Origin of the sequence: Sphingomonas olei (assembly GCF_045369765.1) — a bacterium.
Lineage (GTDB): Bacteria > Pseudomonadota > Alphaproteobacteria > Sphingomonadales > Sphingomonadaceae > Sphingomonas > Sphingomonas panaciterrae.
In genome coordinates, this window is sequence record NZ_JBIQEU010000001.1 from 55,447 (window position 1) to 109,882 (window position 54,436).

Here is a 54,436-nt window from a genome sequence, read left to right on the forward strand (position 1 = left end):
AGGGCGATGGGCGCGGCAATCGATCTCTTCATTGCTTCGTCACGTCCTCTTTCGTGCCTGCCTCGGCCGGCACGGCATCGACGCCCAATAGGCCCGCCATCTGAACTGCGCGTTGACGGATCGACGGCGGCACCTGCTCCGCCTGGGCGATCTGTCCGAACAGCCGACCCGCCAGGTCGCGCTTGTTCTGCTTCAGATAGGCCATTGCCACCAGTTCGCCGGCGCTACCGAAATACGGGTTTTCCGGCACCGCGATCGCGCGCAGCCGCTCGACCACCTGCTCGGGCTTCAGCGAATCATATTCCGCGCTCGTCTGTCGGATCAGCGCCAGGTCGCGGAACGGTTCTGCCAGCGACGTGTCGGATGCGATCGCGCCGAACTTGGCAGCCGCACCTTTCAGGTCGTCCTTCTGCAGCAGCAGGTCGGCCTCAGTGAACAGCGCCACCGCGCGATAGCCTGGCGCGCTGGAATCGGCGAGCTTGGCCAGTTCCGGCGACGCCTTGGCGGCATTGTTGGCCGCCAGTTCGTCCCAGACCAGCTGAAGCTGCTCGCCCTCGCGGCCGGCGGCTTCATTCTGCTGGTGGCGCCAGAACAGGTAGCCGGCAAAGATCGCCAGGCCCACCACCAGAAGAATGGCAATCGCCAACCCCCAGCGTTTCGCCAAAGCGGCCGCCTGCTCCTTGCGGAGTTCCTCGTCGACTTCACGCAGGAAGGCTTCGTTGTTTTGCGGCGTCAGCGCCACGGCTTACTCCAACTTGTCGGAAAGGCGGCGGACGATACGCTCACCGCTGGAAAAACAAAAGCGGCTCAGGATTTCGGAACGTAGATCTGGTCGGCGCCCGGAAATGTCCGTTGCCGCACCTCGTCGGCATAGCTTGCGGCACGTTCGCCGATATAGCCTGCCATGTCGCCATAACGCTTCACGAACTTGGGCACACGCTCGAACATGCCCAGCATGTCCTCGGTCACCAATACCTGGCCGTCGCACTCCGCAGAGGCGCCGATGCCGATGGTGGGAATCGCGACCGAGCGGGTGATCTGCACCGCGATCGGCTCCATCACGCCCTCGATGACGATCGAGAAGGCCCCCGCTGCCGCGACGGCCTGTGCATCGCCGACGATCTTCTTCGCCTCGGCCTCGGACCGGCCGCGCGCGCCATAGCCGCCCAGCGCGTTCACCGCCTGCGGCGTCAGCCCGACATGCGCCATCACCGGGATGCCGCGCTCCGACAGAAATGCCACGGTGGGGGCCATCGCCGCCCCACCCTCCAGCTTCACCGCCGCCGCGCCGGTCTGCTTCAGCAGCCAGGCCGCGCTCTCGAATGCCTTTTCCGGGCTCGCCTCATAGCTGCCGAACGGCATGTCGACGATGACCATCGCATGATAGCTGCCGCGCACCACCGCGGCCCCATGCGCCGCCATCATGTCCAGCGTGACCGGCACCGTGGATGGCAGGCCGTAGATCACCTGACCCAGGCTGTCGCCGACCAGCAGCATGTCGCAATGCGGATCCAGGATCTGCGCCGTGCGCACGGTGTACGCGGTCAGCATCACCAGCGGCTCCTTGCCCTTGCGCTGGCGCACGGCGGGAACGGTCACCCGCTTCATCGGTGTCGCCACCGGCGTTGCCCGGCTGGTCGAGCTGTCGATCGTGAAGGTCGTGGACATGATGGGCGCTTAGCGGGTTCGTGCCGGGCAATCCAGCGGCAGACCTCAGTTCCCCGCCACTCCCTCCTGTCGGCCCGCGGCTTCCAGCGCCTGCTGAAAACCATCCGGCGAAAAACCCACAGCGACGACGTCATCGACGACGAGGATCGGGCGCTTGATGGTCGATGGGTGCTCCTGCATGATCCGCAGCGCCGTTGCCGCGTCCAGCGACGCGCGCTCCTCCTCGGGCAATTTGCGAAACGTCGTGCCCTGCCGATTGAGCACCCGCTCCCATCCATGCTGCGCGATCGCGCGGTTCAGCACGTCACCGTCGACGCCGTCGGTCTTCCAGTTGTGAAAGCGATAGCCGACCTCATGACCATCCAGCCACACCCGCGCCTTCTTCACCGTGTCACAATTCGGAATCCCGTAAACCGTCGTCGCCATCATCACCCTCGTCACCTTCAGCAGCGCTGATAGCGGCTTGTGAACGCAAAAGCAGTCGGCGTTATCGCGTGCCAGGTGCAGGCGCGCCAGGTTCGGCGAGGCATGGCTCTGAATGGGCCGATAACGGACCGTCAGCTTGCGACTGTCATGACGGTCACACCAGACCTGCTTCGCCTCCTCGGGGGCTTGAACGCGGATTCGAGACCGTGGGACTTATCCGCTAGCCATCTCATCTCGCGACCCAGCAACCGGGGCGGCAAGGAAGGCAGGAAGATCCAGAAGATCACCAAGGCTTATGGAATTGGCGATCAGCGTGGGGTGTGGCGAATACCCGGCATGCCAGACTTTGGGCTCGACCGGGTTCCGCGCGACACTCATGCTGAAGAGCCGCCGAGGATGCGGCGATCGGTTGTCGGGTCCGGCATGGAGCAGGTCACTTTGATACAAGATGACCGTACCCTTCCGGGGCACCGTCTGCACCAAATGGAACATTTCACTGAGCACATCGCGATGCTTATAAAGCCTCCATAATGTCCCTGGGCCCAGGTTCCGAATACTGAATTGCGAGTTCTTCCCCAAGATGAAGCGCATCAAATTCGGCTGATGCTCATCCCACGCGCTGGAAAATACGCGATCACGGAATTCGCCCCACGCCAAGGATGTCTTTCCTTGTTTTAGCATTCTCCACAGCTTCGCCAAGTTATAGCAAAGGATGTAGGCATTACTTTTTACCCGAAACAGCTCCATTAGCTCATGAGCCATGGCGCCACGCCGCTCTTCGGCGCGGCCGTCCAGGTGCGTCCCCGGAATGAACACCGTCCCGCCTTGAGCCTCTGATACATCTGCCACGGCGGCAAAGAGACTGATTACACCGGGTGGATCACGGTGAACATATTGATGCGACGAGCCAATATAGCTGGTCAATGTGGTGACCTCCAGCAGCGGATGCGTCCGGGCACAATAGGTTGAGATGACCGGTTCAATGCGCTGCGCCAACATGGCGGCAAAGCTCAATACCGGCATCGTCGAAGGCAAAGAGCAAAAGTCGCGACGCACGTAACGATTGTCAGTCTCGCTGGCGAATGAGCCCCGGACGCGATCAGGATCCTCGATTGTTTGACGAATCAGTTCCAGGCCAACATCTGATTCCTCGTCCGACATCAGGTCCGTGAAGATGACGAAGCCCTCCCGGTTCATCACCGTCAGGGCTTGTTGAACGCAGGCGTCCGTCAGCTTGCCGTCCGCGTTCAAGGTAGCGGGCACTTCAAACAAGGACATTTCATTGCGGGTCTCTAACTTCATGTCCGCTGCCTCATTTTGATCCGGCATTCGCCTTACGACCCACCTTTTCGCTACACTCATGCCTGATGTGTCGAAGACTGTGGGCCAACTCATGGCGACGCGCTAAATCACGTTATCGGGGTCGGGCGGCGCCATGGGGGTGCATCACCGGCTGACGGCGAATGCTGCCGCCGCGACGGCGGCTGCGGTGGCGACCTGCGCGACGATCCGATTGCGGTGCCGGCGCGCATCCATGCTCGCGGACAAGTCGGTACGCGCAAGCTCCGACTTCGGTCCCCATTTGAAGCTGAGGAGCCAGCCAAGGGGTGAGCTTCGCACGATCAACAGGTCGATCATCTGCGAACCCGGCCGCGCGCCCATCTCCTGCTTGTAGCCGCTATCGCCAACGCCCAGGTCTACCGTCTGGACACCCTGACCGGCAGCCCACTGAAGCTGGCGATATGTGACAATCTTGCCCGGCCGACCCGCTGCGAAGCGCTCGTCATAGCTGCTGGCGATACTGTACTGACGCTCGCCCGCCCGAAGATCGAAGGAAAAGGCTGCCGGCTCCCCGCCGACGGTCAGGATGGTCGCGGAGAGAGCCTCCGCAATTTGGGGATCGCCGACTGCACGGCGCCACAGCGCGCATTGACCAGGCGCGAGAAACTGAGCGCCCCTGCCGTCGCTTCTTCGGCCGACCCAGCTACTCGCCTCAATCGCCGCCAGCGCCTCAAAGACGCCTTCGTTCCAGGCGGAGCCGGTGACGAAGCGAACGTGAAGCTCTCCCTTTTTCGCCAGTTGCCGCTCGTAGTTTTCCAGGCGCCGGCGCGTCGATTTTCTCGGCCAGCCGCCGCTATCGATCTGATCGCGCAGGCTAAGTACGAACGTCTTCCCGAGCGTCCGAACCAGAACCGTCCAGCCGGAGCGGACCGCGGCCTGTTCAAGCATCGCGACCGCCAGATCTTCTCTTAGCACCGGACCCACCCGCCACACCGGCGAGAGTGCCCGGCGCGCTCGCGGCGCTGACAGCAACGCCTGTAGCTCGGCCGGCTGAGCATCCGCGGCCACAGCGATGGAGCGGAACGGCCAGTAACTGCCCGGGACGGCGCGGATGCCTATCAAGGAAGGCCCAAGGCCGGCAAAGGGTATGGCAGCGACTGTGCTGCCGTCCGGCCGCATCGCCAGCACCGTCCGGGCATCAGTCGCATTGGCCGCCTTGAACCAAGCGGCGCCCATGAAGCAGGCGCCGGACCAGAGTCGCGGCGCCGGTGCGTCCAGCTTCGGCGAAATTCCGTGGGCGACTTCGACCCGAATGTCGGCTTCCGGTACGATGCGGCGTTCTACCACGTGATGCTCCCTAACATCGCCGAATAGAATGAGAATTAATAAGATTGCGCTAAGAATGTCATCGCATCTTTGGTCGCGTTCATCCCTACTCTCCGCCGCCGCAGGTGTCCCAGGCGCAGTTCTGCAAGCAAAAAGGCTAAGGGCTAGGTTCTGGTCATAGCTGTCATCAGGTCAAATGACCGATGTAGCAAGACAATCGCCGGCCGGAGCGGGCGCTATTCGGTCGGCGAAGCGCCGGTACTTACGTCAGCGGCGTATCAGCCGCACATAGGATCATCTTCGCGCTCCGCTTGCAGGACCAGCGCGACAACATGGTTTCCACGGCAAATATCCGCTAAGGTCCCGGGGTGTCGAAACGCTGCCCGTCGCAGGACGGGAATGCGGCCGGCGCCCCGCACAGTTGCCTTCTGTTAGGAACTTGTCGGTAGGACGTGTTCGGGGCGAAGGTGATGAGGGGGAAGTTGGGGCAGGTGGCGAACGTCAGGGCATTTCTGTGCGCGTTGCTGCTGTTGGTCGCCAGCCTCCTTCCGCAGGGTGCCGCAGCGACAAAGATCGACCTGTTGCGCACCGCCTGCGTCACCAGCCTGCCCGACGGCACCACGCCGCAGGACATCGCCGCTGCGCCCTATGCCTGTGGCGACCGGGCGGACACGCGCCAGCACGAATGGATATGGCTGCGCCTTGATCACAAGCTGCTGAACGGGCTCGCCCCCGGCTGGCACTTGCTGGTCGATCAGACCCGCTTCGACAAGATTTCGGTGCTGGTGGTCGACCGCCACAGCACGCGGCGATCCACCTGGTCGGCCGGCGACCTGGGGGAAAAATTGGGCGGCGGGCGGCTTGCTCAGCTTCCCCGTGGCAAGCGCCGGGTCGGACACCCGCGCGCTGTATCTCGGCTTTCGCAAGCTCGACACGCTGTCCTTGATGCGCAAGGTCGTGGCCGTCTCGCCCGACACCGCGTTTCGCGACGATGCGCGCTGGCTGATCCTGATGGGGCTGTTCACCGGCGCCCTGCTGTCGGCGCTGCTCTACAATGCCGTGATCCATGCCGGGCAACGCTATGCCTTTCAGCGCTGGTACCTGCTCTGGCTCACTGCGGCGCTCGCTTATGGTCTGACATGGACCAACATGGCCGCCTTCGTCTTCCCGTGGCTGGTCGGCCCGACGGCGGTACGGCTCGATTTCACCCTCGTCGGCCTGATGGTCGCGGCGGGCAACATGTTCTTCTTTGCGGTGATCGAACGGGGCATGCTGCCGCGGCCGCTGGTGGTCGCAGGCCGGTCGCTGGCGCTCGCCGGCGCGGTGCTCGGCCCGCTCGCCGCGGCCGACATGTTGCTGCCGCCCATCATCACCGATCGCCTCTTGAACTATGCCATTGCAGCGACCGGCGTGACCGTGGCGCTGTCGTGCTGGATCGCGGTCCGCCGCGGCAGCCGCGTCGTGTGGTTCTACATGGTCGGCTGGGGCCCGGTGATCTGCGTCTTCCTGGCGCGGCTCGCCCGCAACCTGGGCTTCGCGCCGCAAAATGATTTCGTCGACATGGCGACCTTCGCCGCGCTGGCGTTCGAGGGGCTGATCCTCTCGCTGGCGATCGCCGACCGCTTCCGGATGCTTCGGCAGGAGCTCGAACTGTCCCGCCAACGGCGAGAGATCGTCCAGGCGGAGGCGAATGCGCTGCGCACCGCCGCGCGCACCGACTTCCTCACCGGCCTCGCCAACCGCGCCGCCTTCAAGGACGAGGCGGAGGAACTGATCTTCGCCGGCACGCCGTTCACCTTGTTCCTGATCGACGTCGATTACCTGAAGCATACCAACGACCGCGTCGGCCACGCCGGCGGCGACATCCTGCTGCGGGAGATCGCGCGCCTGCTCTCGACCGGTGCCGCGCAGGTCCCGGGCGCGCAGGTCGCCCGCATCGGGGGCGACGAATTCGTCATCCTGTGCCCGGGCGGCGAGGCATGTGAAACCGTGCTCGCCCGCGCCATCGCCGGGATGCAGGGCGCCCCGTGGCACTTCATGGGAGAGGAGCGCACCATCTCGCTCAGCGTCGGCTCGGCACGCTATCCCGAGGATGCGACGACGCTCGACCTCCTCTACCAGAACGCCGACCTCGCGCTCTACAATGCCAAGCGGCTCGGGCGGATGCGCTATTATCGGTACGATCCGCTGCAGCGCGCGCTACGCGACCTCCAGGTCGAATTCAGCAATGACGCCCACCGCGCGCTGGAGCGCGGCGAATTCGCGCTCCACATGCAGCCGATAGTCACCCTCTCCTCGGGCGCGGTCTGCGGCTATGAGGCGCTGCTGCGCTGGGACCATCCCGAATATGGCATGATCACGCCCGAGCGGTTCGGCGATGTCCTCGTCGCGGAGCGGATCGGGCTGCTGATCCAGGAGCGTGTGCTCGATCTCGCACTGGCATGGATCCGTCGTCACGGCCCCTCGATCGGCACGCTCAGCGTCAATTTCACCGCGGCGCAGCTCGTCGGCCGGCGCGCCGCGGATCGCGTGCTCGAACGGCTGCGCTATCACGATGTCTCGCCCTCGCTGCTGTGCATCGAGGTGACGGAGGGCGTGATGCTGGATCGCGGCGCTGATTCGATCCTCGCCAACCTGCGCACCCTGCACGAGGCGGGCATTGCCATCGCGCTCGACGATTTCGGCACCGGCTACGCCTCGCTCGTCCACCTGCGCCAGATGCCGGTCGACCGGATCAAGATCGACCGCTCGTTCATCGCCAGCATCGACGAACGCGACGGCGGGACGCTGGCGATCGTGCGTGCGATCATCGGCATGGGCCGCGGTTTGGGCAAGGTCGTGGTCGCGGAAGGGATCGAGACGGAGGCACAGGCCCACCGCCTCCGCCTCCTCGGCTGCCACGTCGGCCAGGGCTTCTACTACGCACGTCCCGCGCCCGATCCCGTGCCGCAGCAACGCGCGCTTGCCGCCATGGCATGCCCGACGGTCAAGATCGCCGCGGTGGAGGCCTGAACCCCGCGACTCCTATCGCCGGGGCTACTATCTACCCCCGGCGCAGCGACGCCGTCCGTACGGGGATCACTCCCACTCGATCGTACCGGGCGGCTTGGACGTATAATCATACGTCACCCGGTTGATACCCTTCACCTCATTGACGATCCGCGTCGACACCCGCGGCAGGAACCCGCCCGGGAACTCGAACGCCTGCGCCGTCATGCCATCGGTGGAGGTCACCGCACGCAGCGCCAGCACGCTTTCATACGTCCGCCCGTCGCCCATCACGCCGACCGAACGAACCGGCAGCAGCACCGCGAACGCCTGCCAGATCGCGTCGTACAGCCCCGCGTTGCGGATCTCCTCGAGGTAGATCGCATCAGCCTTTCGTAGGATGTCGCACCGCTCCTTGGTCACCTCGCCCGGGATACGGATCGCCAGGCCCGGCCCCGGGAACGGATGCCGGCCCACGAAGACGTCGGGCAGCCCCAGCTCACGGCCAAGCTCGCGCACCTCGTCCTTGAACAGCTCGCGCAGCGGCTCGACCAGCTTCATGTTCATCCGCTCGGGCAGGCCACCGACATTGTGGTGGCTCTTGATCGTCACCGACGGCCCGCCGGTGAAGCTGACGCTCTCGATCACGTCGGGATACAGCGTGCCCTGCGCCAGGAACTCGGCGCCCCCGATCTTCTTCGCCTCGCTCTCGAACACTTCGATGAAGGTCTTGCCGATGAACTTGCGCTTGGCCTCGGGGTCAGTGACGCCGGCCAGCCCGTTCATGAACAGCGCTTCCGCGTTCACGTGCACCAGCGGGATGTTGTAATGGCCGCGGAACAGGCTGACGACCTGATCGGCCTCGCCGGCGCGCAACAGACCATGGTCGACGAAGACGCAGGTCAGCTGGTCGCCGATCGCTTCGTGGATCAGCACCGCCGCGACCGCCGAATCGACCCCGCCCGACAGGCCGCAGATCACCTTCTTCTGGCCGACCTGTTCGCGGATCTCCGCGATCTTGGTCTCGCGGAACTCGGCCATCGTCCAGTCACCGGCCATGCCGCAGACGTGACGCGCGAAATTCTTGATCAGCCGCGCGCCGTCCGGCGTGTGCACCACCTCCGGGTGGAACTGCATGCCGTAGAACTGGCGGCTCTCGTCGGCGATAATCGCGAAGGGCGCGCCCGGCGAGGTCGCGACCGGCACGAAGCCGGGCGCCAGTTCGCTGACATGGTCACCATGGCTCATCCACACCTGGTGCCGCTCGCCCTCGCGCCACAGGCCGTCGAACAGGCCGCAGCCGCTCTCCACCTCGACGAATGCCTCGCCGAACTCGCCGGCATAGCCCTTCTCGACTCGCCCGCCGAGCTGCAGGTTCATGACCTGCTGGCCATAACAGATGCCCAGCACCGGCACGCCGCTGTCGAACACCGCCTGCGGGGCGCGGGGGCTTCCCTCGTCCACCACCGACGCCGGGCCGCCCGACAGGATGACGCCGCGCGGCTTCATCCGGGCAAAGGCTTCTGCGGCCGACTGGAAGGGAGCGATCTCGCTGTACACACCCGCTTCACGGACGCGACGCGCGATAAGCTGCGTCACCTGGCTGCCGAAGTCGATGATGAGTATGCTGTCGAGCTGTTCCATGGCGGGCCTGTAGCGATCCCGCGGCCCGCGCGAAAGAGGGACAAACCCGAAGGCCTCGCCCACCCTGCCCTCACATCGTCCGCCACGCCCCAAACGAAAAAGGGGGCGCCCCGGCAAACCGGAACGCCCCCTTTCTTTGGATCGGATGATCGGCGCGATTAGGCGGCCTGATCGAAATCCTCGTCGGTCATGACCGGACCCGAATCCTGGCCCTTCGCCGAAACGTCGCGGTCGACGAATTCGATGATCGCCATCGGCGAGGCGTCCGATGCACGGATGCCGGCCTTGATGATGCGGGTGTAACCACCGTTACGGTCGGCGTAGCGCGGTGCCAGCACGTCGAACAGCTTCACCAGCTGCGCGTCGTCGAGCAAGCGAGCATGCGCGAGACGACGGTTCGACAGGCCGCCCTTCTTGCCCAGCGTGATCAGCTTCTCGATGTACGGGCGAAGCTCCTTCGCCTTGGCGAGCGTGGTGGTGATCTGCTCGTGCTTGATCAGCGCTGCCGACATGTTGCGGAACAGGGCAATGCGGTGGGCCGAGGTCCGCTGAAGCTTACGGCCGCCTACGCGGTGACGCATGATATGTCCTTCTCTCGTTCGTCAGGGGGCCGTTTGGTCCCCATCAAAGTGATCCTTTGATGGTTGCCCTCCGGTACCCCGGGACAGGTGGGACGTGGGGCCACCCGATGTACGTCGCCCCGGCGTCATGCCGGGGCCCGGTAACTTTTCTGCCGGACCGGCGTGGCGGAGCCACGCCGTCGGTCGGGATCGGCATTGCCGACCCGCCGGCCGGGCCTGTCCTGTCTCCGGCGCAGCCACGCTGCGCCGGTGCAGGATCAGCCCATGATTTCCTGCTCAAGCTTCTTGGCCATCTCTTCGATGTTCTCAGGCGGCCAGCCCGGGATTTCCATGCCCAGACGCAGGCCCATCGACGACAGCACTTCCTTGATCTCGTTCAAGGACTTGCGGCCGAAGTTCGGCGTGCGCAGCATTTCCGCCTCGGTCTTGCCGACCAGATCACCAATATAGATGATGTTGTCGTTCTTGAGGCAGTTGGCCGAGCGAACCGACAGTTCGAGCTCGTCGACCTTCTTGAGCAGGTAACGGTTGATCTGCTGCGTGTCGCTGACCGGCTCTGCACCGGCTGCGGGTGCCGCCACGCCGACCGGGGCCGAACGGGTAACCGCCGAATCGTCGAAGTGAACGAACAGCGCCAGCTGGTCCTGAAGGATGCGGCCGGCATAGCCCAGCGCATCTTCCGGGGTGACCGTGCCGTCGGTTTCCAGCGTCAGCGTCAGCTTGTCATAGTCCAGGTCCTGGCCAACGCGGGTCGGATCGACCTTGTAGCTGACCTGGCGGACCGGCGAATACAGCGCGTCGACCGGGATCAGGCCGATCGGCGCATCGGCCGGGCGGTTGACGGTCGCCGGGACATAGCCCTTACCGGTGTCGGCGGTCAGCTCCATGTTGAAGGTCGCGCCTTCATCCAGGTGGCAGATCACCAGTTCCGGGTTCATGACTTCGATGTCGCCGGAAACGGCGATGTCGCCCGCCTTCACTTCGGCCGGGCCGGTTGCCGACAGCTGCAGACGCTTGGGGCCTTCGCCCTGCATCTTGAGGGCAATCTGCTTCACGTTGAGGACGATGTCGGTGACGTCCTCGCGCACGCCGGCCAGGCTCGAGAACTCGTGGAGCACGTTCTCGATCTTGATCGACGTGACCGCTGCGCCCTGCAGGCTCGACAGCAAAACGCGCCGCAGCGCGTTGCCGAGCGTCAGGCCGAAGCCACGCTCCAGCGGCTCGGCCACGAAGGTCGCCTTGCGCTTGCCATCGCCGCCCTTCTTCTCGAGCGCGTTGGGCTTCTTAAGTTCCTGCCAGTTCTTTGCGTTGACGGACAAGGCTCGTGTCCCCTGATGTTGGGCCAGTCGTGGGGCGCGACCGGCCTGGAAATAAAAGGGCACCCCGACTCGTCAGCCGGGGGCCAGAACCATCAGACGCGGCGACGCTTCGACGGACGCACACCGTTGTGCGGGATCGAGGTCACGTCGCGGATCGACGTGATCTGAAAACCGACCGCCTGCAGCGCGCGAAGCGCCGACTCGCGGCCCGAACCCGGACCCTTCACCTCAACCTCGAGCGTGCGGACGCCATGCTCGGCGGCCTTCTTGCCCGCGTCCTCGGCAGCAACCTGGGCGGCATAGGGGGTCGACTTACGCGAACCCTTGAAGCCCATCATGCCGGCCGAAGACCAGCTGATCGCATTGCCCTGCGCGTCGGTGATGGTGATCATGGTGTTGTTGAAGCTGGCGTTGACGTGCGCCACGCCGGCGGTGATGTTCTTGCGCTCGCGACGGCGAATACGCTGCGGTGCCTGTGCCATTTGGTAATCCTGACCTTTGTTTCAAGCGGAGGCCGGGAAGCGACATGCCTGCAACCAGCCCCTCGACAGAAGAAGAAGCGTGACGCTTACTTCTTCTTGCCTGCGATCGGCTTCGCCTTGCCCTTGCGGGTGCGCGCATTGGTGTGCGTGCGCTGGCCGCGAACCGGCAGGCCCTTGCGGTGACGCAGGCCGCGGTAGCAGGCCAGGTCCATCAGGCGCTTGATGTTCATCGCGGTCTCGCGACGCAGGTCACCTTCCACGGTGTAGCCGGCGTCGATCGCCTCGCGGATCTGGAGCACTTCCTGGTCGCTCAGGTCCTGCACGCGGCGCTCCGGTGCGATCTCGAGCTTCTCGGTAATTTCCTTCGCCTTGGAAGGACCGATGCCGTGGATGTACTGCAGCGCGATCAGAACGCGCTTGTTGGTCGGGATGTTAACACCCGCGATACGTGCCATGAAATTCTATCTCCTCGTGCTCCACAGGGCGCGGCATGGATCACGCACCCCATCTCTTCGCAGGACCTTCCGCCACGCAGAAATGCGGCAAGCGCACTGCGCACTGCCGGACTTCAGGTGTTGGAAGGGCGGTGAATTAGGCGCGCAGAAACGCCATGTCAAGCAATGGGTTCCGCATCTGGCCGGGCCTCCACCAGGCGAGGCCAAAACATATCCACGAACAGGCCGCCCGCGATGCGCGCGCGGCCATTGTTCGCCGGATGTCGCTCAGCCGCGATCCAGGATTTCCTCGATCGACCGGGTCACGTCGGCGATGTCCGCCATCCCGTCGACTCGCCGCACCAGGCCCCGCGCTTCATAGATCGGCAGGATCGGCGCCGTCTTGGCGCGATATTCCGCCATCCGCGTACGGACGGTTTCCTCGTTGTCGTCGGGCCGGCGCTTGAACTCATGGGCGCCGCAAACATCGCAGGTTTCCGCCACTTTCGGCTGCTTGAACCGGTCGTGATAGCCCGCACCGCAGTTCGCGCAGGTGTAGCGACCGACGATTCGCTCGACCAGCGCGTCCTCGTTCACCTCAAGCTCGATCACATGGGCGAGCGTCCGGCCACGCTCCTCAAGCAGCAGGTCCAGCGCCTCGGCCTGCGCTGCAGTCCGCGGATAACCGTCGAAAATCGCCCCCTGCCCGTCGGACAAACGGTCCAGGTTCTCCCCGATCAGCGCCGACACGATCGCGTCGGACACCAGCTCGCCCGCGTCCATCACCGCCTTCGCCTGAAGGCCGACCGGCGTCCCTGCCTTCACCGCCGCGCGCAGCATGTCACCCGTGGACAGCTGAACCATGCCGCGCTCGGCCACCAGGCGCTCGGACTGCGTGCCCTTGCCCGCCCCCGGAGGCCCAAGAAGAATGATGTTCACGAAAACGTCCTCCCCTTTCGATCGACCCGCGCGTCTCAGCGCAGGCGACCGCCCTTCAGCTTCGCCTTCTTGATGAGGTCACCATATTGGTGCGCCAGCAAGTGCGACTGGATCTGTGTCACCGTATCCATCGTCACGTTGACGACGATCAGCAAGCTCGTGCCCCCCAGATAGAAGGGGATCGACAGCGCCGACACGAGATACTCCGGCACCAGGCAGATGAAAGCCAAGTAGGCCGCGCCGATCACGGTGATCCGGGTCAGCACATAGTCGAAATACTGTTCCGTGTTCTTGCCCGGGCGGATGCCGGGGACGAACCCACCGTAGCGCTTCAAATTCTCTGCCGTCTCCTCCGGGTTGAACACAACCGCAGTGTAGAAGAACGAGAAGAAGATGATGCCGGCGCCATACAGGAGCATGTAGAGCGGGCTGCCGTGCTGCAGATACTGGTTGAGGCCGATGATCACGTCACCCCACCAGCTCTCACCCGACACGCTCTGACCCGCGAACTGCGTGATCGTCAGCGGCAGCAGAAGCAACGACGAGGCAAAGATCGGAGGGATCACGCCAGCCGTGTTGATCTTCAGTGGCAGGTGGCTGCGATCGGCCTGAACACCGCGCGCGGTCTGCCGCTTCGGGTATTGGATCAGGATGCGGCGCTGCGCACGCTCCATGAAGCAGATGAACAGCACCAGGCCAGCGACCGCCAGGATGATGGCGATCACGATCGCCGGGCTCATCGAACCGGTGCGGCCGCCTTCGAGCAGGTTGACGATCGTCGTCGGCAGGTGCGCGACGATGCCCGCCATGATGATCAGCGAAATGCCGTTGCCGATGCCGCGGCTGGTGATCTGCTCACCGATCCACATCAGGAACATCGTACCGCCGATCAGCGAGATGACAGCAGCGACCCGGAACAACATGCCGGGCTCAACCACCGCCCCGCCCGCTTCCAGGCCGGTCGCGATGACATAGCCCTGGATCGCGGTCAGCAGCACCGTGCCGTAGCGCGTATACTGGTTCAGCTTCTTGCGACCGCTCTCACCTTCCTTCTTGATCGCTGCAAGCTGCGGCGAGAGCGAGGTGGCGAGCTGCACCACGATTGACGCCGTGATGTACGGCATCACGCCAAGCGCGATCAGCGACGCACGCTCAAGCGCGCCGCCCGAGAAGGTGTTGAAGAAGTCCAGCACACCACCCTTGGTCTGCTGAGCCAACGCAGCAAGGCCGGTCGGGTCAATACCCGGAAGCGGCACGTAGCTGAGCAGGCGGAAGACGATCAGCGCACCGATCGTGAACCACAGCCTCTTCTTGAGGTCGGTCGCCTGCGAGAACTTCGCGAGACTGATGCTTTGCGCCATTTGGTCGGCTGCGGATGCCATCGTACGTCGGTGCCTTCGGAAACGAAAAACGGCGGAGCGGGTTATTATGCCCTGCCCCGCCGCTCATATAGGCCTGCTCGAAGGCTTGTCTAACCTAGCGAGCAGATTCTGCTCCGGTAAAAACCGGAAATCAGATCGCAAGCGGATCCAGGCAGCACCCCGACGCCGGGCCGGGGGCCGTCTGTGGTCAGTTGCCGGACTTCGCCGCCTTGTTGGCCAGACGCGCCTCGCGAGCCTTGCCCTTCTTGGCTGCCGCCTTCTCCGAAGCCGCGACGACCTCGATCACGTTGACCGAACCGCCAGCCTTTTCGATCGCTTCACGCGCCGAGGCAGAGACGCCGGCAACGGTGAAGTTCAGCTTCGCGCTGATCTCGCCCTTGGCGAGCAGGCGAACGCCGTCCTTGCCGCCACGCGCCAGGCCTGCAGCCTTCAGCGCGGCGTGATCGACGTCGGCGCCGGTCAGCTTGCCTGCGTCGACTGCCTTCTGGATCGCGCCCAGGTTCACCTCGGCATAATCCTTGGCGAAGATGTTGTTAAAGCCGCGCTTCGGCAGACGCATGTGGAGCGGCATCTGACCGCCCTCGAAGCCCGCGATGGACACGCCCTCACGGCTCTTCTGGCCCTTCTGGCCGCGACCGCCGGTCTTGCCCTTGCCCGAGCCGATGCCGCGCCCGACGCGGATCTTGCGATGACGGGCGCCTGCGTTGTCCCGGAGTTCGTTCAGTTTCATGTGTGCACTCGCTTTCGCTTTTGACGCGCTGATAAAAGGAAGGGGGCCGCTTAGCCCCCTTCCCGGTATTTGTCACTAGTCAGGCAAAGGACGCTTAGTCCTGAACCTCGACCATGTGCTGCACCTTGCGGATCATGCCGCGGACCTCGGGGCTGTCCTCGAGCTCCGAAACACGGTGCATCTTGTTGAGGCCAAGGCCGATCAGCGTTGCGCGCTGGTCCTTGGTGCGACGGATCGGCGATCCGGTCTGCTTCACCTTGATGGTTGCCATGTCGGCTTACTCCGTGATGGCCGCAGCATCCGCCTCGGCGGTCTGCGAACCACCGCGGCCGAGCAGATCGGCGATCTTCTTGCCACGGCGCTGTGCAACCGCCTTCGGCGAGGTCTGGTTGTTCAGCGCCTCGAACGTGGCGCGGATCATGTTGTACGGGTTCGACGTACCGACCGACTTGGTCACCACGTCGGCAACACCGAGCGATTCGAAGATGGCGCGCATCGGGCCACCCGCGATGATGCCGGTGCCCTGCGGCGCCGAGCGGACAGTGACGCGACCGGCACCGAAGTGACCGTTCACGTCATGGTGCAGCGTGCGGCCTTCCTTCAGCGGCACGCGAACCATCGCCTTCTTGGCAGCGGCGGTCGCCTTGGAGATCGCCTCCGGCACTTCGCGCGCCTTGCCATGACCGAAGCCGACACGGCCCTTGCCATCACCGACCACGACGAGCGCTGCGAACCCGAAGCGCTTACCGCCCTTCACCGTCTTCGACACGCGGTTGATGTGGACGAGCTTCTCGATCAGCTCCTCACCACCCTCATCACGGTTGCGGTCATCACGACGTCCGCGACCACCGTCACGACCACCGCGGTTGCCACCGGGACCGCCACGGCCACGACCGCCACCAGGGCCGCCACGACCACGACCACCACCGGCATAACCACCGCCCTGCGGCGCGTCATTGGTGGCGGGAGCTGCGTCCTGCTGCACCGCTTCCGGCGCGTTGTTTTCGTCAGCCATGTCTTAGAACTCCAGTCCGGCTTCGCGCGCGGCTTCCGCCAGCGCCTTCACCCGGCCGTGAAAGAGGAAGCCGCCACGATCGAACACGACCTGCGTGACGCCAGCAGCCTTCGCCGCCTCGGCAATGCGCTTGCCAACGGCAGTCGCGGCATCGACGTTCGACGTCGGACCTTCGTGGCCCTGGAGCGTCGACGCGGCAGCGACCGTGCGGCCCTGAGCGTCGTCGATCACCTGAGCGTAGATGTGCTTGCCCGAACGATGCACGGACAGGCGCGGACGGCCACCGCTGCGCGCACGAAGCGCCGTACGGTTGCGGCGACGCCGCTTCTCGAAAAGCGAAAGGCCCTTGGTCACTTCTTCTTTCCTTCCTTACGGAAGATGAACTCGCCGTCGTACTTGATGCCCTTGCCCTTGTACGGCTCGGGCTTGCGCCAGCGGCGGATCTCGGCGGCCAGCTGGCCAACCTTCTGCTTGTCAGCACCCGAGATTTCGACCGTGGTCTGATCCGGGGTCTTCACCTCGATGCCTTCCGGCACGTCGATGTCGACGTCATGGCTGTAGCCAAGCTGCAGCTTGAGCTTGCGACCCTGCGCAGCGGCACGATAGCCGACGCCGGTGATCAGCAGCTTCTTGGTGAAACCGTCGGTCACACCAGTGACCAGGTTCTGCACCATGGTGCGCTGCATGCCCCAGAAGGCGCGCGCCTGCTTGGAGTCGTTCGCCGGCTGCACCGAAATGGCGCCGTCCTCGAGCGTGTACTTGATCTCATCGCGCAGCGTGAGGCCGAGGGTGCCCTTGGGCCCCTTCACCGTCATCTGCTTGCCTTCGATCGTGGCAGTGACACCGGCCGGAACCGTGACTGCCTTCTTGCCGATGCGGCTCATCAGAACACCTCCGCCAGCACTTCGCCGCCGACGTTCTGCTCACGCGCTTCCGCATCGGAAAGCACGCCGCGCGGCGTCGAGACGATCGTGATGCCCAGGCCGTTCATCACGCGCGGCAGGCTCTGCGAGCCGCTGTAGATACGACGACCAGGCTTCGAGACGCGGGCGACATGCTTGATCGCCGGCTGGCCCTCGAAATACTTGAGCTCGATACGGACGCCCTTCACGGGGCCCATATCTTCCTCGCTATAGCCACGGATGTAGCCTTCGCGCTGAAGCACGTCGAGCACGCGGGTCCGCAGCTTCGACGCCGGCGACACGACGCTGTCCTTGCGTGCGCGCTGGCCGTTGCGGATGCGGGTGAGCAGGTCACCCAGGGGATCGGTCACTGCCATCTTGGTGTCCTTACCAGCTCGACTTCGTCAGACCAGGAATCAGGCCCTTGTTGGCCAGTTCCCGAAGCATGACGCGGGCAAGACGGAACTTGCGGTAATACGCACGCGGCCGGCCGGTGATCTCGCAACGATTGCGGATACGGGTCGGGTTCGAATTGCGCGGCAGCTCGGCCATCTTCAGACGCGCGATGAGACGCTCGGTCTCGTCAAGCGACTTGTCGTTCGCCGTTGCCTTCAGCTTTGCCCACTTGGGGGCATATTGCTTCACGAGCTTCTTGCGACGCTCGTTCTTGTTCACGGAACTCAGTTTCGCCATGGACTTAAGCTCTCTCGTTCAGTTCGTTGCCAAGGGGCTCACGCCGCCTTCTTCTCTTCTGCCGCCTCATCCCGCGGGAACGGGAAGCCGAACAGGCGAAGCAGCTCACGCGCCTCGTCGTCGGTCTTGGCAGTGGTGGTGACGATCACGTCCATGCCGCGCACCTTGTCGATGCGGTCATAGTTGATCTCAGGGAACACGATCTGCTCCTTCAGGCCGCAGGCATAGTTGCCGCGCCCATCGAAGCTCTTCGGGTTCAGGCCGCGGAAGTCGCGGACGCGCGGGAGCGCGATGGTGATGAAGCGGTCGAGGAATTCGTACATGCGCTCACGACGCAGCGTGACCTTGACGCCGATCGGCATGCCTTCACGCAGCTTGAACTGCGCGATCGACTTCTTCGCACGAGTGATCACCGGCTTCTGACCCGCGATCAGCTCCATCTCGGACGCAGCCTGCTCGACACGCTTCTTGTCCTGGGTCGCCTCACCGACGCCCATGTTGAGCACGATCTTCTCGATACGCGGAATCTCGAGCGCGTTCTTGTAGCCGAACTTCTCGATCATCGCCTTTGCGATGGTCTCGTCATACAGCTTACGCAGGCGGGGCGTGTAGCCATCAGCCATCGATCTTCTCCCCGGTCTTGACCGCAACACGGACCTTCTTGCCGTCCTGCATTTCGAAACGGACGCGCGTCGGCTTGCCGTCGGCGGTCACGTGCGCGACCTTCGAGATGTGAAGCGGCGCTTCGAAGCGGTTCAGGCCGCCCTGCGGGTTCATCTGCGACGGCTTGGTGTGGCGGGTCGCGACGTTCACGCCGGCGACGACGACCTTGCCGTCCTTCGGCATGGAAGCGGTGACGGTGCCGGTCTTGCCCTTGTCCTTACCCGACAGAACGATGACCTGGTCGCCCTTCTTGATCTTGGCGGCAGCCATTACAGCACCTCCGGAGCCAGCGAGATGATCTTCATGTGCTTCTTGCCGCGCAGTTCACGCACGACCGGGCCAAAGATACGGGTGCCGATCGGCTCCTCGTTCTTGTTGACCAGCACTGCGGCATTGCCGTCGAAACGGATGGTCGAACCGTCCGCACGGTGAATGTCCTTGGCGGTGCGAACGATGACCGCGCGATGCACGTCACCCTTCTTCACCTTGCCACGCGGCTGAGCCTCCTTGATCGACACGACAATGATGTCGCCGACGCTGGCCGTGCGGCGCTTGGAACCACCAAGCACCTTGATGCACTGTACCCGCTTCGCGCCGCTGTTGTCAGCGACGTCGAGATTGGACTGCATCTGGATCATCGATCCGCTTCCTTCTCTCTATGGGGTGGATACCGACCCAACCCCGCCTTAAAAAAACGACCCCGGGCGCGACAATCGCGTCCAGGGGGAGCGGCCCGGTAGCCGCTCCACAGACAAAAGGCAATGCCCCGTGGGGCCTCACCCTTGCCTGCTCTCGATCGCCCCTGCCCCTCGACTGGTCTCCGGGAACCCCGGACCCTGGCCGATACCGTCAGGAGCGCCCTGGTCTTCGACCCGGGCCTGCGGCTTAGGCCGAGGCCGGCTCGTCGATCTCGACCCGCTCGGGCGTCGCATGGGTGTTGACCCGATCGACGACCTTCCAGGTCTTCAGCTTGGAGATCGGCGCGGTCTCTTCGATCCGCACGGTCTCGCCCTGCTTGTACTCATTCGCCTCGTCATGGGCGTGGTACTTCTTCGAACGGCGGATGATCTTGCCGTAGAGCGGGTGCTTCACCTTACGCTCTACGTTCACCACCACCGTCTTGTCGCCCTTGTCGGAGACGATCAGCCCGGTCAGCACGCGCTTCGGCATGGCTGTGGTCCTCTTACTTGCCGGCGGCAGCGGTGCGCTGCGCCTGCAGGGTCTTGATGCGGGCGATGTCCTTGCGGACCTCGCGCACGCGGCTCGGCTTCTCGAGCTGGTTGGTCGCCGCCTGGAAGCGCAGGTTGAACTGCTCGCGCTTCAGGTTGCCCAGCGCCTCGACGAGCTGGTCGTCGCTCTGGCCGTTGAAGTCAGTCTTGTTCGCCATCTTACTCGCCTCCGAGGTGCGACGTGTCGCCGAGACGCGCCACGACCTTGGTCTTGATGGGGAGCTTCATTGCCGCACGCTCGAAAGCTTCGGCAGCAAGCGGACCGGGAACGCCATCCAGCTCGAACAGGATGCGACCCGGCTTCACGCGGGCGGCCCAATATTCCGGCGAGCCCTTACCCGAGCCCATGCGGACTTCGGCCGGCTTGCCCGACACGGGCACGTCCGGGAACACGCGGATCCAGAGACGGCCCTGGCGCTTGATGTGACGCGTGATCGCGCGGCGAGCCGCCTCGATCTGGCGTGCGGTGATACGCTCCGGCTCCATTGCCTTCAGGCCATACGACCCGAAGTTGAGCGCGGTACCGCCCTTGGCGTCGCCGCTGATGCGGCCCTTGAACGCCTTGCGGAACTTGGTGCGCTTGGGTTGCAGCACTTCTTCTACTCCTTAGCGGCGGTCGTCGCGCGCAGGGCGCACGCCGGAGGTCTGAGCCTCCATCATCAACCGGTCGGTAGCCATCGGATCGTGACCAAGGATTTCACCCTTGAAGATCCAGACCTTGACGCCGCACACGCCATAAGCGGTGTGCGCCTGGGCCTCGGCATAGTCCATGTTCGCGCGCAGCGTGTGCAGCGGAACGCGGCCTTCGCGGTAGCTTTCCGAACGGGCGATCTCGGCGCCGCCAAGACGGCCACCACATGCCACGCGGATGCCGTCGGCACCGAGGCGCATCGCGGACTGCACCGCACGCTTCATGGCGCGGCGGAACGCGATACGACGCTCCAGCTGATCGGCAATGCCCTGAGCCACGAGCTTGGCATCCACTTCCGGCTTGCGGATCTCGACGATGTTCAGCGACACGTCGGAGCTGGTCATCGCGCCGAGCGTCTTGCGCAGCTTCTCGATGTCCGAGCCCTTCTTGCCGATGATCACGCCGGGACGTGCAGCGAAGATGGAGATGCGGCACAGCTTGGCCGGACGCTCGATCACCACCTTGGAGATCGCCGCCTGCGGCAGCGTCTTCAGGATGTACTGGCGGATCTTGAGATCCTCCAGCAGCAGGCGACCGTAGTCGGCGCCGTCGGCGTACCAGCGGCTGTCCCAGGTGCGGTTGATCTGCAGGCGCAGACCGATCGGGTTGCTCTTGTGACCCATTAGGCTTCTTCCTGCTCGCGCACGACGATCCGGAGCCGCGAGAACGGCTTGAGGATGCGGGTGGACTTGCCGCGGCCGCGCGTGGCGAACCGCTTCATGGTGATCGACTTGCCGACCGACGCCTCGGCGACGACGAGGGCGTCGACGTCAAGGTTGTGGTTGTTCTCGGCGTTGGCGATCGCCGAAGCGAGCACCTTGCGCGCATCAACAGCCATCGCCTTCTTGGAGAAGGCGAGGATGTTCATCGCGTCAGCAGCCGAGCGGCCACGGATCAGACCAGCGACCAGGTTCAGCTTCTGCGCCGAACCACGGATCTGCGTGCCGACCGAGAGAGCTTCCTTCTCGCCGACCTTGCGGGGGGACTGAGGCTTGCTCATCAGCGCTTGCCCTTCTTGTCAGCGGCGTGACCCGGGAAGTAGCGCGTCGGCGCGAACTCACCCAGCTTCATGCCAACCATGTCCTCGTTCACCGAGACCGGCACGAACTTGCGGCCATTGTACACGTTGAACGTCAGACCGACGAACTGCGGCAGGATGGTCGAACGGCGCGACCAGGTCTTGATCGGACCCGAACGACCGTTGCTGTCCTGCGCCACCTCTGCCTTCTTCAGCAGGTGAAGGTCCACGAACGGACCCTTCCAGACGGAGCGAGCCATTACTTCTTCCTCGCGTGACGGCTGCGGATGATCATCTTGTCCGTCGCCTTGTTGTGGCGGGTGCGCGCACCCTTCGTCGGCTTGCCCCACGGGGTGACCGGGTGACGGCCGCCCGAGGTGCGGCCTTCACCGCCGCCGTGCGGGTGGTCGACCGGGTTCTTCGCGACGCCACGGGTAAGCGGACGCTTGCCCATCCAGCGGGTACGACCCGCCTTGCCGAAGTTCTGGTTCTGGTTGTCGGGGTTCGACACCGCGCCAACCGTCGCCATGCACTCGCTGCGGATATAGCGCTGCTCGCCCGAGTTCAGGCGAACGATCACCATGCCGCGATCACGACCCACGACCTGCACATAGGTGCCAGCCGAACGCGCGATCTGACCGCCCTTGCCCGGCTTCATCTCCACATTGTGGACGATGGTGCCGACCGGAACCTGGCCCAGCTCCATGGCATTGCCCGGCTTCACGTCGGTCTTCTTGGCCGCGATCACCTTGTCACCGGCAGCGAGACGCTGCGGCGCGATGATGTAAGCCTGCTCGCCGTCGGCGTAGCTGACCAGCGCGATGAACGCCGTGCGATTGGGGTCATACTCGAGCCGCTCGACCGTACCCTCGGCGTCCCACTTGCGACGCTTGAAGTCGATGTAGCGATACTTCTGCTTGTGGCCGCCCGCGATGCCGCGGCTGGTCACGTGACCCTTGTTGTTCCGACCGCCGCTCTTGCGCTTGCCTTCGGTCAGCGCCTTGACGGGCGCGCCCTTGTGCAGCGTCGAGCGGTCGATCAGGACCAGGCCACGGCGAGCCGGGCTGGTCGGGTTATAATGCTTGAGCGCCATCTCAGTTGGCCCCCTCGGTGACGTCGATCGACTGCCCGTCCTTGAGCGTGACGATCGCCTTCTTCATGTCCTGGCGGAAGTACGGAGCGCCCTTCCAGCGCTTCGTCTTGCCCTTCTGGACGATGGTGTTCACGCCAACGACGCTGACGTCGAAGATCGCTTCAACCGCCGCCTTGATCTCCGGCTTGGAGGCCTTCTTGGCCACCTTGAACACCACGGCGTTCTGCTCGGAGAGAAGGGTCGACTTCTCGGTGATGTGCGGCGCGACAATCACGTCATAGTGACGCGGGTCGATCGCCTTCTGCTGCTTAGCCATTGAAGCGCGCCTCCAGCTTCTCGACCGCCGCGCGGGTCAGCACCAGCGTATCGGCCTTGATGATGTCATAGACGTTCGCGCCAACCGCCGGGAGCAGATCCACACCCGGCAGGTTGTAGCCGGCGCGGAAGCCCTCTGCGGTCTCGCCGTCGATCACAAGCGTGCGCTTGCCGACGTTGAGCGTCGCGAAGTGGCCCTTGAGCTCCTTGGTCTTCTGGACCTCGAAGCCGTCGAGGACGATCAGCGAACCAGCCTTGGCATGGCTCGACAGCGCCATCTTGAGGCCGAGTGCGCGGACCTTCTTGTTCAGACCCGGATTGAAGTCGCGAACACGGGCACCGTGCGCCTTACCACCGCCGATGAAGACGGGGGCACGACGATCGCCGTGACGAGCGACACCGCCGCCCTTCTGGCGACCCAGCTTCTTGCCCGAACGGGCGACATCGGCGCGCTCGCGCGTCCCGCGGGCAGTGCCGCGACGCTTCTCGAGCTGCCAGGTGACGACGCGGTGCAGGATGTCAGCGCGCGGCTCGAGGCCGAAGACCTCGTCCGACAGCTCGACGTCCGCCACTTCGTTCCCGGCGAAGGAGGAAACCTTGACCTTCACGTTCAGCCCTCCTGGCCGTCGGTCGCTTCGGGTGCCGGAGCAGCCGCTGCGTTGTTGCTATTGGCAGCCTTCAGGCCGGCCGGACGCGGCGCGTCGGCATGCGGCTTCAGCTTCACGGCGTCCTTGACGAACAGCCAGCCACCCTTCGAGCCAGGGACCGAGCCCTTGACGAAGATGAGGCCGCGCTCGACGTCGGTGCCGACGATCTCGAGGTTCTGCTGGGTGCGGTTCTTGTCACCCATGTGGCCGGCCATCTTCTTGTTCTTGAAGACGCGACCCGGATCCTGACGGTTACCGGTCGAACCGTGCGAACGGTGCGAGACCGACACGCCGTGCGTCGCACGCAGACCGCCGAAGTTCCAGCGCTTCATGGCGCCGGCGAAACCCTTACCCTGGGTACGACCCTGGATATCGACGAACTGGCCAGCAACGAAGTGATCGGCCGAAATCTCTGCGCCCACATCGAGGAGATTTTCCTCGCTGACGCGGAATTCATGGACAATCGCCTTGGGCTCAACCTCGGCCTTGCCGAAGTGGCCGCGCTGCGGCTTGGCGACATTCTTTGCCTTGGCGACACCCGCGCCAAGCTGGACGGCCGTATAGCCATCACGTTCCGTTTCGCGGCGAGAGATGACCTGAAGCCCTTCCAGCTGCAGGACGGTGACGGGCACGTGGCGGCCGTCGTCCTGGAACAGGCGGGTCATGCCCATCTTCTTCGCGATCACGCCGGTACGCATGATCCGTAGCTCCTCAACAGAGGCACCCGTGGGCCCATCCCACAGGTGCTTGTGACGCCCCCTTGAAGGGAGCATCCCAATTTCAACCCGGTATAAAGCGAAGCGCGCCCCCGTCCCGGGCTGGTCGCCCCTCGCAAGCGAGGAGCAGACGGGAGACGCTGTCCCAACTGCAAGCAGCTGGCGGTATCTCTTGCTCTAGGTGCCCTTCACGGGTCCCACGCGTTTCCGGAACCACGGAAACGACAAACCCGCGGGACTCACGTCAACCGCGGGAGGCCGGCCATTACGCCAGCTTGATCTCGACGTCAACGCCCGCCGCCAGGTCGAGCTTCATCAGCGCATCGACGGTCTGCGGGGTCGGCTGCACGATGTCGAGCATGCGCTTGTAGGTGCGCACCTCGAACTGCTCGCGGCTCTTCTTGTCGATGTGAGGGCCACGGTTGACCGTGAACTTCTCGATACGCGTCGGGAGCGGGATCGGACCGCGAATGAGGGCACCGGTACGTCGGGCGGTGTCGGCGATGTCGCCAGTCGCCTGGTCGAGCACGCGATGATCGAACGCCTTCAGGCGAATGCGGATGTTGCTGTCCATAATCCCTACCGATGCGAAAGAGCGGGCCACGTGAACGCGGCTCTTGCTGTTCGTGAAACTGTCGAAGGCGCGGCCAATAGCCCTGCCCTCATAAAAAGGCAACCGCCCGACACACCATATGGCGTGCCGGGCGGCAGCTTTGCGGCGAACCGCTGGATCTTAAAGAAAGATCTTACTTGGCGATCGAGCTGACGACGCCTGCACCGACGGTGCGGCCGCCCTCGCGGATCGTGAAGCGCTGGCCCACGTCCATAGCGATCGGCGCGATCAGCTTGATGCCCAGAGCGACGTTGTCGCCCGGCATCACCATCTCGGTGCCCTCAGGCAGCTCGACGGTGCCGGTCACGTCCGTCGTACGGAAGTAGAACTGCGGACGATAGTTGGCGAAGAACGGCGTGTGACGGCCACCCTCTTCCTTCGACAGCACGTACACTTCCGACGAGAACTCGGTGTGCGGCTTGATCGAGCCCGGCTTGCAGAGCACCTGGCCACGCTCGACTTCATCGCGAGCGACGCCGCGGATCAGCGCGCCGACGTTGTCGCCAGCCTGGCCCTGATCGAGCAGCTTGCGGAACATTTCCACGCCGGTGACGGTCGTCTTGCGGACTTCCGGGTGGATGCCGACGATCTCGACTTCCTCACCAACCTTGATGATGCCGGTCTCAACGCGGCCGGTGACGACCGTACCACGACCCGAGATCGAGAACACGTCTTCGATCGGCATCATGAACGGCTTGTCGAGCGGACGCTCCGGCTGCGGGATGTACTCGTCAACCGCCTTCATGAGCTCCATGACGGCGTCGGTGCCGAGCTTCTGGTCCGAACCCGAGAGGGCGCAGGTAGCCGAGCCCTTGATGATCGGAATGTCGTCGCCCGGGAATTCGTACGAGCTCAGCAGCTCGCGAACTTCCAGCTCGACCAACTCGAGGATTTCCTCGTCGTCGACCAGGTCGACCTTGTTGAGGAACACCACCATCGCCGGCACGCCGACCTGACGGGCGAGCAGGATGTGCTCACGGGTCTGCGGCATCGGGCCGTCAGTGGCCGACACGACCAGGATCGCGCCGTCCATCTGGGCAGCGCCGGTGATCATGTTCTTCACATAGTCGGCGTGACCCGGGCAGTCGACGTGCGCATAGTGACGGTTGGCCGTCTCGTACTCGACGTGCGCGGTCGAGATGGTGATGCCGCGCTCGCGCTCTTCCGGCGCCTTGTCGATGTTCGCGAAGTCGACGGCTGCGTTGCCGGCGACGTTCTCTGCGAGAACCTTGGTGATCGCTGCGGTCAGCGAGGTCTTGCCATGGTCGACGTGACCGATGGTGCCGATGTTCAGGTGCGGCTTGGTCCGCTCAAACTTAGCCTTAGCCATTGTTGTCCTACCTTCTGGATTTCCACTTGAGCCGCACGAGGACTCGCCGTGAAGGCGGCCCCATAGCGGCTGAATTGTCGTTGCGCAAACCCTCTCCCGTCTTCCGGTCGACCCGGAAGACGGGAAGAGCGATTACGCCAGCTTCGCCTTGACCTCGTCCGCAACGTTCTGCGGCACTTCGTCATAGTGCGAGAACTGCATCGAGTAGCTGGCACGGCCCTGGGTGAACGAGCGCAGCGAGTTCACGTAGCCGAACATGTTCGCGAGCGGCACCATCGCCGTCACCGCCTGCGCGTTGCCGCGCGTGTCGGTGCCCTGGATCTGACCACGACGCGAGTTCATGTCGCCGATCACGTCGCCGAGGTAATCCTCCGGCGTCACGACCTCGACCTTCATCACCGGCTCGAGCAGCGTGATGCCGGCCTTCTGCGCCGCTTCGCGCATTGCACCACGCGCGGTGATTTCGAACGCAAGAGCCGACGAGTCGACGTCGTGATACGCGCCGTCATACAGCACGATCTCGAAGTCGATGATCGGGAAGCCAACCAGCGAACCGGTAGCTGCCGTCTCGCGGAAGCCCTTTTCGATCGCGGGGATATATTCCTTCGGAATGTTACCGCCCTTGATCTCGTCCTTGAAGATGATGCCAGCGCCACGCTCGCCCGGCGTCAGCTTCACCTTCACGCGACCGAACTGACCGGTACCACCCGACTGCTTCTTGTGGGTGTAGTCGATGTCGACCGGCTTCTTCAGGTATTCGCGATACGCCACCTGCGGCGCACCGACGTTCGCCTCGACCTTGAACTCACGCTTCATGCGGTCGACGAGAATCTCGAGGTGGAGCTCGCCCATCCCCTTGATGATCGTCTGACCCGATTCGTGATCGGTCGACACGCGGAACGAGGGATCCTCGGCGGCCAGGCGGTTCAGGGCGACGCCCATCTTCTCCTGGTCGGCCTTGGTCTTCGGCTCCACGCTGAGCTCGATCACGGGCTCAGGGAATTCCATCCGCTCGAGGATGATCGGGTTGGCCGGATCGCACAGCGTGTCGCCGGTCGTCGTTTCCTTCAGACCCGCGATCGCGACGATGTCACCTGCACGCGCTTCCTCGATGTCCTCACGCGAGTTCGCGTGCATCAGGAGCATACGGCCGATCTTTTCCTTCTTGTCCTTCACCGAGTTCAGGTAGCTGCCCTTGGCCAGCTTGCCCGAATAGATGCGCGCGAAGGTGAGCGAGCCGACGAACGGATCGTTCATGATCTTGAAGGCAAGCAGCGACATTGGCGCGTCGTCCGACGGCGGACGCGAATCGACCGTTTCGCCGTCCAGCTTCACACCCTGAACGTCAGGGATGTCGAGCGGGCTCGGCAGATAGTCGACGACTGCGTCGAGCAGCGGCTGAACGCCCTTGTTCTTGAACGACGAACCGCACAGCACCGGCACGAAATCGAACGCCAGCGTGCCCTTGCGGATCAGGCGCTTCAGCGTCGCGGTGTCGGGCTCGTTGCCCTCCAGATACGCCTCCAGCACCGCCTCGTCCTGCTCGACGGCGATCTCGATCAGCTCGGCGCGGGCAGCCGCGGCCGCATCCTTCATGTCGTCGGGAATCTCGCGATATTCGAACTTCGCGCCCAGCGACTCGTCCAGCCACACGATCGCGCGGTTCTCGACGAGGTCGACGAGACCGACAAACTGGCTCTCGATGCCGATCGGCAGGTACAGCACGGCAGTACGTGCACCCAGACGATCCTTGATCATCTGAACGCAGCGATCGAAGCTCGCGCCGGTACGATCCAGCTTGTTGACGTAGCAAAGACGCGGGACGCGATACTTGTCGGCCTGACGCCACACCGTCTCGGACTGCGGCTCAACGCCGGCCACGCCATCAAAGCAGGTGACCGCGCCGTCCAGCACCCGCAGCGAACGCTCCACCTCGATGGTGAAGTCGACGTGCCCCGGCGTGTCGATGATGTTGATCAGGTGCTCGTCACCCTTGCCCTCGCTCGCGCGCCACTTGCACGTGGTCGCCGCGGAGGTGATGGTGATGCCGCGCTCCTGCTCCTGCTCCATCCAGTCCATCGTCGCGGTGCCTTCGTGCACTTCGCCGATCTTGTAGGACTTGCCGGTGTAGTAAAGGATGCGCTCGGTCGTCGTCGTCTTGCCGGCGTCGATGTGCGCCATGATGCCGATGTTACGGTACTTCTCGAGCGGATGGCTGCGGGCCATGGTCGGGCTTTCCTTAGAGATGTGGGGAGCAGGCCCTTGGCCAGCTCCCCACGATATAGTTTACGTGCGAGACGCTTCCAAGACTACCAGCGGTAGTGGCTGAAGGCGCGGTTCGCTTCCGCCATGCGGTGGGTGTCTTCGCGCTTCTTCACCGCATTGCCGCGGTTGTTCGAAGCGTCGAGCAGCTCACCCGACAGGCGGGCCGACATGGTGTTCTCGCTGCGACCGCGGGCCGCCGAGATCAGCCAGCGGATCGCCAGCGCCTGGGCACGCTCCGGACGAACCTCGACGGGCACCTGGTAGGTCGCACCACCGACGCGGCGGCTGCGGACCTCGATGCCCGGCTTGATGTTGTTCAGCGCATCATGGAACACGCCCAGCGGGTCGCGCTTGGCGCGCGACTCGACCGTGTCGAGTGCGGAATAGACGATGCCCTCGGCGACGGACTTCTTGCCGTCCAGCATCACCGAATTCATGAACTTGGACAGAACCTCATCACCGAACTTGGGATCAGGCAGGATTTCCCGCTTCTCGGGACGACGACGACGCGCCATTTGGAATTCCTTCTCAGATCAACCGCTCCTGTCCGCCCGCCCCCAGCTTTCGCGGGAGACGCCTGACGATGGTGCGGGACACAAACCTCGAGACCCCGGGCCAGCCGGGATGCCGGCTTACTTCGGACGCTTCGCGCCGTACTTCGAGCGGGACTGACGACGGTCCTTCACGCCCTGCGTATCGAGCACGCCGCGCAGCACGTGATAGCGCACGCCGGGAAGGTCGCGCACACGGCCGCCGCGGATGAGCACAACCGAGTGCTCCTGCAGGTTGTGACCTTCACCCGGGATGTAGCTGATGACTTCGCGCTGGTTGGTCAGGCGAACCTTGGCCACCTTGCGCAATGCCGAGTTCGGCTTCTTCGGGGTCGTGGTGTACACACGGGTGCAAACGCCGCGCTTCTGCGGGTTCTGCTCCATCGCAGGGACCTTGCTCTTGGCCTTCTGCGGTTCGCGGCCCTTGCGGACCAGCTGGTTGATCGTCGGCATTGAAGCCTTCACCTTTCGTATAGGTTACTTTGCTGGAGCCCTGACAGCACTTGGAATACGAAAAGGACCTTGGGCGGCCATCAACCTCCCGGGTCCTCTAAGCATCCAGCAATGTTCAAGCTTGCCCGCGCCGGGTCAGACCCGCCACGAACGGACGCGGCTATACGCATCGCGACCCGACTGGTCAATGGCGGCCACCCTGCCACCCCGCCAAGGGGCACCCCGTTTCACGCTATGACCGAGAGCAACGTCTTTTCGAAGCGCGCCGGATCTTCCACCTGCGGCGAGTGACCGAGTCCGTCCAGCGGAACCAGCTTGGCAGACGGCAGCTTGCGAACCGCCTCAGTCGCGACTTGCGGGATCGCCTCGAGGAACTTCTGCAGCGATGCGGGTGCCTGCGCGCGGCCGAACGAGGTCTTGTCCAGCGTGCCGACGATGAGCGTCGTCGGCGCCGTCACACGGTAAAGTTCATGCGCGATCGGCTGCGTCCGAATCATCTCGCCGGTCTTCGCCTGCGCCAGGGCGACCGTGTCGCGCCCTGCCCCGGCATACATGCCGGCCTGCATCAACGCCCAGCGATCATAGGCCGGCTTCCAGGTGCCATGATAATAGTTGGCGGTCTGGTACGCCCGGATCGAGGCATAATCGGTCTTCTTCTCCCCCGCCCAAAGCGTATCGACATCTACATAGGGCACGCCCGCTTCCGACCGGTCGACCAAGCCGAGCGGGTTGACCAGCACCAGGCGATCGACCGCCTTGGGATACATGATGGCGTAGCGCGTTGCGAGCATTCCCCCCATCGAGTGACCCACGACAATGGCCTTCGTCACTCCGCGCGAGGCGAGCAGACGGTTGGTGTGATGCGCGAGCATCGCGAAGCTGTACTGCGCCGCGCGCGGCTTTGCCGATTTGCAGAAGCCGATCTGGTCGGGGATGATCACGCGATAACCCGACGCGCTGAGCGCCCGCGCCGTCGACTCCCACGTCGCGCCACAGAAGTTCTTGCCGTGCATCAACACGACCACGCGGCCATTGGGCCGGGCCGGTGCGACGTCCATGAAGGCGATTGTCGCGGGCTGACCGACGACGTCGACCGTCATGGTCTGCACCGGCCACGGGTAAGTGAAACGCTCCAGATGCGGGCCGTAATCAGGGACCGTCGGCGCCGCTGCCGCCACGATGACGCCGCCTGCCACCACGCCGATCGCCCACATTGCCCCGCCCCCCGAAGTTACCCTGTTACGGGCGTTAACCATGTTGCAAGCAGAACGCCACCGCCTCGCCGCGGTCAGTCGACCCGTGCACCTCCCTTGATGACGGCGACAGGGCGTTCCAGCACCGTGACGTCCTCCAGCGGATTCCCCGCTACCGCGACGATGTCACCAAAGCGTCCGACAGCGAGCGCGCCGACGTCACGGTTGCGCCCGAGGGCATCGGCCGCAGTCAGGGTCGCGGCGCGGATCGCCTGCAACGGGGTCATGCCGAAGCGCACCATGATGCCGAACTGCTTGCCTGCATCCTTGTGCGGCATCACCCCGGCGTCGGTTCCGAACACCATCTTCACGCCGGCGGCATTGGCCCTGCGGAAATTGTCGCGCTGGATCTGCGCAATCTCGCGATCCTTGCGCAGATTGTCTTCAAGCACGCCGTTCTTCTTGCCCTCCGCCTGGGTATATTCGGTGTTATAGATGTCCATCGACAGATAGGTGCCCTTCTCCTTTGCGAGACGGATCCCCTCATCGTCGATCAGGCTGGCATGTTCGATCGTGTCGATCCCGGCGCGGATCGCCGCCTTGATCCCGGCCGCACCATGCGCATGTGCGGCCGTCTTCAACCCCCATTGATGCGCCTCGTCAGCGATCGCGCGCAGTTCGCCCTCGGAAAGCTGCTGTTGCCCCGGTTCGGTGTTGCGGCTGAAAACGCCGCCGGTGGCGCACACCTTGATCACCTCGGCGCCATATTTGCGCTGCTCGCGAACACGGGTGCGCAGTTCGTCGGGCGTGTCCCCGACCGCCTTGCCACGCTGGTTGAAGCTGGGCGGGAAGAAGGTGCTGTCGCAATGGCCGCCGGTCGCGCCCAGGGCATAGGCAGCCGGCACGATTCGCGGCCCGACCATCAGTCCTTCGTCAATCGCCTGCTTGTAGGCCACGTCGTTGTAGTTTTCCGACCCCACGTTGCGCACAGTGGTGAACCCGGCGCGCAGCATGGCGCCAGCGTTGCCGACCCCTTGCACCCCCCAGAAGCTGTCGGTGAACTGAAGCCCGTTATACCCGCCATATATGGGGGTGCTGTCGAGGTGAACGTGCATGTCGATCAGGCCCGGCACTAGCGTCACATCACCCAGATCGATCCGGATCGCGCCCGCAGGTGCCGCACCGCCGAGCGCGGTGATGCGCCCATCCGTCACGGTAATGACCGGACGCGGGACCAGCACGCCCTTCTCGACATCAAGCATCTGCGCAGCGGTGATGACCACCGTCTCCGCCGTCGCAGGGACAGCCACCGTCAACGCGGCAGCCGCAAACACGAGCCTCGACTTCAAAGAACACCCCCCATTGCCTGCACGACGCGACGATAGTCGCCTGCCACCGTCACGATGTCGACGAAGAAACCGACCCACATCGCCAGCAGGATCACCACCGATACGAGATAGGCGAAGAACCGCGCCGGCACCTTCTTCGGCCCGATGTGGATGTAGCTATGAACGGCCCGTGCGATAGCGAACAGCCAGGCAAGCGTCACCTGAATGTTATTAACCTGCGCCGTCACGATCAGCAGCGACACCAGCGCGAAAAAGAGCACCGGCATCTCGAACAGATTGGCGAGATTGTTCGCGGGCATCTCGACCGGCCGGAAATAGCGCAGGGCCGCCTCACCATCCGCAAAATCCTGCGGTCGCGGCGGCGTGTGCTTCATGTGGCGGATGCGATGAAAGAACAGCGTGAACCAGACGACGAAGATCAACCCGACCATAGCAAAGGTCGGCCACAGGATGTTCAACGCGGCCATGACGCCCCTCCCCCAAAGAAGCGCAGCATGGGGCGAATGAGCGGAAGTGAAAAGAGGGACGGGCGACCGGGAAGCACCCGCAAACGCCTAGCCAATTAGTTCAGTGGAACGATCACTTCGTCGGGATGAGCGACGTTCAGTTCACGCCGCACCAGTTCGTCCACCATGTCCGGGTTCGCGTGACGCGGATCAAGAAGCGCGACTCGATTACGCAATACCTCACGCTTGTGATCGAGCGCCGCGTAATAATGTTCGCGCTTCGCGACCTGCCGCTTGTATTCCCCGAAGGCGAAGATGCCATTGGCACCAAGAACGGCATAGCCACCGAAGAACGCCATCACCATCACCGCCAGCGCAGGCCAGGTGGCGCGCTTCAGTACGGCGCGAAAGGTGGAGGGCTTGCGGCGTTTCACACGAAGATTTTCGCCGAAAGCCCTCCTTTATTCAAGCTGTTTCAGCGGGTGCGCAACACGTCCCGGCCGGCATAAGCGGCAACCGTGCCGAGTTCCTCCTCGATCCGGATCAGCTGGTTGTACTTGGCGAGCCGATCGGACCGCGCGAGGCTGCCCGTCTTGATCTGCCCGCAGTTCGTGGCGACCGCCAGATCGGCGATCGTCGCGTCTTCGGTCTCGCCCGAACGGTGGCTCATGACCGCGGTGTAGCCGGCCCGTTCCGCTATGCGCATCGCCTCCAGCGTTTCCGACAGCGTGCCGATCTGATTGACTTTCACCAGAAGCGAATTGGCGAGGCCGCGCTTGATGCCATCGCGCAGACGCGTCGGATTCGTGACGAACAAATCGTCGCCGACGAGCTGGACCTTGTCGCCAATCTTGTCGGTCAGCGCCTTCCAGCCCTCGAAATCGTCCTCGGCCATGCCGTCCTCGATCGACAGGATCGGGTAACGCGAAACGAGATCGGCCAGATAATCAGCCATTGCGCCGGGCTCGAGCGACAGGCCCTCGCCCGAAATCTCATATCTGCCGTCGCGGAAGAACTCGGTCGCCGCGCAGTCGAGCGCGAGCATCACGTCGTCGCCCGGCGTATATCCCGCCTTCTCGATCGACTGCATGATGAAATCGAGCGCATCTATGGTGCTCGCGAGATTGGGCGCGAAGCCGCCCTCGTCTCCGACCGAGGTGGCAAGCCCCTTCTCGTGCAGTCCCTTCTTCAGCGTATGGAATATCTCCGAGCCGCAGCGCACCGCGTCCAGGATGTTCTCCGCGCCCACGGGCATGATCATGAATTCCTGGAAATCGATCGGATTGTCAGCATGTTCGCCGCCATTGATGATATTCATCATCGGCACCGGCAAGACATGCGCGCCAGCGCCGCCGACGTAGCGGTAGAGCGGCAGGCCGCGCGCGTCGGCCGCTGCCTTGGCCACGGCCAGGCTGACGCCGAGGATCGCGTTCGCGCCCAGCCGCCCCTTGTTCGGCGTGCCATCCAGCTCGATCAGAACAGTATCGATCTCCAGCTGATCCTCGGCCTCCAGCCCGCGGATGGTGTCCGCAATCTCGCCGTTGACCGCTTCGACCGCGCCCTCCACGCCCTTGCCGAACCAGCGCGACTTGTCGCCATCGCGGCGTTCCACTGCCTCGTGCGCGCCGGTCGACGCGCCCGACGGCACGGCCGCGCGGCCGAAGCTGCCGTCTTCGAGGAATACGTCGACCTCAACCGTGGGGTTGCCACGGCTGTCGATGATCTGGCGGCCCTGCAGGTCGATGATTGCGGTCACGTAACGATCCTTCTACGATGGCGAGGACGGGTTTTCGCCGTCCGATAACGTGACGTGCTCCCGGCGGCAAATCGTGATGGAACACCCTCGCCGTGGCGGGGTTGTCAGTACCGATCAAGGAAGGATTCCCCATGGCCGACGACACCTTAAAGCCGATGACCGATCAAGATGTCGCGCCCGCGCTCGCCAATCCGGCAGGTGCGACCGACGATTTGCAGCCGCGCGATCCGCTGACTAGCGCCAGCGACAGCGCGCCCGGCAGCAGCGGGGCCACCGCCGACGGCGACTCAACCGGTGGCAACACCAGCCCGCGCCAGCTGATCAACGACAATGTCGTGAAGCTGAAGAGCGAAGCAGGCGACCGGGCGCGGACGCTGGCCGACCAGGGCAAGGTTAAGGCGACGGATGCGCTGGACCAGTTGGTGACGATGCTCAACGATGCCGCGCAGCAGGTAGATGAGAAGCTCGGCGCACAATATGGCCAATATGCCCGCTCCGCTGCCGAGCAGGTGCAGGGCCTGTCGTCGAAGCTGAACGATCGCAGCGTCGACGAACTGCTCGACGACGCACGCGAGGTGGTTCGCAAGAGCCCGGCGGCTGCGATCGGTGTCGCGGCCGCGGTTGGCTTCGTTGCCGCTCGCCTTCTGTCCTCGGGGCTCGACCAGCGCGACCAGGCGTGACCTTGATGACGGGGGCGAGGACGGACGAGGAAGCCGGCATCGGGCAGCTGGTGTCGCAACTGGCTGCCGATGCACGTGAGGCGGCACAGGCCGAGATCGCGCTGGCGAAGGCGCGCGCCGCCTTCGCCGCGGATCGCTACAAATGGGCGGCGATCTACTTCGCTGTGGCCGGCGTATTGGCGCTCGCAGCGCTCATCGCCATGCTGGTGGGGATCATCTTCACGCTGGCGACCGTCATCGGCCCGGGCTGGGCCACGGCCGCGGTTGTTGCGGTCGTGCTGGCGATCGCCACGATCCTCGGTCTGATGGGCAAGGCGCAATTGTCGAAGAAGGTCGTCTCTTGAGCTCCGATCCTCAGGCATTGTCCGTTGCGCTCGCCGAGCAGCGCGCCGCTGCCGCGCGTCAGCGATTGAGCCAGACCGCCAGCACACTGCAGGCGCGCCTGAATCCGAAGGTCGTTGCGCGCGACGCGGTGGAAAATCTTCAGGAGACCGGCGGGCGCGCGCTGCGCAACGGGGTCGCCACGGCGCGAGCAAACCCGGAAGCGCTGGTGTGGGCGGCCACGCTTGCGATCGGGTGGCTCGCACGGGGCCGTATCGCCGGCCTTTTCGGTCGGCGACGCAAGCGCAAGCACGATCGCGAAACCCCCGCGCAACTAGCGCGTTCGATCCCTGGTGACTGGCCGGAAGCGGCCGAGAGGAACAACATATGACCGACGCGAACACGCAGACCAACAAGCAGGGCAGCAGCGCCGATCACAACGAATCGCTGCGCGAGCGTGCCACTCACGCCTACGAGAGCGCGCTGGAGCGCGCTGGCGAGACGGTCGAGACGTCGAAGGAAGGCGCCCGCGACGCAGCGCACAAGGCGACGGACTTCATAGAGGGCAACCCGCTCGGCGCGCTCGCCGGCGGCTTGGCATTGGGCGCCGTTGTCGGCGCGCTGCTGCCGCGCAGCGAGCGCGAGAAGAAGATCCTGGCGCCGGTGGGCAAGACGGTGAGTGCCGCGGCCGTAGCCGCCCTTGCAGCCGCCAAGGAGGCTGGTCGTGGCGAACTGGAAGAGCTGGGTCTAACCAAGGATGCTGCCCGGGGCCAGGCCAAGTCCCTGTTCCAGGGCGTCGTGAAGGCGGCATCGCACGCTGGCACGGCGGCGGCAGAGGCTGGACGCGAACAGATCAAACCGGCGCACTGAGAGGGTTCAAACCCGGTCGCCTAGGGGATAAGGGAGCCGCCATGAGCAAGCTTCACCTCGTTTTCGGCGGCCGGGTTACCGACCCGCGCACGCTCGACTTCGCCGACCTCAAGTCCATCGACATCGTCGGCGTCTTTCCAGACTACGCATCGGCCGAAAAGGCCTGGCGCGCTGCTGCACAGCGGACCGTCGATGATGCGGAGATGAAATATGTGGTAGTGCACCTGCACCGTCTGCTCGAGCCGGAGCTGCTAAAGCCGGCCGGCTGAGCCGCCAACGCCCCCTCGCCCCGATTTTCCTGAAGGCTGCGGACGCCCAGGCGCGTCCGCAGCCTTTTATTTGGCTCGTGCCTCGTTCTGAGGGATGAAGAGCCGGAGCGGACGCACTGGGCTGCAACGCGCCGCTGCAGCCTCAGGCTCCATCCCTCCACGATCAGATGAATTCGATCTTGGACACCACGTAGTAGCGGTCGCCGGCCGGCACCGACACCTCTACCTCGTCATCCACACTTCGTCCGATCAGCGCGCGGCCCATCGGCGAATTGTAGCTGATCCGCCCCGACTTCGCATCCGCTTCGGTCTGGCCGACGATCTGGTACCTGATCGGCTTCTCGTCTTCGTCAAGCAGAGTCACGGTCGCGCCGAACACCACCTTGTCGCCCGACAGGTCGCGCGGATCGATGATCTGCGCGCGCGACAGCTTGTCCTCGATGTCGGCGATCGTCGCCTCGATCTGGCCCTGACGCTCCTTGGCGGCATGATATTCGGCGTTTTCGGACAGGTCGCCATGGGCACGCGCTTCTTCGATCGCATCAACAATCTGCGGCCGTTCGATTTTCAGCCGTTTGAGCTCCGCAGTCAGCTTGTCATAGCCTTCCTGCAGCATCGGCATCTTCTCGACGGTCGCCATGTGCGCGTCACCCTTCAATAAACCCGTCCCCGAGCGGCCTCCCTTAGCCGCTTCGCACCTCAAACAAATTGTCGGGGATTAGTTGTGCGACTGCGAATAATAGGCCTGCAACGGGCGTACTTCAAGGTTCTGCGACACGGTCGTGATCGCCTTAGCCGCCTGAATGCTGGCCTGGGCGGTGGTGAAGTACGGGATCTTCTGATTCACCGCCGACGCGCGGATCGGCTGCGAATCCTTCAGGCTCTGCCAGCCTTCCGTCGTGTTGAAGATCAGCGCGATGTCGCCGTCCTTGATCCGGTCGACAATGTGCGGCCGGCCCTGCGCCACCTTGTTCACCACCTCGACGGGCAGGCCGGCGCGTTGCAGGTGATCCGCGGTGCCGCCGGTCGCGACGATGGTGAAGCCAGCGTCCACCAGTCCGCGGATCGCGGTCGTGATCGCCGCCTTGTCATTGTCCTTCACGCTGACGAACACCTTGCCGCCGCTCGGCAACACATTGCCCGCGGCGAGCTGCGACTTGGCGAAGGCGGTGGTGAAATCGCGATCGATTCCCATCACTTCGCCCGTAGACTTCATTTCCGGTGACAGGACCGGATCGATTCCGGGGAAGCGGTTGAACGGGAACACGGCTTCCTTCACCGCCACGTAATCGATGTTGCGGTCGATCGTGGGCAGGTCCTTCAGCTTCTCGCCCGCCATCACGCGCGCGGCGATCTTGGCGATCGGTGCGCCGATCGCCTTGGCGACGAACGGCACCGTGCGGCTGGCGCGCGGGTTCACCTCGATCAGATAGACCTTGCCGTCCTTCACCGCGAACTGGATGTTCATCAGGCCGCGCACGCCGAGACCATGCGCCAGCGCCTCCGCCTGACGCTCGATCTCGGCGATGATCTCGGCCGGCAACGAATAAGGCGGGATCGAGCAGGCGCTGTCGCCCGAATGGACACCGGCCTCCTCGATATGTTGCAGCACGCCGGCGACCACGACATCGTCGCCGTCGCAGATCGCGTCCACGTCCACCTCGATCGCGTCACGCAGATACTGGTCGATCAGCACCGGGGCGTCGCCCGACACCTGAACCGCGGTCTGGATATAGTCCTCAAGCTGCTGCGGTCCGTCGACGATCTCCATCGCGCGGCCACCGAGCACGAAGCTCGGGCGCATCAGCACCGGATAGCCGACCCGCTCGGCGACGTTCAGCGCCTCTTCACGGCTGCGCGCGATGCCGTTGTTCGGCTGAAGCAGGCGCAGCTTGTCGACCAGCGCGGCGAACTGCTCGCGATCCTCCGCCAGATCGATGGCCGAAGGCGAGGTGCCGAGGATCGGGATCCCGGCCGCCTCGATCGCACGCGCCAGGTTAAGCGGCGTCTGGCCACCGAACTGGACGATGACCCCGACGAGCTCGCCCTTGGACTGCTCGACGTGCAGGATCTCCAGCACGTCCTCAGCCGTCAGTGGCTCGAAATACAGGCGATCCGACGTGTCATAATCGGTCGACACCGTTTCCGGGTTACAATTGACCATGATCGTCTCGAACCCGGCATCCGCCAGCGCGAAACACGCGTGGCAGCAGCAGTAATCGAACTCGATTCCCTGCCCGATCCGGTTCGGCCCGCCGCCCAGGATCACGATCTTGCGACGATCCGACGGCATCGCCTCGTTCTCGGCTTCACCAAAGGTGGGCGCCTCATAGGTCGAATACATGTACGGCGTCTTCGCATCGAACTCCGCCGCGCAGGTGTCGATGCGCTTGAACACCGGGCGCGCGCCAAGCTTGTGGCGATGCTCGCGCACCTCCTGCTCGGTGACGCCGCCGGTCATCGCCTTCACTGCCTCGTGAATCAGGCCCGACCCTTGCGCGATGCCGCGACGCATGCCCCGCAGATTGGCCGACTGCAGCGCAAGCCACGCGAGACGCTTGTCGCTGAAGCCCATCGCCTTCAGCCGGCGCATCCCCGCCGCGTCGATCGGCAGGCCGTTGCGACACACTTCTTCCTCGGCGCGGACGATCTCCTCGATCCGCTCCAGGAACCAGGGATCGTATTTGGCGATCGCGTGCACCTCGGCGACGGTGAAGCCTTCGCGCAGCGCCTGTGCGGCGACCAGCAGGCGATCGGGCGAAGCGACGGCAAGCGCCGCCTCGATCTCGGCACGCGGTGCGCCGACCAGCCGCTCAACCCGGTCGAAGCCGCTGAGGCCGGTCTCCAGACCACGCAGCGCCTTCTGCATCGATTCGTGAATGTTGCGTCCGATCGCCATGACTTCGCCGACGCTCTTCATCGCAGTCGACAGAACCGCCTCGGCGCCCTTGAACTTCTCGAAGGCGAAGCGTGGGATCTTGGTGACGACGTAGTCGATCGTCGGCTCGAAGCTCGCGGGCGTCGCGCCGGTGATGTCGTTCTCGATCTCGTCGAGCGTATAGCCCACCGCCAGCTTCGCCGCGACCTTGGCGATCGGAAAGCCGGTGGCCTTCGACGCCAGCGCAGACGAGCGCGACACGCGCGGGTTCATCTCGATCACGATCAGGCGGCCATCCTTTGGATTGACCGCGAACTGTACGTTCGAACCGCCTGTTTCCACGCCGATTTCGCGCAGCACCGCAATGCTGGCGTTGCGCATGATCTGATATTCCTTGTCGGTCAGCGTCAGCGCAGGCGCGACAGTGATCGAGTCGCCCGTGTGGACGCCCATCGGATCGATATTCTCGATCGAGCAGATGATGATGCAATTGTCCGCACGGTCGCGGACCACCTCCATCTCATATTCCTTCCAGCCGAGCAGCGACTCCTCGATCAGCACCTCGGTGGTCGGCGATGCGTCCAGCCCCTTGCGGACGATCTCGAGGAACTCCTCGCGGTTGTACGCGACGCCGCCGCCGGTGCCGCCCAGCGTGAAGCTTGGCCGGATAATGGCGGGGAGCCCGGTTTTCTCCAGCGCCTCAAGCGCCTCCGCCTCGGTATGCGCGACGGCAGAGCGGGCACTTTCCAGCCCGATCTTGTCCATCGCGTTGCGGAACTTCTGCCGGTCCTCGGCCTTGTCGATCGCCTCGGCATCGGCGCCGATCATGGTGACGCCGTACTTCTCCAGCGTGCCATCATGGAAAAGCGCCAGCGCGGTGTTGAGCGCGGTCTGCCCGCCCATGGTGGGGAGCACTGCGTCGGGCCGCTCCTTCTCGATGATCTTCGCCACGATCTCCGGCGTGATCGGCTCGACATAGGTCGCGTCGGCCAGTTCGGGATCGGTCATGATCGTCGCCGGGTTCGAATTGACCAGGACGATGCGATAGCCCTCTTCCTTGAGCGCCTTGATCGCCTGTGTGCCCGAATAATCGAACTCGCACGCCTGACCGATCACGATCGGCCCGGCGCCAATGACGAGGATGGAGGAGATGTCGGTGCGCTTGGGCATTATGTCTCTCTTGGTCCTTACTCGGCAGCCCCTGCCCCGACGCCCATCGGCGTGAGGCTGGCTCCCGAAATCTTCTTCACTTCGGCGGCGATGCAAGCGGCAGCCTGTTCGGCCTCTGAAGCTGGCATGTCACCCGGCAATTCCATCGTCACGTTCGAGGCCGATGTGGCCTTCAGCCGCGCTGTCGCCACCCCGCATGTATTGGGGATGGAAGAAAGCCGCGCCTGCAACTGATGCTGGTTCGCCGGCGCAGCCTGCGAACAGGCGGCCAAAACGAGGGTCAGCACCGGGGCAGCAAGCTGGCCCCGCGTGATCAACGCAGCGAACCCACGAACCGTTCGAACAGGTAGAAGCTGTCTTGCGGCCCCGGGCTCGCCTCCGGGTGATATTGCACGCTGAACGCGGGCTTGTCGGTCAGCTCCAGTCCGGCATTGCTGCCATCGAACAGCGACACATGCGTCTCGCGGGCGTTCGCCGGAAGGCTTTCGCGCTCCACCGAGAAGCCGTGGTTCATGCTGGTGATCTCGACCGCGCCGTCCGCGAGGCGCTTCACCGGATGGTTCGCGCCGCGGTGACCCTGGAACATCTTGGTCGTGCGTGCACCAACCGCCAGGCCGAGCAGCTGGTGGCCAAGGCAAATGCCAAACAAGGGCTTGTTGGTGTCGAGCAGCTTCTGGATCACCGGAACGGCATATTCGCCGGTCGCGGCGGGATCGCCCGGGCCGTTCGACAGGAAGATGCCGTCAGGGTTGAGCGACATGATCGTGTCGAAGTCGGTTTCCGCCGGCACCACCGATACCTTCGCGCCCGCCTGAACAAGGTTGCGGAAGATGTTGTGCTTGCTGCCGTAATCGATCGCGACGACGTGTGGGCGATCCTCACCCTCGGCGCCGTCATAACCGAAGCCGATGCGCCAGATACCGCCGGCGCGATCCGCACCCCAGGTGCCGTGCGTTTCGCGGGTCACTTCCCTGGCGAGGTCCATGCCCTCGAGCCCCGGCCATTCGCGCGCCATCCTCAGCAGCAGATCGAGATCAAATCGGCCATCTGCGGCATGGGCGACGACACCATTCGGCGCACCCCCGGCCCGAATGCGCCGGGTCAGCGCGCGCGTGTCGATGCCGGCGAGGCCGATGCGCGCGTGCCGCTTCATCCAGCCTTCGAGATTCTCGGCGGCGCGGAAGTTGGACGGTGTGGTCGGATCCTCGCGCACGATCATGCCCAGCGCATGCGGCTCATCCGCCTCGACGTCATCGGGGTTCGCACCGACATTGCCGATATGCGGAAAGGTGAAGGTGATGATCTGCCCGGCGAAGCTCGGGTCCGTCATGATTTCCTGATAGCCGGTCATCGCGGTGTGGAAGCACACCTCGCCAACGGCCTGTCCCTCGGCACCGAATCCACGGCCCCACAGCACATCGCCCGTTGCCAGAACGAGGACACCTGTGGCCCCATCGGGCTGAGGCGCGTGCGTGGGTATTGCGTCTGCCATGGTGGCGGGCACTCCTGGTAAGCGGCGATGTACGTTAAGTGGGGCGCGCTAAACTCGCCCCTCCGCCACGTCAATCTGATATGGCCTCAGGAACCATGATTCGAGACGATATCAAGCAAGCCCAGATCGCTGCCATGAAGGCCGGCGACAAGGAAACCCGCGCCGCGATCGGCCTGATCCAGGCCGCGATCAAGAATCGCGACATCGAAGCGCGCACCCAGTCCAACGCGCCGGACGACGACGCGCTGGTGGTCGAAGTGCTGCAGAAGATGAAGAAGCAGCGCACCGAGTCGATCCAGATGTTCCGCAACGGCGGGCGAGAGGAACTGGCCAAGGCCGAAGAGGCCGAAGTGGCGGTGATCGATCGCTTCCTGCCCAAGCAGATGGACGAAGCGGAGACGACCGCCGCGATCGAGGCGATCAAGGCCGATATCGGCGCCGCCGGGATGAAGGACATGGGCCGGGTGATGGCCGAACTGAAGGCGCGGCACGGCACCGTGCTCGACATGTCCAAGGCAAGCGGCCTCGTGAAGGCGGCTCTGGCTTAACTCTGAACGCCCCTCCCGCTTGCGGGAGGGTTTTGGGAAGCGCATGTCTTCACGAGCAACACCATGTCGCTGACCCCCGCCTTTCTTGACGAGCTGCGCGCGCGCACGTCGCTGTCTGCGCTGATCGGCAAGACAACCAAGCTCACCAAGGCGGGGCGTGAGCACAAGGGCTGCTGCCCGTTTCATAACGAGAAGACGCCCAGCTTCTACGTCAACGACGACAAGGGCTTCTATCACTGCTTCGGCTGCTCGGCGCATGGCGATGCGATTCGCTGGATGACCGACCAGCGGGGCCTGCCCTTTATCGATGCGGTTAAGGAGCTGGCGCAGGCGGCGGGCATGGACATGCCCGCCCCTGACAAGCGCGCCGCGGCGCGGGCCGAGAAGGCGAACTCGCTCCACGACGTGATGACCGCTGCGGCGGAGTGGTTTCGCCAGCAGCTTGACGGGATCGAGGGCACCGCCGCGCGCGCCCTGCTCGACAAGCGCGGGATTTCGGATGCGACCCGGCGCACTTTCGGGTTCGGATTCGCGCCAGACGCCCGCGGCAAGCTGCGCGCGGCGCTGAAGCAGTTCGGCGACGCCATGCTGATCGAGGCGGGATTGCTGATCAGCGTGGAGGGCAAGGAACCCTATGACCGGTTCCGCGGCCGACTGATGATCCCGATTCGCGATGCACGCGGGCGCGTGATCGCCTTTGGCGGGCGGATCATCGGCGATGGCGAGCCGAAATATCTGAACTCCCCCGACACGCCGCTCTTCGACAAGGGGCGCACGCTCTACAACCTCGATCGCGCCCTGCCCGCCGCGCGCAAGGCAGACCGCGTGCTGGTGGTCGAGGGGTATATGGATGCGATTGCCCTTGCGCAGGCGGGGATCGGGGAAGTGGTCGCGCCGCTCGGCACCGCGCTGACCGAACACCAGCTCGAGCGGCTATGGCGGATTGTCGATGTGCCGACGCTTTGCCTCGACGGGGACAATGCCGGGCAGAAGGCCGCGATCCGTGCCGCGCACCGCGCGATGCCGCTGCTCGCCCCCGGTCGCAGCCTCCAGTTCGTCACCTTGCCGGAGGGGCAGGATCCCGACGACCTGATCCACGCGAAGGGCGCCGGCGCTTTCGAGGCGCTGGTACGCGAGGCGACGCCGCTGGTTGATCGGTTATGGACGCATGAAGTCGCGGCCGAGCCGCTCACGACGCCCGAACAGCGCGCCGGCTTTCGCGCCCGCATGGCCGAGCTGGCCAAGACCATCGGCGATCCGGTGGTACAGTCGGAGTATCGGGCAGAGTTCCGCCGTCGTTATGACGAGCAGTTCGGGCAGACCCGCCGCCCGTTCGAGCGCGGGCGCAGCTTTGAACCCCGGCAGCCATTCGTGCCCAGACGGCCGGGACAGAAATGGACGCCCCCGCCCCTGCCCGTCACGGACGACGCCAAGGCGTTTCGCGCGGCCGGGATCGACCGGGTGCTGGCCAAGGCCGTACTCGCCGGGCTGATCCGCCACCCGGCCGAAATCGCCCGCCATATGGAAGTGCTGGGATCGCTGCGCATGGCCGATGGCGCGCTTGGCCGATTGTTTGAGGCAGTGGTCGATGTTGCGCTTGAGGATCGGGAGCTTGATAGCGCCCGCCTCGTCACCATATTGCGGAACAGCGGTTTCGAAGCAGTCGCCCGTGACCTGCTGAGAGCAGATACAATGCCTTATTCCTTTACGCAGCCGACGGGGGATGCGTCGCGCGCCCGGGAAGACCTGGACGAAGCGATCGCGATCCTGGTGACGCAGCCTGAAGTGGATGCGGCACTGGCTGATGCAACGTCCGCCATGCAGGCGCGCTTCACCGACGAGGCGTTCCAGCGACAGGTGGCGTTGGTGAAAGAAAAACAGGCGCTGGAGCTTCGGCTTGCAAATCTCGTTCAGTCGAACGAAGACGCCCGCGCTTTTGATTCCGAGGACGATTGATGGCGAAGGTTAACGGTAGCGGTGCAGAAGACGGTGTTGAACTGGCTGATGCCCCGCTGATCGACCTGAACGACGCGGACGTCAAAAAGCTGATCGCTCGCGCCAAGAAGCGCGGGTACATCACCTATGATGAGCTGAACGCCGCCCTGCCGCAGGACCAGATGTCCAGCGACCAGCTCGAGGACGTGATGTCCGCGCTCAACGAAATGGGCGTCAACATCGTCGAGAACGAGGAAGCCGGCGAGGACGGCGACGAGCAGGAGCAGCCGGAGGACGAGGTCGAATCGGTCGACGTCGACCAGGGCACCGCGCCCGCCGTCGAGAAGAAGAAGGAAACTGTCGATCGCACCGATGATCCGGTGCGCATGTACCTGCGCGAGATGGGCGCCGTCGAGCTGCTCAGCCGCGAGGGCGAGATCGCGATCGCCAAGCGTATCGAAGCCGGCCGTGACACGATGATCATGGGCCTGTGCGAGTCGCCGATCACCTTCAACGCGATCATCGACTGGTCCACCCAGCTGAACGAAGGCACGATGCAGCTGCGCGAGATCATCGATCTCGATGCGATGCTGTCCAAGGGTCCGTCGGCCGAGCAGGTCGAGGGTGCCGAGGACGACAATGGCGAGATCAGCGAGAAGACCGCCGGCACCTCGTTCAAGGAAGAGGACGAGCCGGAGGAAGCATCGTCGGACGACGACGATGACATGACCGAGCGTCGTACGCCGCGCGCGTCGGACGAGGAAGAGGAGGACAATACCCTCAGCCTCGCGCAGATGGAGGAAACGCTCAAGCCGATGGCGCTTGAGAAGTTCGCCAACATCACCTCGATCTACAAGAAATTCTCGAAGATGCAGCAGGGCCGGCTCGACGCCATGGGCGGCGGGACCGAGCTGACCGCGGCGGACGAGCGCAAGTATCAGAAGCTGCGCGAGGAGCTGACGGCCGAGGTCGAGAGCGTCCAGTTCCACAACGCCAAGATCGAGTATCTGGTCGACCAGCTGTACAGCTACAACCGGCGTTTGACCGCGCTGGGCGGGCAGATGCTGCGACTGGCCGAGCGGCACAAGGTAAGCCGCAAGGACTTCCTCGATCGCTACATGGGCCATGAGCTTGACGACACGTTCCTGGCGACCGTCAACGGCCTTGACAAGAAGTGGACCGCCTTCGCCACCAACGAGGCGGCCGCCGTCGAGCGTATCCGCAGCGAAATCGCCGAGATCTCGCAGCAGACCGGCATGGCGCTCGGCGAGTTCCGCCGCATCGTGAACATGGTGCAGAAGGGCGAGCGCGAGGCGCGTATCGCCAAGAAGGAGATGGTCGAGGCGAACCTGCGCCTCGTGATCTCGATCGCCAAGAAGTACACGAACCGCGGCCTGCAGTTCCTGGATCTCATCCAGGAGGGCAACATCGGCCTGATGAAGGCGGTGGACAAGTTCGAGTATCGCCGTGGCTACAAGTTCTCCACCTATGCCACGTGGTGGATCCGGCAGGCGATCACCCGCTCGATCGCGGACCAGGCGCGCACGATCCGTATCCCGGTCCACATGATCGAGACGATCAACAAGCTGGTGCGCACCAGTCGGCAGTTCCTCCACGAGCAGGGCCGCGAGCCGACGCCGGAGGAAATGGCCGAGCGCCTTTCCATGCCGCTGGAGAAGGTGCGCAAGGTGATGAAGATCGCCAAGGAGCCGATCTCCCTCGAAACGCCGATCGGCGACGAGGAAGATAGCCACCTGGGCGATTTCATCGAGGACAAGAACGCGGTGATCCCGGTGGACGCCGCGATCCAGGCGAACCTGAAGGAAACGGTCACTCGCGTCCTTGCCAGCCTCACGCCGCGTGAGGAGCGCGTGCTTCGCATGCGCTTTGGCATCGGCATGAACACCGACCACACGCTGGAGGAAGTCGGCCAGCAGTTCAGCGTGACGCGCGAACGCATCCGCCAGATCGAGGCCAAGGCGCTTCGCAAGCTGAAGCACCCGAGCCGAAGCCGCAAGATGCGCAGCTTCCTCGACCAGTGAGGATCCAGCGGGCGGGAAGAGCGATCTTCCCGCCCGCTCTGTTTGCAGCCCCGACGGCCGGGTCCGCTACGGTCATCGCCACGACAATGCAGCCAACGTTGATCGATGGCGCTTAACCGCGTCTTTACCTTGTTTTGCGATCCTCCGGCGCAACTCGTCGGAAGGTATGTTTTGGTGACTCCCAACGCGGGCTTTGCATCGATCCGTCACGCGCTTGACGCCATCGTGGCGGCAGACGGTACAGCGGGTTGTGCCCATGTCGCCGCGCTGGTCGATGGCGACGGCGCCGTGCGCGACCTGGCTGATGCCGTCCATGCGCTCTGCGCGCTACATGGCAGCGCGCCCAGCCTCGTCGAGCGCGCAATACATGCGAATGGCGCGGCGCCGCTCCGGGACTGGTTGCGCGTTGCTGCGACCGGCTTCGATGAGGAGCGGCACCTGCTGGCTGCGCTGACGGCCGCGATCGGGCCGCGCCCGTCCACCCCGCGCGCGACGCAGGCGGAGGCGGCCCTCACCGGCCAGCACCATGCCCTGACTACCCTCGCTTCGTCCGAGCGGGCGGGCTGCGCCGTGGGAGCTGCTCTTGCCTTGCTGCTCGACTGGCACGCGATCAGGAACGTGCTGGGCGTCGCGGCCTGTTGCGCGGAAATGGTGTTGCTGCCCGCGGCTATTCCGCCGCAGGAGGACATCATCGCGGCCGCCGCGACGATCGCTCAGCAGCCGGCTCCTGCTCGCGCGCTGGCGTTCGGCGCGCAGCAGCTCGCGCTCCAGCATCGCGGCCTGTGGCAGTTGCTGGCCGCGCGGATGGAAGCACGCAACGCGCTTTGACCGCGCAGCACGGCAAGCGTCTTGCACCCGCCCGAAAATTCCCGCATCGCCATACCCGATAGTCGAACAAGACGGGATGAGGGCATGAAGCGCTTCGAGGGCACGCAGAGCTACGTCGCAACCGATGATTTGAAGGTTGCGGTCAACGCGGCCGTGGCGCTTCGCCGGCCGCTGCTCGTGAAGGGCGAGCCGGGCACCGGAAAAACCGTCCTTGCCTATGAAATCGCGAAGGCGACCGGCGCACCCCTGATCGAGTGGAACGTGAAATCCACCACCAAGGCGCAGCAGGGCCTGTATGAATATGACGCGGTGGCGCGCCTGCGTGATGGCCAGCTCGGCGACGAGCGGGTTCACGACATCTCCAACTACATCCGCAAGGGCAAGCTGTGGGAAGCGTTCACCGCGCCCCAGCTTCCGGTGTTGCTCATCGACGAGATCGACAAGGCGGACATCGAATTCCCGAACGACCTTCTGCAAGAACTCGATCGCATGGAATTCCATGTCTACGAGACGAAGGAAACCGTGCGCGCGGTCGAGCGTCCGATCGTGGTGATCACGTCCAACAATGAGAAGGAATTGCCCGACGCTTTCCTGCGCCGCTGCTTCTTCCATTATATCAAATTCCCTGATCGCGAGACGATGCAGGCGATCATCGACGTACACTTCCCCGGCATCCAGCGGATGCTGGTGTCAAAGGCGCTCGACATCTTCTACGACGTCCGCGACGTTCCGGGCCTGAAGAAGAAGCCGTCCACCAGCGAGTTGCTCGACTGGCTGAAGCTGCTGCTGCACGAGGACATGCCGCTCGAGGTGCTGCAGAACCGCGACCCGACCAAGGCGATCCCGCCACTGCATGGCGCGCTGCTGAAGAACGAACAGGATGTGATGCTGTTCGAACGGCTCGCCTTCATGGCCAAGCGCCAGGCGAACAAGGGCTGAGTAGGTTCGCCCCGCCGGACCGGCGGGGCGGCCGCTCTTCCATCAGATCCGTCGCGCAATTTCCGGATAGGCACCCGCGTTTGGGGTCGCTACGCCAGCCTGTGTCCCTGATCCTGTCGATCGCTGCAACGGCGGCCTCCCCGGCCCTTGGCGCGGGATCCCTCCCGTTTTCCCCTTCGGTCGAGTCTGGCGCGCCGGTGATGTCCCCGGCGGCGCAGCCTCAGGGCGTGTTCGTTCTGGCGCCCGATGCTGAAAGCCGCTGGGTGCCGTTCGATTTCACGCCGGGGAACCAGCTGCGCTTCTCGCTCACGATCGATGGCCGTCCGGCAACCGCAATCCTCGACACCGGCGTCAGCTATTCGGTTTTGTCGCGCCGCTTTGCCGACGCAGCCGCGCTCAAGGTCATGGCGGGCGGCAGTGCGACGGCCATCGGTGGTTTGGTGCCGATCGGCTGGGCGGCGACCCGGGACGTGAGCTTTGGCGCGCTGACGCGGCAGGGTGGCGGCCTTACCGTGGCGACGCTGCCGGCGCTGGCAACCGGCAGTACCGAGCCGGTCGACCTTCTCGTCGGACGTGACCTCACCGCGCGCTATGCGCTCGACATCGACTTCGAGGCGCGCCGTTTCCGACTGCTACCAAGCGGACGATTGCCGTTCCGCGGCCGGGCCGCGCCGCTCTCCATCTCGCGTGATCGGATGGTCTATGTCAGCCAGGCCGCGCTGGGCGCCACGCACCTGCGGCCGATGATCGTCGATACGGGGGATGGATCATCGATAACGGTAACCTCGCCAGGCTGGCAGGCGGCTGCGATCGACAATGTGCGCACGACGACGACGATTTCCTTCGGTCTGGCGGGCACCGTCACCAACACGATCGGCATCGTGCCGAGCCTGCGGATCGGCGAGTTGGTCGCGCGCAATGTCGAGGTGCGTATCGAGCCGCCGCGCGGGTTTTCAGAGTCGATCGATGCCGCCGGCCGGATCGGGACGGGATTTCTGCAGAACTATCGCGTCCTGCTGGACCCGGGCGCGGGCCGCATGATCCTGTCGCCCGGCCGCAAGGCTGATTTGCCGCCACAGCGCTCCACCAGCGGGCTGCTGTTCGGGATCGACCGCGATCGTCTGCGTGTGCTGCACGTCATGCGCGGCAGCCCGGCGGCGGAATCCGGATGGCAGGAGGGCGACATGATTTGCCGCATCGACGGGCAGCCTGTCCCGCGCAACTATGGCACCCTGCCGCTCGCGACCTGGTCCGCGGGCAAGCCGGGACGAACCGTCGCCTTGGGCCTGTGCGATGGACGCGAGCGAATGCTGACGCTGCGCGAATTCTATTGAGGCGCGGGGATCACTGCCGGAACGCGCGGTTGAATTGATCCACCAGCGGTTTGACCAGGTAGGACATCAGCGAACGTCGTCCAGTCTGCATATAGGCCTCCACCGGCATGCCGACCTTCAGCTTCAGATTGCCGAGCTTCTGCACCTCCGACTCCGGCACCCGCAGCCGGGCTTCAAAGAAGGTCGCGCCGGTGCGCTCGTCACTCTTTCGATCCGCGCCGATGTAGAACAGTTCGCCCGTCAGCTCGGGCGTCGTCTGGGCGCTGAAGGCGGCAAAGGTTGCGCCGTCCAGCCGCACCTCTCCAGCGAGCGGCAGCAAGGTGCCGCGATGCCGCGAAGCAAGGTGGATTTCCCGCCCCGCGCGCCCCCATGATCGCGATCGCCTCCCCGCATGGGCGACGAACGAGACGCGGCGCACGCCGAGGATGATCGAACCGGTGCAGACGCTGGTAACCCATTGCGCAGACGCGCCAATTTGTTCGACCCACGCCATTGCGGCATCATCCGCGATCACCTGATTGACGCCGATTCCGCCGGGTATGCAGAGGATGTCGGCGGTCGGCACGTCGGCGAAGGTGGCGGTCGGGAGGATCGAGAAACCGGCGTCGGTGGGGACCGGGTCCAGCGTCTTCCAGACGAGGTCGAGACGGGCATCGCCGCCGAGTCGAGAGAGCACCTGGGCGGGACCGGTGAGGTCGAGTTGGGTGACGTTGGGGAACAGCAGGAATGCGACGCGCAAGGGGCCTCTCCTATCCTGATCCGGCCGGAATGCCGGGTGATGAGCGGCCGCCATCGTCATGCCGGCGGCCTGTATGCGTGACGCATTTGGAGACAATCGGCCGCGTTCGGCCGCGTCGCGGCCAGATGCGATCAGAAGGGATCGAGGTTCGGATTCGCGCCCTGTTCGCGGGCCTGGGCCTCGCGCTTCGACCGGCGGGCGTTCTGGACGAAACAGCCGGTCGCGCCGCCCGCGCCGACCGTGCTGCACGAGCCGACCCCGACCGCGCCGACGTCCTGGTTGCCCTTTTCACGCGCCGCCCAGCTTTCGTTCTCCGGCGTCACCTCAAGCGTGCGCACTTCCTGCGGGATGCGGAATTGCTCCTGCGCGCTGCGGCGCTGGCAGACGACGATTTCCTCGCCATTGCTGTTCGTCGGGCAGCGTTCGTTGCCGTAGAGAACGAGCACGCCATTGACCGGGGCGCCACGCGCGGTTTCGGTCGAGACGGTCTGGCGGCTGGCGCGCGGCGCGCCGGGCAGTGCCACCGGCTTCGACGGCGGGGGTACGATCACGACCTTGGGCGGCGACGCGGGCGCGCCATCGACCGGCGCCGTCTGTACCGTCTGGGCCGCCAGCGGGCTGGCGATCAGCAGGGCCAGCACCGACGTTCCGATCAATCGCATCGCTCCAACTCTCCTTCAGATCCGCTTGGCGGTGGCGATCGCCGCGCGGCAGCCGAGGCGGATCACCGCCGACAGCAGCGGATAGGCCGGCGCATCCTCCGCGCCGCTGGCCAGCGCCTTGTCGCGATGTTCCAGCTCCTCCGCCTGGAATTCGGCGATCGCGTCGCTGAGTTCGGGATCGTCCGTGCCAAGCTCAACCAGCTGCTCGGCATAATGTTTGTCGATTTCCGTCTCGACCGCCGCAGTGCAGGCCATCGCGGCCTCCGGACCGATCGCGGCCGTGACCGCGCCCAGCGCAAAGCCGGCGACATCCCAGAACGGCTGGAACAAGGTCGGCCGCACGCCGCGCTCGGCGATCAGTCGGTCGAAGAACTGCCGGTGGCGTTCCTCCTGCAGCGCCATGCCCGCGATCTCGCGCGCGGCGGGCGAGCGGTGGCCCATGATGGCGAGCTGCCCGGCGTAAATGCGCGTCGCGCCGAATTCACCGGCCTGATCGACGCGGATCATCGCCTTGGTATCGCGCCGGCGATCACCGGGTTTCCAGTTCATCGTGCCTTTCCAATCAAGACGCCGATCACCGCGGCTCCACCGAGCGACAGGATGGCATTGTACCCAGCCAGGGAAACGCCGAACAACGTCCATTGTGCCGCGTCGCACCGCACGACCGGCGCAGCGAGAATCCGGCGGAGCATCTCGTCAGTCGACACGCCCTCCCCCCCGGCCATCGTCGAGCAGGCGGTGATGCCGGGCCACCAATGATATTCCACGCCGGCGTGGAACACGCCGATGAGGCCGGAGAGCGCGATCAGCAGCGCGGCCACCGCCGTCATCGTCACCTTGCTGGAGCGACCCGGCACGATGAACGCGAACGCCGCGCAGACGACCGCGGCATAATGCGGCCAGCGTTGCCAGTGGCACATCTCGCACGGGGCCAGCCCGCCGATCAGTTGCGATCCCCAGGCACCCGCCAGCAGCAGCAATGGCAAAAGCAGCGCGATCAGACGCGCGCGTGTCTGCGACTGGGTCACTTCGCCGCAACATCCTTCTTCATCGATGCCGTGACGGCGGCGACCTGCGGCGGGCCGCCGAGCCGCGCGATCGTCTTCAGCGCGTACCAGAGCTGGAAGTCCTCCACGCCCTGCTTCTTCAGTTCGTCCGGCGTTGCCGAGAAGCGCGGATCGTCCTTCGTATCCTCCTCGAGGATCTTGTCGTCGGCCTTCACCTCATTGATGAGGTGGCGGCGAAGATCCGCCTCGCGGAATACCGGGCGCGACTTGTAATCAGGGTCGCTGATCTGCGGCACGGCGATATCGGGTTCGATACCCCCTTCCTGCACCGAGCGGCCCGACGGGGTGTAATAACGCGCGGTGGTGAGGCGCAGCGCCGTCGTCGGCCCGATCTGAAGCAGCGTCTGGACCGAACCCTTGCCGAAGGTACGTTCGCCCATGACGAGGCCGCGGTGATGATCCTGGATCGCGCCGGCGACGATTTCCGAGGCCGATGCGGTACCGCTGTCGGTGAGCACGATGATCGGCAGGCCGTGCGCCATGTCGCCGGGCTTGGCGTAATAACGCTCGATATCGCCCTTCTCACGGCCGCGCTGCGACACGACCTCGCCGCCCTCGAGGAAGACGTCGGCGACCTCGATCGCCTGGGTCAGCAGCCCGCCGCCGTTGGAGCGAAGATCGACGACATAGCCGAGCGGGCGGCGGCCGAGCGCCTTTTCGATCGCGACCATCGCGGCGCGCGTGTCGGCGCCAGTGGTTTCGGAGAAGGTGTTGATGTTGAGATAGCCGACATCGCCCTTCACTTCCCATTTGACCGGGCGCTGGACGATCAGCTCGCGCGTCAGCGTCAGCTCCATCGGCTTGTCGCGGCCGGGGCGGACAATGGTGATCGCCAGCTTCGAGCCCGGCTTGCCACGCATCTGGGCCACCGCCTCATCGAGCGACCCGCCGTAGATCAGCTTTCCATCGATGTGGGTGATATAGTCGCCGGCCTTGATCCCGGCGCGCCACGCGGGCGAATCCTCCTGCGGGGCGATGACCTTCACCGCGCCATCCTCCAGCGAGACGGTGAGGCCGAGGCCGCCGTAATTACCCTCGGTCGCGATGCGCAGGTTTTCGTAATCGGCCGCGTCGACATAGCCCGAATGCGGATCGAGCGAGGCGAGCATGCCGTCGATCGCGCCCTTGATCAGCTGCGCATCGGTGACCTTGTCGACATAGTCCGCCTTGACGCGATTATACACGTCCATGAAGCGTTCCATCTCGCGATAGGCACTGGCATCCACCGCCGCCATCGCCCCCGTGGTCACGGGTGCGAGCGCCAGCGTCGCGACCAGGGCAGTGGCGGAAAGCAGCGGGAACTTCATAGGTGTGCGTCCTAGGGCGTACCGGATCGACAGGCTTTAGCGGCTTTCACGCCGGCGAGCAAAGCACCCTGGCAGCTTAATGGAGGCTGAGCATCGCGCGGCATCACGCGGGGATGTCGGGCGATTTTCAGCGATCAATCGAGCAGCGCCGTGATGTCGACTGGCTGGCCGCGTCGCCGCAGCTCGACGGTGATCTGCGGCGTCGGCGCGGTGCGCGGCGCGCGGCCGATCGCCTGCCCCGCCGCGACATTGCTGCCGCGCTTCACGCCGGCACTGCCCAGCCCGGTCACCAGCGTATTCCAGCCGGCGCCGTGATCGATCACCACGATCGTGCCGAAGCGGCGGAACGGGCGGGCGAAGACCACCTGTCCGGCCGCCGGCGCGACCACCGCCGCGCCGCGCGGCACCGCCAGCGTCAGCCCGCGGGCGCGCACGCCATTTTCGGAGACCTCGCCAAGCCCGGTCACCAGCGTGCCGGCGACCGGCAGGCGATAGGCGGCGGAGCGGGCCGGTGGTGACGGGCTTGCGGCGGGTGCAGCTGGTGGCGGGGGTAAGGCGGCGAGCGTGCCGAGCGTGGCGCGCGTCTCGCCGATCGCAGCCATGCGATCGATGATGTCGCGCGCCTCCTCCCCCATCGCGATGGCGCGATCGGACTGGATCAAGGCGTCGCGATTATATTGCAACGCCGCCGCCGCGTGGCGCGCGCGCAGGGCGGCGAGTTGCTGCCGTTCCCCGACCAGCGCGGTGCGGCTCTGGTCGAGCGCGGTGGTGGCGAGCGTCGCGTCGGCGCGCAGCTTTCGCGTGTCGGCAAGATCGGTGCGTAGCGCGGCCGTGTCTCGGCGCACCGCCGGCAAGGTGCTGCCCAGCACCGCGCGGACATGGACCAGATCGCTGACCGAGCCGGGCTGGACGATGGCCGCCGCCGCGGGACGGCGCGCGAGCGAGGCAAGCGCGGCGACGAGCCGGGCGACCGGCTGCTGCCGCTCCCCCAATTCCGCGCGCTGGCGGGCGAGCAGCGCCTCCACCAGCGCGAGCCGGGCGCGGGCGGCGGCGACATCCGCCTCCGCGCGGCGAATGCGGGCGGCGACGGCCTTTTCCTCCGCCTGGGCACGGGCGACGGCATCCTGCTGCTGCCCGGCGCGCCGCTCCAGATCGCGGGCGCGGGCGGCGGCGCGGGCCGCCTCCTGCTTCGCTTGCGTCAGCCGGCGGCGTTCGAC

General features: G+C 64.8%; 65 protein-coding genes (2 of these 65 running past the window's edge). 12 read left to right on the forward strand and 53 right to left on the reverse strand.

All coding sequences use genetic code 11. The annotated features are described in order from the left end of the window. The 6 genes from ACH0BU_RS00285 to ACH0BU_RS00310 all read right to left on the reverse strand — a co-directional run. Positions 1-32 carry the start of an outer membrane protein assembly factor BamB family protein gene (locus ACH0BU_RS00285; RefSeq protein ID WP_046408595.1) on the reverse strand. Its footprint begins 1,291 nt before the window's first position, so only the first 32 of its 1,323 coding nucleotides appear in the window; the start codon lies at positions 30-32; the stop codon falls past the left edge of the window. Further along, positions 29-742 carry a tetratricopeptide repeat protein gene (locus tag ACH0BU_RS00290; RefSeq protein WP_046408593.1) on the reverse strand — a complete coding sequence of 238 codons (714 nt, stop codon included), beginning with the start codon at positions 740-742 and terminating at the stop codon, positions 29-31. Before ACH0BU_RS00290 ends, ACH0BU_RS00285 begins: the two co-directional genes overlap by 4 nt. Positions 743-807: 65 nt before the next feature. After that, a complete protein-coding gene (gene panB, locus ACH0BU_RS00295; RefSeq protein WP_500263461.1) occupies positions 808-1,668 on the reverse strand; it encodes a 3-methyl-2-oxobutanoate hydroxymethyltransferase in 861 nt (286 codons plus the stop codon). Positions 1,669-1,713: 45 nt separating this feature from the next. Then, positions 1,714-2,094 (reverse strand): ArsC family reductase, encoded by a 381-nt coding sequence (locus ACH0BU_RS00300; RefSeq protein WP_500263462.1) that lies wholly within the window; start codon positions 2,092-2,094, stop codon positions 1,714-1,716. Positions 2,095-2,307: 213 nt separating this feature from the next. After that, a complete protein-coding gene (locus ACH0BU_RS00305; RefSeq protein ID WP_500263463.1) occupies positions 2,308-3,396 on the reverse strand; it encodes a phytanoyl-CoA dioxygenase family protein in 1,089 nt (362 codons plus the stop codon). 144 nt (positions 3,397-3,540) lie between these two features. After that, entirely contained in the window at positions 3,541-4,722 is a 1,182-nt protein-coding gene (locus tag ACH0BU_RS00310) for a GNAT family N-acetyltransferase (RefSeq protein ID WP_500263464.1), read from the reverse strand. Positions 4,723-5,562: 840 nt separating this feature from the next. On the opposite strand from ACH0BU_RS00310, the gene ACH0BU_RS00315 reads away from it, so the two are divergent. Then, positions 5,563-7,713: a putative bifunctional diguanylate cyclase/phosphodiesterase gene (locus ACH0BU_RS00315; protein ID WP_500263465.1), complete on the forward strand. Its 2,151-nt coding sequence runs from the start codon at positions 5,563-5,565 to the stop codon at positions 7,711-7,713. A 66-nt stretch (positions 7,714-7,779) separates the two neighbouring features. Here the strand turns inward: ACH0BU_RS00315 and guaA are convergent, their stop codons facing one another. From guaA to eno, 37 genes are all read right to left on the reverse strand, one after another. Further along, a complete protein-coding gene (gene guaA / locus ACH0BU_RS00320; protein WP_500263466.1) occupies positions 7,780-9,333 on the reverse strand; it encodes a glutamine-hydrolyzing GMP synthase in 1,554 nt (517 codons plus the stop codon). Between the two features lie 158 nt (positions 9,334-9,491). Then, complete coding sequence (rplQ, locus tag ACH0BU_RS00325) at positions 9,492-9,914, reverse strand: 50S ribosomal protein L17 (RefSeq protein WP_046408586.1); 423 nt, start codon at positions 9,912-9,914, stop codon at positions 9,492-9,494. Between the two features lie 257 nt (positions 9,915-10,171). Beyond that, the gene (locus tag ACH0BU_RS00330) at positions 10,172-11,233 is read right to left on the reverse strand and encodes a DNA-directed RNA polymerase subunit alpha (protein ID WP_046408585.1); all 1,062 of its coding nucleotides are present in this window, start codon (positions 11,231-11,233) and stop codon (positions 10,172-10,174) included. 92 nt (positions 11,234-11,325) lie between these two features. Continuing rightward, entirely contained in the window at positions 11,326-11,715 is a 390-nt protein-coding gene (rpsK, locus tag ACH0BU_RS00335) for a 30S ribosomal protein S11 (RefSeq protein ID WP_019516037.1), read from the reverse strand. Positions 11,716-11,801: 86 nt separating this feature from the next. Beyond that, complete coding sequence (gene rpsM, locus ACH0BU_RS00340) at positions 11,802-12,170, reverse strand: 30S ribosomal protein S13 (protein ID WP_046408582.1); 369 nt, start codon at positions 12,168-12,170, stop codon at positions 11,802-11,804. A 267-nt stretch (positions 12,171-12,437) separates the two neighbouring features. After that, positions 12,438-13,088, reverse strand: a complete 651-nt coding sequence (locus ACH0BU_RS00345) for an adenylate kinase (RefSeq protein WP_500263467.1) — start codon at positions 13,086-13,088, stop codon at positions 12,438-12,440. Positions 13,089-13,123: 35 nt separating this feature from the next. Then, on the reverse strand, positions 13,124-14,470 hold the full coding sequence (gene secY / locus ACH0BU_RS00350; RefSeq protein ID WP_500263468.1) for a preprotein translocase subunit SecY: 1,347 nt from the start codon (positions 14,468-14,470) through the stop codon (positions 13,124-13,126). 187 nt (positions 14,471-14,657) lie between these two features. Beyond that, entirely contained in the window at positions 14,658-15,200 is a 543-nt protein-coding gene (rplO, locus tag ACH0BU_RS00355; protein WP_145118458.1) for a 50S ribosomal protein L15, read from the reverse strand. A gap of 94 nt (positions 15,201-15,294) precedes the next feature. Continuing rightward, positions 15,295-15,471, reverse strand: coding sequence for a 50S ribosomal protein L30 (gene rpmD, locus ACH0BU_RS00360; RefSeq protein WP_046408576.1), 177 nt, complete (start codon positions 15,469-15,471; stop codon positions 15,295-15,297). 6 nt (positions 15,472-15,477) lie between these two features. Beyond that, positions 15,478-16,215, reverse strand: a complete 738-nt coding sequence (gene rpsE / locus ACH0BU_RS00365; protein ID WP_046408574.1) for a 30S ribosomal protein S5 — start codon at positions 16,213-16,215, stop codon at positions 15,478-15,480. A gap of 3 nt (positions 16,216-16,218) precedes the next feature. Next, a complete protein-coding gene (gene rplR, locus ACH0BU_RS00370) occupies positions 16,219-16,569 on the reverse strand; it encodes a 50S ribosomal protein L18 (RefSeq protein ID WP_046408573.1) in 351 nt (116 codons plus the stop codon). After that, positions 16,566-17,099, reverse strand: coding sequence for a 50S ribosomal protein L6 (gene rplF, locus ACH0BU_RS00375; protein ID WP_046408571.1), 534 nt, complete (start codon positions 17,097-17,099; stop codon positions 16,566-16,568). The genes rplR and rplF overlap by 4 nt, the downstream gene beginning before the upstream one ends. After that, entirely contained in the window at positions 17,099-17,494 is a 396-nt protein-coding gene (rpsH, locus tag ACH0BU_RS00380; RefSeq protein ID WP_046408570.1) for a 30S ribosomal protein S8, read from the reverse strand. Before rpsH ends, rplF begins: the two co-directional genes overlap by 1 nt. Before the next feature lie 10 nt (positions 17,495-17,504). Further along, the gene (rpsN, locus tag ACH0BU_RS00385) at positions 17,505-17,810 is read right to left on the reverse strand and encodes a 30S ribosomal protein S14 (protein ID WP_046408568.1); all 306 of its coding nucleotides are present in this window, start codon (positions 17,808-17,810) and stop codon (positions 17,505-17,507) included. Between the two features lie 38 nt (positions 17,811-17,848). Continuing rightward, positions 17,849-18,433: a 50S ribosomal protein L5 gene (gene rplE, locus ACH0BU_RS00390; RefSeq protein ID WP_046408566.1), complete on the reverse strand. Its 585-nt coding sequence runs from the start codon at positions 18,431-18,433 to the stop codon at positions 17,849-17,851. Then, positions 18,426-18,743, reverse strand: coding sequence for a 50S ribosomal protein L24 (rplX, locus tag ACH0BU_RS00395; RefSeq protein WP_125945526.1), 318 nt, complete (start codon positions 18,741-18,743; stop codon positions 18,426-18,428). The genes rplE and rplX overlap by 8 nt, the downstream gene beginning before the upstream one ends. Continuing rightward, positions 18,743-19,111, reverse strand: a complete 369-nt coding sequence (gene rplN, locus ACH0BU_RS00400) for a 50S ribosomal protein L14 (RefSeq protein WP_017979484.1) — start codon at positions 19,109-19,111, stop codon at positions 18,743-18,745. Before rplN ends, rplX begins: the two co-directional genes overlap by 1 nt. A gap of 247 nt (positions 19,112-19,358) precedes the next feature. Continuing rightward, positions 19,359-19,643 (reverse strand): 30S ribosomal protein S17, encoded by a 285-nt coding sequence (gene rpsQ / locus ACH0BU_RS00405; RefSeq protein ID WP_046408562.1) that lies wholly within the window; start codon positions 19,641-19,643, stop codon positions 19,359-19,361. Between the two features lie 13 nt (positions 19,644-19,656). Further along, complete coding sequence (gene rpmC, locus ACH0BU_RS00410) at positions 19,657-19,860, reverse strand: 50S ribosomal protein L29 (RefSeq protein ID WP_046408560.1); 204 nt, start codon at positions 19,858-19,860, stop codon at positions 19,657-19,659. 1 nt (position 19,861) lies between these two features. Next, entirely contained in the window at positions 19,862-20,296 is a 435-nt protein-coding gene (gene rplP / locus ACH0BU_RS00415) for a 50S ribosomal protein L16 (RefSeq protein ID WP_046408559.1), read from the reverse strand. Between the two features lie 12 nt (positions 20,297-20,308). Beyond that, positions 20,309-21,016, reverse strand: a complete 708-nt coding sequence (gene rpsC, locus ACH0BU_RS00420) for a 30S ribosomal protein S3 (RefSeq protein ID WP_046408557.1) — start codon at positions 21,014-21,016, stop codon at positions 20,309-20,311. Further along, positions 21,016-21,393 carry a 50S ribosomal protein L22 gene (rplV, locus tag ACH0BU_RS00425; protein ID WP_046408556.1) on the reverse strand — a complete coding sequence of 126 codons (378 nt, stop codon included), beginning with the start codon at positions 21,391-21,393 and terminating at the stop codon, positions 21,016-21,018. Before rplV ends, rpsC begins: the two co-directional genes overlap by 1 nt. Beyond that, on the reverse strand, positions 21,393-21,671 hold the full coding sequence (gene rpsS / locus ACH0BU_RS00430) for a 30S ribosomal protein S19 (RefSeq protein ID WP_046408554.1): 279 nt from the start codon (positions 21,669-21,671) through the stop codon (positions 21,393-21,395). The genes rplV and rpsS overlap by 1 nt, the downstream gene beginning before the upstream one ends. Further along, positions 21,671-22,504 (reverse strand): 50S ribosomal protein L2, encoded by an 834-nt coding sequence (gene rplB, locus ACH0BU_RS00435; RefSeq protein WP_046408552.1) that lies wholly within the window; start codon positions 22,502-22,504, stop codon positions 21,671-21,673. The genes rpsS and rplB overlap by 1 nt, the downstream gene beginning before the upstream one ends. Before the next feature lies 1 nt (position 22,505). Further along, on the reverse strand, positions 22,506-22,820 hold the full coding sequence (locus ACH0BU_RS00440; RefSeq protein ID WP_046408551.1) for a 50S ribosomal protein L23: 315 nt from the start codon (positions 22,818-22,820) through the stop codon (positions 22,506-22,508). Continuing rightward, the gene (gene rplD / locus ACH0BU_RS00445; protein WP_046408549.1) at positions 22,813-23,427 is read right to left on the reverse strand and encodes a 50S ribosomal protein L4; all 615 of its coding nucleotides are present in this window, start codon (positions 23,425-23,427) and stop codon (positions 22,813-22,815) included. Before rplD ends, ACH0BU_RS00440 begins: the two co-directional genes overlap by 8 nt. 2 nt (positions 23,428-23,429) lie before the next feature. After that, positions 23,430-24,164 carry a 50S ribosomal protein L3 gene (gene rplC / locus ACH0BU_RS00450; RefSeq protein ID WP_046408547.1) on the reverse strand — a complete coding sequence of 245 codons (735 nt, stop codon included), beginning with the start codon at positions 24,162-24,164 and terminating at the stop codon, positions 23,430-23,432. A gap of 283 nt (positions 24,165-24,447) precedes the next feature. Beyond that, positions 24,448-24,756, reverse strand: a complete 309-nt coding sequence (rpsJ, locus tag ACH0BU_RS00455) for a 30S ribosomal protein S10 (protein WP_007406109.1) — start codon at positions 24,754-24,756, stop codon at positions 24,448-24,450. 172 nt (positions 24,757-24,928) lie between these two features. Next, positions 24,929-26,125 (reverse strand): elongation factor Tu, encoded by a 1,197-nt coding sequence (gene tuf / locus ACH0BU_RS00460; RefSeq protein ID WP_125945524.1) that lies wholly within the window; start codon positions 26,123-26,125, stop codon positions 24,929-24,931. Positions 26,126-26,257: 132 nt separating this feature from the next. After that, positions 26,258-28,351 (reverse strand): elongation factor G, encoded by a 2,094-nt coding sequence (fusA, locus tag ACH0BU_RS00465; RefSeq protein ID WP_046408542.1) that lies wholly within the window; start codon positions 28,349-28,351, stop codon positions 26,258-26,260. A gap of 83 nt (positions 28,352-28,434) precedes the next feature. Next, positions 28,435-28,905: a 30S ribosomal protein S7 gene (gene rpsG / locus ACH0BU_RS00470; protein ID WP_046408540.1), complete on the reverse strand. Its 471-nt coding sequence runs from the start codon at positions 28,903-28,905 to the stop codon at positions 28,435-28,437. 117 nt (positions 28,906-29,022) lie between these two features. Next, positions 29,023-29,394, reverse strand: a complete 372-nt coding sequence (gene rpsL / locus ACH0BU_RS00475; RefSeq protein ID WP_029936467.1) for a 30S ribosomal protein S12 — start codon at positions 29,392-29,394, stop codon at positions 29,023-29,025. A 227-nt stretch (positions 29,395-29,621) separates the two neighbouring features. After that, a complete protein-coding gene (locus tag ACH0BU_RS00480; RefSeq protein WP_500263469.1) occupies positions 29,622-30,608 on the reverse strand; it encodes an alpha/beta fold hydrolase in 987 nt (328 codons plus the stop codon). A gap of 74 nt (positions 30,609-30,682) precedes the next feature. Then, positions 30,683-31,936: a Xaa-Pro dipeptidase gene (locus ACH0BU_RS00485; RefSeq protein ID WP_500263470.1), complete on the reverse strand. Its 1,254-nt coding sequence runs from the start codon at positions 31,934-31,936 to the stop codon at positions 30,683-30,685. Continuing rightward, entirely contained in the window at positions 31,933-32,403 is a 471-nt protein-coding gene (locus tag ACH0BU_RS00490) for an MAPEG family protein (protein WP_500263471.1), read from the reverse strand. The genes ACH0BU_RS00485 and ACH0BU_RS00490 overlap by 4 nt, the downstream gene beginning before the upstream one ends. 95 nt (positions 32,404-32,498) lie before the next feature. After that, a complete protein-coding gene (locus tag ACH0BU_RS00495) occupies positions 32,499-32,747 on the reverse strand; it encodes an FtsB family cell division protein (RefSeq protein ID WP_231621890.1) in 249 nt (82 codons plus the stop codon). Between the two features lie 110 nt (positions 32,748-32,857). After that, positions 32,858-34,138 (reverse strand): phosphopyruvate hydratase, encoded by a 1,281-nt coding sequence (eno, locus tag ACH0BU_RS00500; RefSeq protein WP_500263472.1) that lies wholly within the window; start codon positions 34,136-34,138, stop codon positions 32,858-32,860. A gap of 131 nt (positions 34,139-34,269) precedes the next feature. On the opposite strand from eno, the gene ACH0BU_RS00505 reads away from it, so the two are divergent. Genes ACH0BU_RS00505 through ACH0BU_RS00525 form a run of 5 tightly spaced genes read left to right on the forward strand, consistent with a single transcriptional unit; the run spans position 34,270 to position 36,278 of the window. Then, on the forward strand, positions 34,270-34,818 hold the full coding sequence (locus tag ACH0BU_RS00505) for a hypothetical protein (protein ID WP_500263473.1): 549 nt from the start codon (positions 34,270-34,272) through the stop codon (positions 34,816-34,818). A 5-nt stretch (positions 34,819-34,823) separates the two neighbouring features. After that, entirely contained in the window at positions 34,824-35,162 is a 339-nt protein-coding gene (locus ACH0BU_RS00510) for a phage holin family protein (RefSeq protein ID WP_301090677.1), read from the forward strand. Then, positions 35,159-35,530, forward strand: coding sequence for a DUF3618 domain-containing protein (locus ACH0BU_RS00515; protein WP_500263474.1), 372 nt, complete (start codon positions 35,159-35,161; stop codon positions 35,528-35,530). The genes ACH0BU_RS00510 and ACH0BU_RS00515 overlap by 4 nt, the downstream gene beginning before the upstream one ends. Next, on the forward strand, positions 35,527-36,009 hold the full coding sequence (locus tag ACH0BU_RS00520; RefSeq protein WP_082102831.1) for a hypothetical protein: 483 nt from the start codon (positions 35,527-35,529) through the stop codon (positions 36,007-36,009). Before ACH0BU_RS00515 ends, ACH0BU_RS00520 begins: the two co-directional genes overlap by 4 nt. A gap of 41 nt (positions 36,010-36,050) precedes the next feature. Beyond that, positions 36,051-36,278 carry a DUF4170 domain-containing protein gene (locus tag ACH0BU_RS00525; protein ID WP_046408523.1) on the forward strand — a complete coding sequence of 76 codons (228 nt, stop codon included), beginning with the start codon at positions 36,051-36,053 and terminating at the stop codon, positions 36,276-36,278. A 163-nt stretch (positions 36,279-36,441) separates the two neighbouring features. Here ACH0BU_RS00525 and greA read toward each other — a convergent pair whose 3' ends face one another. The 4 genes from greA to carA all read right to left on the reverse strand — a co-directional run bounded on the left by greA (position 36,442) and on the right by carA (position 41,818). Further along, positions 36,442-36,918 carry a transcription elongation factor GreA gene (greA, locus tag ACH0BU_RS00530; protein WP_496001779.1) on the reverse strand — a complete coding sequence of 159 codons (477 nt, stop codon included), beginning with the start codon at positions 36,916-36,918 and terminating at the stop codon, positions 36,442-36,444. Positions 36,919-36,996: 78 nt separating this feature from the next. Beyond that, a complete protein-coding gene (carB, locus tag ACH0BU_RS00535; protein WP_500263475.1) occupies positions 36,997-40,326 on the reverse strand; it encodes a carbamoyl-phosphate synthase large subunit in 3,330 nt (1,109 codons plus the stop codon). A 17-nt stretch (positions 40,327-40,343) separates the two neighbouring features. Next, the gene (locus ACH0BU_RS00540) at positions 40,344-40,643 is read right to left on the reverse strand and encodes a hypothetical protein (RefSeq protein WP_500263476.1); all 300 of its coding nucleotides are present in this window, start codon (positions 40,641-40,643) and stop codon (positions 40,344-40,346) included. Further along, positions 40,640-41,818: a glutamine-hydrolyzing carbamoyl-phosphate synthase small subunit gene (carA, locus tag ACH0BU_RS00545; RefSeq protein WP_500263477.1), complete on the reverse strand. Its 1,179-nt coding sequence runs from the start codon at positions 41,816-41,818 to the stop codon at positions 40,640-40,642. Before carA ends, ACH0BU_RS00540 begins: the two co-directional genes overlap by 4 nt. Before the next feature lie 95 nt (positions 41,819-41,913). Between carA and ACH0BU_RS00550 the strand changes: the two genes are divergently transcribed. The 6 genes from ACH0BU_RS00550 to ACH0BU_RS00575 all read left to right on the forward strand — a co-directional run bounded on the left by ACH0BU_RS00550 (position 41,914) and on the right by ACH0BU_RS00575 (position 49,444). After that, entirely contained in the window at positions 41,914-42,366 is a 453-nt protein-coding gene (locus ACH0BU_RS00550) for a GatB/YqeY domain-containing protein (protein ID WP_046408513.1), read from the forward strand. Positions 42,367-42,429: 63 nt separating this feature from the next. Next, the gene (gene dnaG / locus ACH0BU_RS00555; protein WP_500263478.1) at positions 42,430-44,322 is read left to right on the forward strand and encodes a DNA primase; all 1,893 of its coding nucleotides are present in this window, start codon (positions 42,430-42,432) and stop codon (positions 44,320-44,322) included. After that, positions 44,322-46,343 (forward strand): RNA polymerase sigma factor RpoD, encoded by a 2,022-nt coding sequence (gene rpoD / locus ACH0BU_RS00560; RefSeq protein WP_046408511.1) that lies wholly within the window; start codon positions 44,322-44,324, stop codon positions 46,341-46,343. The genes dnaG and rpoD overlap by 1 nt, the downstream gene beginning before the upstream one ends. A 174-nt stretch (positions 46,344-46,517) precedes the next feature. Next, entirely contained in the window at positions 46,518-47,171 is a 654-nt protein-coding gene (locus tag ACH0BU_RS00565; RefSeq protein WP_500263479.1) for a DUF6975 family protein, read from the forward strand. Positions 47,172-47,255: 84 nt separating this feature from the next. Further along, a complete protein-coding gene (locus ACH0BU_RS00570) occupies positions 47,256-48,110 on the forward strand; it encodes an AAA family ATPase (protein ID WP_046408507.1) in 855 nt (284 codons plus the stop codon). 200 nt (positions 48,111-48,310) lie between these two features. After that, positions 48,311-49,444 (forward strand): aspartyl protease family protein, encoded by a 1,134-nt coding sequence (locus ACH0BU_RS00575; RefSeq protein WP_500263480.1) that lies wholly within the window; start codon positions 48,311-48,313, stop codon positions 49,442-49,444. A gap of 10 nt (positions 49,445-49,454) precedes the next feature. Here the strand turns inward: ACH0BU_RS00575 and ACH0BU_RS00580 are convergent, their stop codons facing one another. The 6 genes from ACH0BU_RS00580 to ACH0BU_RS00605 all read right to left on the reverse strand — a co-directional run. Next, entirely contained in the window at positions 49,455-50,243 is a 789-nt protein-coding gene (locus tag ACH0BU_RS00580; RefSeq protein ID WP_500263481.1) for a beta-barrel domain-containing protein, read from the reverse strand. Positions 50,244-50,314: 71 nt separating this feature from the next. Beyond that, complete coding sequence (locus ACH0BU_RS00585) at positions 50,315-50,845, reverse strand: hypothetical protein (protein ID WP_052742482.1); 531 nt, start codon at positions 50,843-50,845, stop codon at positions 50,315-50,317. 15 nt (positions 50,846-50,860) lie between these two features. Further along, a complete protein-coding gene (locus ACH0BU_RS00590; RefSeq protein WP_125945505.1) occupies positions 50,861-51,394 on the reverse strand; it encodes a demethoxyubiquinone hydroxylase family protein in 534 nt (177 codons plus the stop codon). Then, positions 51,391-51,873, reverse strand: coding sequence for a disulfide bond formation protein B (locus ACH0BU_RS00595; RefSeq protein ID WP_046408494.1), 483 nt, complete (start codon positions 51,871-51,873; stop codon positions 51,391-51,393). The genes ACH0BU_RS00590 and ACH0BU_RS00595 overlap by 4 nt, the downstream gene beginning before the upstream one ends. Continuing rightward, positions 51,870-53,219: a S41 family peptidase gene (locus ACH0BU_RS00600; RefSeq protein WP_046408492.1), complete on the reverse strand. Its 1,350-nt coding sequence runs from the start codon at positions 53,217-53,219 to the stop codon at positions 51,870-51,872. The genes ACH0BU_RS00595 and ACH0BU_RS00600 overlap by 4 nt, the downstream gene beginning before the upstream one ends. 134 nt (positions 53,220-53,353) lie before the next feature. Further along, positions 53,354-54,436: the 3' portion of a murein hydrolase activator EnvC family protein gene (locus ACH0BU_RS00605; protein WP_500263482.1), read on the reverse strand. The gene runs 60 nt beyond the window's last position; only the last 1,083 of its 1,143 coding nucleotides appear in the window; its start codon lies off the right edge, out of view — the gene reads right to left on this strand; the stop codon is at positions 53,354-53,356.

What these genes read in the sequence shown, in the direction of transcription:
- rpsH (WP_046408570.1), bottom strand. Translation starts at nt 17,494, where the DNA reads ATGGCAGTGACCGATCCCCTGGGTGACCTGCTCACCCGCATCCGCAAC.
- guaA (WP_500263466.1), bottom strand. Translation starts at nt 9,333, where the DNA reads ATGGAACAGCTCGACAGCATACTCATCATCGACTTCGGCAGCCAGGTG.
- fusA (WP_046408542.1), bottom strand. Translation starts at nt 28,351, where the DNA reads ATGGCCCGCAGCCATCCGCTCGAGAAGTACCGTAACATCGGCATCATG.
- ACH0BU_RS00570 (WP_046408507.1), top strand. Translation starts at nt 47,256, where the DNA reads ATGAAGCGCTTCGAGGGCACGCAGAGCTACGTCGCAACCGATGATTTG.
- rpsC (WP_046408557.1), bottom strand. Translation starts at nt 21,016, where the DNA reads ATGGGTCACAAGAGCAACCCGATCGGTCTGCGCCTGCAGATCAACCGC.
- ACH0BU_RS00580 (WP_500263481.1), bottom strand. Translation starts at nt 50,243, where the DNA reads ATGACGATGGCGGCCGCTCATCACCCGGCATTCCGGCCGGATCAGGAT.
- tuf (WP_125945524.1), bottom strand. Translation starts at nt 26,125, where the DNA reads ATGGCTAAGGCTAAGTTTGAGCGGACCAAGCCGCACCTGAACATCGGC.
- ACH0BU_RS00490 (WP_500263471.1), bottom strand. Translation starts at nt 32,403, where the DNA reads ATGGCCGCGTTGAACATCCTGTGGCCGACCTTTGCTATGGTCGGGTTG.
- rplC (WP_046408547.1), bottom strand. Translation starts at nt 24,164, where the DNA reads ATGCGTACCGGCGTGATCGCGAAGAAGATGGGCATGACCCGCCTGTTC.
- ACH0BU_RS00495 (WP_231621890.1), bottom strand. Translation starts at nt 32,747, where the DNA reads ATGGTGATGGCGTTCTTCGGTGGCTATGCCGTTCTTGGTGCCAATGGC.
- rplO (WP_145118458.1), bottom strand. Translation starts at nt 15,200, where the DNA reads ATGAAACTGAACGAACTCCGGGACAACGCAGGCGCCCGTCATCGCAAG.
- rpsM (WP_046408582.1), bottom strand. Translation starts at nt 12,170, where the DNA reads ATGGCACGTATCGCGGGTGTTAACATCCCGACCAACAAGCGCGTTCTG.
- rpsS (WP_046408554.1), bottom strand. Translation starts at nt 21,671, where the DNA reads ATGGCTCGCTCCGTCTGGAAGGGTCCGTTCGTGGACCTTCACCTGCTG.
- carA (WP_500263477.1), bottom strand. Translation starts at nt 41,818, where the DNA reads ATGGCAGACGCAATACCCACGCACGCGCCTCAGCCCGATGGGGCCACA.
- ACH0BU_RS00440 (WP_046408551.1), bottom strand. Translation starts at nt 22,820, where the DNA reads ATGGCTAAGCAGCAGAAGGCGATCGACCCGCGTCACTATGACGTGATT.
- greA (WP_496001779.1), bottom strand. Translation starts at nt 36,918, where the DNA reads ATGGCGACCGTCGAGAAGATGCCGATGCTGCAGGAAGGCTATGACAAG.
- rpsK (WP_019516037.1), bottom strand. Translation starts at nt 11,715, where the DNA reads ATGGCACAGGCACCGCAGCGTATTCGCCGTCGCGAGCGCAAGAACATC.
- ACH0BU_RS00585 (WP_052742482.1), bottom strand. Translation starts at nt 50,845, where the DNA reads ATGCGATTGATCGGAACGTCGGTGCTGGCCCTGCTGATCGCCAGCCCG.
- rplF (WP_046408571.1), bottom strand. Translation starts at nt 17,099, where the DNA reads ATGAGCCGCATCGGCAAGAAGGCAGTCACGGTTCCGGCCGGTGTCACT.
- rpsN (WP_046408568.1), bottom strand. Translation starts at nt 17,810, where the DNA reads ATGGCGAAACTGAGTTCCGTGAACAAGAACGAGCGTCGCAAGAAGCTC.
- rpsQ (WP_046408562.1), bottom strand. Translation starts at nt 19,643, where the DNA reads ATGCCGAAGCGCGTGCTGACCGGGCTGATCGTCTCCGACAAGGGCGAC.
- rpmC (WP_046408560.1), bottom strand. Translation starts at nt 19,860, where the DNA reads ATGGCGAACAAGACTGACTTCAACGGCCAGAGCGACGACCAGCTCGTC.
- secY (WP_500263468.1), bottom strand. Translation starts at nt 14,470, where the DNA reads ATGGCATCCGCAGCCGACCAAATGGCGCAAAGCATCAGTCTCGCGAAG.
- rplN (WP_017979484.1), bottom strand. Translation starts at nt 19,111, where the DNA reads ATGATCCAGATGCAGTCCAATCTCGACGTCGCTGACAACAGCGGCGCG.
- panB (WP_500263461.1), bottom strand. Translation starts at nt 1,668, where the DNA reads ATGTCCACGACCTTCACGATCGACAGCTCGACCAGCCGGGCAACGCCG.
- rpoD (WP_046408511.1), top strand. Translation starts at nt 44,322, where the DNA reads ATGGCGAAGGTTAACGGTAGCGGTGCAGAAGACGGTGTTGAACTGGCT.
- ACH0BU_RS00575 (WP_500263480.1), top strand. Translation starts at nt 48,311, where the DNA reads ATGTCCCCGGCGGCGCAGCCTCAGGGCGTGTTCGTTCTGGCGCCCGAT.
- rplX (WP_125945526.1), bottom strand. Translation starts at nt 18,743, where the DNA reads ATGGCTGCCGCCAAGATCAAGAAGGGCGACCAGGTCATCGTTCTGTCG.
- ACH0BU_RS00550 (WP_046408513.1), top strand. Translation starts at nt 41,914, where the DNA reads ATGATTCGAGACGATATCAAGCAAGCCCAGATCGCTGCCATGAAGGCC.
- dnaG (WP_500263478.1), top strand. Translation starts at nt 42,430, where the DNA reads ATGTCGCTGACCCCCGCCTTTCTTGACGAGCTGCGCGCGCGCACGTCG.
- rpsJ (WP_007406109.1), bottom strand. Translation starts at nt 24,756, where the DNA reads ATGGACAGCAACATCCGCATTCGCCTGAAGGCGTTCGATCATCGCGTG.
- ACH0BU_RS00590 (WP_125945505.1), bottom strand. Translation starts at nt 51,394, where the DNA reads ATGAACTGGAAACCCGGTGATCGCCGGCGCGATACCAAGGCGATGATC.
- ACH0BU_RS00305 (WP_500263463.1), bottom strand. Translation starts at nt 3,396, where the DNA reads ATGAAGTTAGAGACCCGCAATGAAATGTCCTTGTTTGAAGTGCCCGCT.
- rplE (WP_046408566.1), bottom strand. Translation starts at nt 18,433, where the DNA reads ATGGCTGATGGCTACACGCCCCGCCTGCGTAAGCTGTATGACGAGACC.
- rplB (WP_046408552.1), bottom strand. Translation starts at nt 22,504, where the DNA reads ATGGCGCTCAAGCATTATAACCCGACCAGCCCGGCTCGCCGTGGCCTG.
- ACH0BU_RS00505 (WP_500263473.1), top strand. Translation starts at nt 34,270, where the DNA reads ATGGCCGACGACACCTTAAAGCCGATGACCGATCAAGATGTCGCGCCC.
- rplQ (WP_046408586.1), bottom strand. Translation starts at nt 9,914, where the DNA reads ATGCGTCACCGCGTAGGCGGCCGTAAGCTTCAGCGGACCTCGGCCCAC.
- ACH0BU_RS00600 (WP_046408492.1), bottom strand. Translation starts at nt 53,219, where the DNA reads ATGAAGTTCCCGCTGCTTTCCGCCACTGCCCTGGTCGCGACGCTGGCG.
- ACH0BU_RS00525 (WP_046408523.1), top strand. Translation starts at nt 36,051, where the DNA reads ATGAGCAAGCTTCACCTCGTTTTCGGCGGCCGGGTTACCGACCCGCGC.
- ACH0BU_RS00300 (WP_500263462.1), bottom strand. Translation starts at nt 2,094, where the DNA reads ATGGCGACGACGGTTTACGGGATTCCGAATTGTGACACGGTGAAGAAG.
- carB (WP_500263475.1), bottom strand. Translation starts at nt 40,326, where the DNA reads ATGCCCAAGCGCACCGACATCTCCTCCATCCTCGTCATTGGCGCCGGG.
- rpmD (WP_046408576.1), bottom strand. Translation starts at nt 15,471, where the DNA reads ATGGCAACCATCAAGGTGAAGCAGACCGGATCGCCGATCCGTCGCACC.
- ACH0BU_RS00520 (WP_082102831.1), top strand. Translation starts at nt 35,527, where the DNA reads ATGACCGACGCGAACACGCAGACCAACAAGCAGGGCAGCAGCGCCGAT.
- rpsL (WP_029936467.1), bottom strand. Translation starts at nt 29,394, where the DNA reads ATGCCGACGATCAACCAGCTGGTCCGCAAGGGCCGCGAACCGCAGAAG.
- rplV (WP_046408556.1), bottom strand. Translation starts at nt 21,393, where the DNA reads ATGAGCAAGCCTCAGTCCCCCCGCAAGGTCGGCGAGAAGGAAGCTCTC.
- rpsG (WP_046408540.1), bottom strand. Translation starts at nt 28,905, where the DNA reads ATGGCGCGTCGTCGTCGTCCCGAGAAGCGGGAAATCCTGCCTGATCCC.
- ACH0BU_RS00510 (WP_301090677.1), top strand. Translation starts at nt 34,824, where the DNA reads ATGACGGGGGCGAGGACGGACGAGGAAGCCGGCATCGGGCAGCTGGTG.
- ACH0BU_RS00480 (WP_500263469.1), bottom strand. Translation starts at nt 30,608, where the DNA reads ATGTGGGCGATCGGCGTGGTGGCAGGCGGCGTCATCGTGGCGGCAGCG.
- rpsE (WP_046408574.1), bottom strand. Translation starts at nt 16,215, where the DNA reads ATGGCTGACGAAAACAACGCGCCGGAAGCGGTGCAGCAGGACGCAGCT.